This is a genomic window from Sphingobacterium sp. UBA1897, from assembly GCF_002337775.1.
GTDB classification, from domain to species: domain Bacteria; phylum Bacteroidota; class Bacteroidia; order Sphingobacteriales; family Sphingobacteriaceae; genus Sphingobacterium; species Sphingobacterium siyangense.
In genome coordinates, this window is record NZ_DDGR01000018.1 from 59,044 (window position 1) to 116,714 (window position 57,671).

A 57,671-nucleotide genomic window follows, 5' to 3' on the forward strand; every position below is an offset into this window, starting at 1 on the left:
ATAGACGAAATTATACCGGTTGATGTGTACGTGCCTGGTTGTCCTCCCCGTCCAGAAGCAATTTTGGATGGTGTGTTGCGTCTACAGGATATTGTAAAGAATGAATCATTGAACCGGAGAAATACACCCGAATACAAAGCGCTGCTTGAGAAGTACGGAATACATACAAATAAATAGATGATGGAAAACAGTTTTTTATTGGATAAGCTCCAAGGAAATTTTCCGGCAAAGATTAACGAAATTCAAGATGCACACAATTTATTGACGATTGTCGTGGATACGGAAGATGTGATTGATGTACTTCGTTTCTTGAAATCGAATAAGGAGTTGCAGTTTATCCATCTCACGGATATTACGGCGGTACATTATCCGCATTTAGAAAAGGAGTTTGCTGTGGTTTATCATATTCATAGTCTCGTTCATAATATCCGAATCCGAGTGAAGGTCTTTTTGTATGGGCCGAATCCTGAGATTCCGACAGCAACCGTCGTTTGGAAAGGTGCGAACTGGATGGAGCGTGAGACTTTTGATTTTTTTGGTGTCAATTTTATAGGACATCCCGATTTGAGGAGGATTTTGAATGTAGATGATATGGAGGTGTTTCCAATGCGTAAGGAATATCCTTTAGAGGATCCAAATCGCGTAGATAAGAAAGATTTGTATTTCGGCCGTTAATTTATACGATATGAGCGAATTTATAAGCAAGATAACATCTAATCAGCCTGTCTTCGAAGACAACGATCCGCAAGACGAGTTGATTACCCTGAATATTGGTCCCACGCATCCCGCCACGCATGGCGTATTTCAGAACGTGGTACAAATCGATGGCGAGCGTATTGTGAGTGGCGTGTCCACGATCGGTTATATTCACCGCGCATTTGAAAAAATTGCTGAACATCGACCTTTTTATCAAATAACACCTTTGACTGATCGTCTAAACTATTGCTCGTCTCCAATCAATAATATGGGCTGGCATATGACCGTTGAAAAATTACTTAAAATAGAGATTCCTAAGCGGGTGCAATATATGCGTGTTATCGTCATGGAGCTTGCCCGTATTGCGGATCATATTATTTGTAATGGTATTTTGGGGGTAGATACGGGTGCTTTTTCGGGCTTTTTGTATGTGATGCAGGAACGCGAGTTTATCTATGAAATCTTTGAAGAAATCTGTGGCGCTCGTCTGACAACGAACATTGGTCGTATTGGAGGCTTCGAGCGTGATTTCAATGCTATAGCCTTTGAGAAAATACGTGAATTTCTGAAACGCTATCCTCCGGTATTGCAAGAGTTTGAAGAGTTGTTTGTTCGTAACCGCATTTTTATAGAACGAACGTCGGGTGTTGCTGCTGTAACAGCAGAAGATGCCCTGGATTATGGCTGGTCTGGTCCTATTTTACGTGCGACAGGTGTAGATTACGATGTGCGTGTACAGAATCCTTATTGCTCGTATGAAGAATTTGATTTCGATGTGCCTGTTGGCACGACAGGTGATGTATACGATCGTTTCATGGTTCGGAACGCCGAAATGTGGCAATCACTTCGGATTATTGAACAGGCATTAGCGAAAATTGAGAAAGAACCTAAAGGAGTCTTCCATGCGGAGGTTCCTGATTTCTATTTACCTCCGAAAGAACAGGTGTATACCAATATGGAAGCTCTAATTTACCACTTTAAAATCGTCATGGGTGAGGTGGATACACCTAAAGCTGAAGTTTATCATGCGGTCGAAGGGGCAAATGGTGAACTCGGTTTTTATTTGATTCATGATGGTGGACGGTCACCTTATCGTCTGCATTTCAGGAGACCTTCTTTTGTCAATTATCAGATGTTTGCACCAATGAGTGCAGGAATGCTGATTTCAGATGCTATTATAAATATGAGTAGTCTTAACGTTATAGCTGGAGAATTAGATGCTTAGTGTAAAACAACATAATGAAAATGTAACGTTTTCTCCAGAATTGTTAGCCAAGTTTGGAGAAGTGGTAAGCCGTTACCCTGAAGGAAAGCAGAAATCGGGCTTATTGCCCATTTTACATTTGGTTCAGGCGGAATACGGTTGGGTTAGCGCAGATGCGATGGATAAGGTTGCTGTTTACCTGAATATATTACCGATTGAGGTATATGAGGTGGCAACCTTCTATACCATGTTCCTGTTGCAACCCAAAGGAAAATACGTACTGGAGATTTGCCGTACCGGGCCTTGTTGTTTGGTCGGTGCAGAGCGTATTATGGGGCATTTAGAGCAAAAGCTCGGTGTAAAGGAGGGACAGGTCACAAGCGATGGGCTTTTCTCTTGGCGTGGTGTAGAATGTTTGGCTGCCTGTGGTTTTGGACCAGTCTTACAGATTGGCCCTGAATATACATTCTATGAGAATCTGACAGAAGATAAAGTCGACGAATTGATTGATAATTTAAAAGCTAAAACAGAATAATATGGCACGTAAACTTTTGTTGACTCATATCGATGTTCCGGGCATCAATACCTTTGAGGTCTATCGACAAAAAGGTGGTTATGTTGCTGTTGAAAAAGTATTAAAGACAATGTCTCCTGAGGATGTTGTCGAAGAGGTTAAGAAGTCTGGATTACGTGGCCGTGGTGGAGCTGGTTTTCCTACGGGGATGAAATGGTCCTTTTTGGCTAAACCTGAGGGGGTGCCGCGCTATTTGGTCTGTAATGCCGACGAGTCTGAACCAGGGACCTTCAAAGACCGTTATTTAATGACACATATTCCGCATGCACTCATTGAGGGAATGATTGTATCGAGCTTCGCTTTGGGGGCTCACACGTCGTATATCTATGTGCGTGGAGAGATGATGCCACAGATCAGAATTCTGGAGCGTGCTATTGCTGAAGCTAAGGAAAAAGGGTTTTTGGGTAAAAATATTTTAGGTTCGGGTTATGATCTGGAGATCTATGTTCAACCGGGAGGTGGAGCGTATATCTGTGGTGAGGAAACGGCTTTATTAGAGTCCTTAGAAGGTAAACGAGGTAATCCGCGTATTAAACCCCCTTTTCCAGCGATAGCGGGTTTATATAACTGCCCGACAGTGGTGAATAATGTGGAGTCTATTGCAACGACAGTTCCCATTATTAATTTGGGTGGTGAAGAGTATGCTAAGATCGGTGTAGAGCGTAGCACCGGAACAAAATTAATTTCCGCTAGCGGAAATATTGTAAAACCAGGTGTCTATGAGATCGAACTTGGTCTGCCCGTTGAAGAGTTTATTTACTCGGACGAATATTGTGGTGGCATTGCCAATGGGAAACGAATGAAGGCTGTCGTAGCCGGAGGCTCTTCGGTGCCTATTTTACCGGCTAATCTGATCTTGAAAACTGCCGCTGGAAATAGCCGATTGATGACTTATGAATCACTGGCTGATGGAGGCTTCCAAACTGGTACAATGCTCGGATCAGGTGGTTTCATCGTATTTGATGAGGATCAGTGCGTGGTGCGTAATACCTGGAATTTTGCGCGATTCTATCATCATGAAAGCTGTGGTCAATGTTCGCCTTGTCGTGAAGGAACAGGCTGGATGGAGAAGGTACTGCATAAGATCGAGAGTGGTCATGGTGCTATGGAAGATATTGATTTATTGTGGGACGTTCAACGAAAAATAGAAGGGAATACAATTTGCCCATTGGGAGATGCTGCGGCATGGCCTGTGGCAGCTGCAATACGACACTTTAGGGATGAATTTGAATGGCATATCCTGCATCCGGAAGAGTCACAAACAAGAAATTATGGACTGGCACATTATGCTGATCCTTTACAACCAATAGTATCATAATAGAAGCTGTAACGATAAATTAATTATATCATGGCAGAAGCGGAAGATGTAAAGTTTAAGGTCACCATCGATGGTATACCGGTAGAGGTTGCTCCTGGGACAAGCATATTAAATGCAGCGAGACAGATCGGCGGCGATATAGTCCCTCCGGCAATGTGTTACTACTCCAAACTGGAGGGGAGTGGCGGTAAATGCCGTACCTGTTTGGTAAAAGTCTCCAAGGGATCTGAAAAAGATCCAAGACCGATGCCGAAATTGGTGGCTTCTTGTCGTACAACGGTGATGGACGGTATGGAAGTGCAAAATATTACTTCGCCAGAGGTGGTGGAAGCAAGAAAAGGTGTTGTTGAAATCTTATTGATTAACCATCCCTTAGATTGTCCAATCTGCGATCAGGCTGGTGAATGTAAATTGCAGGATCTCGGATATGAACACGGCAGCGCTCATACACGCTACGAATTCGATCGACGTACCTTCGAACGCATTGATCTGGGCGATAAGATCCAATTGCATATGAACCGTTGTATCTTATGTTACCGTTGTGTTTATGTCGCAAATCAGTTGACCGACCAGCGTGTACACGGTATCTTAGGACGAGGAGATCACGCCGAGATATCGACTTATATCGAAAATGTAATCGATAACGATTTCTCCGGAAATGTTATTGATGTATGTCCTGTGGGAGCTTTGACAGATAAAACCTTCCGTTTCAAGAATAGGGTATGGTTTACGAAGCCTGTCGATGCACATCGCGATTGTCCGACATGTTCGGGTAAGGTAACCTTATGGTATAAGGGAGAAGAGGTCATTCGGGTAACTGCTCGAAAGGATGAGTTTGGTGAAGTGGAAGAGTTTATCTGTAATACCTGTCGCTTTGATCAGAAAAAAACGAGCGATTGGGTGTTGGAGGAACCAACAGAAATAGACCGACATTCCGTCATTTCTGCCAATCACTACGAGTTATTTAATCCGCCGAAAGTTGTTAAGGAGAATCCGATACTACAGGAACAAAATCGCGAACAGTTGGCTAGAACAGAAAAATTGAAATAATCACAAACATGGAGTGGTCTTTTGTCATAGAAAAATTAATACTGGTGTCTATTGTATTCGTTATCACCTTGGTGATCGCGATGTATTCGACACTTGCGGAACGTAAAATTGCAGGCTTTATGCAAGATCGATATGGTCCTGATCGGGCTGGTCTCTTTGGTATCTTGCAACCGCTGTGTGATGGTGGTAAATTCTTCTTTAAGGAGGAAATTATACCCGCTGGTGCACATAAGGTGCTTTTTATTTTGGGGCCTACAATTGCGATTATAACGGCGTGTATTAGTTCAGCCGTTATTCCCTGGGGGCAGGAGCTACAGATTGGAGACCGAACGATTTCTTTGCAGGTTGCACAAGGGATCAATGTAGGGGTGTTGTATATGTTTGGTGTGATTGCATTAGGTGTATATGGTATCATGTTGGGCGGATGGGCTTCCAATAATAAATTCTCACTTATGGGGGCAATTCGTGCAGCATCACAGAGTATCAGTTATGAGATTGCAATGGGATTATCACTTATTGCGCTATTGATGGTAACGCGCACTTTGACACTCGAAGAAATTGTTGCGCAGCAGTCGGGTTTTGTCAATTGGAATATCTGGGCACAGCCGCTGGGCTTTATCATTTTTATGGTCTGTGCTTTTGCCGAATGTAATCGGGTTCCATTTGATTTGCCGGAATGTGAAACGGAGCTTGTTGGTGGTTACCATACGGAGTACTCCTCCATGAAATTGGGACTCTACATGTTTTCCGAATATATTAACATGTTCGTTTCCTCTGCATTGATGGCATCACTCTATTTTGGCGGATATAATTTCCCTTTTATGAATGATATGGGATTGTCTGCCAATATGATCACGATCATCGGGGTGGTTGTATTCTTCATTAAAATATTGCTGTTTATCTTTTTCTTTATGTGGGTGCGTTGGACTTTACCACGTTTCCGCTACGATCAATTGATGAATCTAGGCTGGAAGATGTTGATTCCATTGGCTATTGCCAATATTGTACTTACAGGTGTATTTACATTGATTAAAGATACTTATTTCTCATAAGAAAGGACTTTTTATGCAACTAACCAATCGTAAAAAAGTAATTGAACAAAAACCGATGACATTTTCGGAAAGAATCTACTTTCCCGCTATTATCAAAGGTTTACGCATTACATTAAGGCATTTTTTTAAGAAAATTCCAACCATTAAATATCCTGAGGAAATAAGACCTTATTCGAAAAACTTCAGGGGGCAACATTCGCTCAAACGTGATGAGGAAGGGCGTGAGCGGTGTACAGCCTGTGGATTATGTGCTTTGTCCTGCCCTGCAGAGGCGATTACAATGACTGCTGCCGAGCGAAAAAAAGGTGAAGAAAATCTTTACCGCGAGGAAAAGTATGCGTCAGTATATGAAATCAATATGTTGCGATGTATTTTCTGTGGTCTATGTGAAGAGGCCTGTCCGAAAGAAGCGATCTATCTGGATGGACCACATGTGACAGCAGATTATCTCCGTAAGGATTTTATCTATGGAAAAGATAAATTGGTAGAACCAACTTTTGATATTACCAAATTAAAGAGCTAAACCAGGAAATTATGACAGTATTTTATTTTGTAGCCTTCTTGTCTATTTTCTTTGCGCTGCTGACCATTTTTACAAAAAATCCTGTACACAGTGTACTGTATTTGGTCATTACGTTTTTTACGTTTACAATACATTATATTCTTTTGAATGCACAGTTTTTGGCAGTGGTGAATTTCATCGTATATATGGGAGCCATCATGGTTTTGTTTTTATTTGTATTGATGCTGCTCAACCTGAATAAGGATACCGAACCCATGAAATCCAACTTGGTTAAGTTTATGGGTGTTATCGCCGGTTGTTGCCTATTGGTGACTTTCTTCGGTGTATACCGCGTATTTGATATTTCTAATCCCTTGACTGTTGTTAATCCAGAAATCGGGTTGGTTAAGAATCTGGGTAAGGTGTTGTTTAACGAATTTTTGCTTCCTTTCGAATTATCATCATTATTGTTATTGACGGCAATGATTGGAGCAATATTATTAGCTAAGAAAGAACCTAAACAAATCTAATGGAAACAGTTGTTCAACAGTTGCAGGGGGTGCCAATAAATCATTATCTGATTTTTTGTGCGATTATTTTCGTTATTGGTGTTATCGGTGTTCTTATTCGCCGTAACGTCATTATTATTATGATGTCTATTGAGTTGATGCTGAATGCGGTGAATCTTCTTTTAGCTGCTTTTTCAGTGCAGCATGGCGATTCGTCAGGACAGGTCTTTGTCTTCTTTATCATGGCATTGGCGGCGGCAGAAGTTGCCGTTGGCTTGGCGATTATTATTATGGTATATCGGAATACGAAGTCTGTGGATATCGATTCCTTAAATAAACTTCGTTGGTAGAACTTAAGAAATAAATACGATGAGTGAATTAGTTTGGTTGATTCCCCTTTTGCCCTTAATCGGGTTTATAGTGAATGGATTGGGTAGGAATACCTTTTCCAAAGGTATGATAGGCGCTGTTGGCAGCGCTGTAGTGCTTATTTCTTTTGTATGTAGCTGCCTTCTGTTCTCCGAAGTCTACCAAGCGAGACAAGCTGGACAAGCAGGCATCATTGAACAACATGTATTTGATTGGATTGCAGTGGGCAATCTCAAGATAGGTCTGTCCTTTTTGGTAGATCCGTTAAGTGCGATCATGCTCTTAATTGTTACGGGAATTGGTTTCCTTATCCATGTCTATTCTATTGGTTATATGCATCATGATAATGGATTTGGTAAGTTTTTCGCTTATTTGAATCTCTTTATCTTTTTTATGCTGCTATTGGTATTGGGATCCAATTACCTGGTCATGTTCATCGGTTGGGAAGGTGTAGGACTATGTTCTTATTTATTGATCGGCTTTTGGTATAAGAATAGTTCGTATGCAAATGCAGCAAAAAAAGCATTTGTGATGAATAGAATAGGGGATTTAGGTTTTCTGCTTGCGGTATTTTTAATACTTGGAACTTTTGGGTCCTTAGAATTTTCGACTGTATTTCCAGCGGCCAAGAATTTTGCTGTTGGTGATATCACAGTCGTTAGCATTACCATTTTGTTATTTATTGCTGCAACAGGTAAATCGGCGCAGATACCTTTGTTTACCTGGTTGCCAGATGCCATGGCTGGCCCGACCCCTGTGTCGGCCCTGATCCATGCGGCAACGATGGTTACAGCCGGTATTTATATGATTGCACGTTCCAATGTATTGTTTATTCTTTCACCGTTTACGTTGCAGCTCATTTCTGTCATAGCTATCTGTACAGCCCTGTTAGCTGCTGCGATTGCATTGACACAAAATGATATTAAGAAAGTATTGGCTTATTCCACAGTTTCACAATTGGGCTATATGTTTCTTGGCCTAGGTGTCGGAGCATTTACGGGAGCGTTTTTCCATGTATTGACCCATGCCTTTTTCAAGGCGTTACTTTTCCTCGGTGCCGGATCTGTCATACATGGTATGAGTGAAGAACAGGATATGCGTAAAATGGGCGGCTTGAAGAAAGCAATGCCTATTACTTATCTGACGATGTTGATGGGGACAATTGCGATTGCAGGAATTCCACCATTTTCTGGCTTCTTCTCCAAAGATGAAATATTGGCGGGGGCTTTTGCCGCTAGTCCGGTCTTATGGGGTTTAGGTTTTATTGGTGCATTAATGACGGCATTCTATATGTTTAGGATGCTGTTTATGACCTTTTTTGGGACATTCCGTGGTACGGAAGAGCAAAAACATCATTTGCATGAATCTCCAAAGAGTATGACCATGCCACTCATTGTATTGGCTATACTTTCTGTGGTTGGAGGTGTGATCAACTTACCAGCTGTTTTGGGAGGTAATCATTGGCTTGAGGATTTCCTGGCGCCAGTGTTCTCAGAGGGAAAAGCGATAATACCTGCAACTCATCATTTGGAACACAGTACTGAATATTTATTAATGGCCGTTTCTGTTGTTGGGGTATTGATTATGGTTGCTTTAGCCTTTAATAAGTATGTTAAACGACAACAGTTACCTGAAGCGGGAGAAGGTACCAGAAGTTTCTTGGCGAATTTATCTTACAATAAGTTTTACGTGGATGAACTTTATGATAGTATCATTGTACGTCCCATCAATTGGCTCTCAGCTTTCTTCGGGAATGTTGTGGATCAACGTGGTATTGATGGCGTTGTTAATGGTGCCGGGAAAGCAACATTTGATACGGGAAAAGTATTGCGTTTGCTCCAGAATGGTAATGTTGGTTTTTATTTATTGATGATGGTAATTGGGGTGATTGCCATTTTCATCTATGGATTGTTGAGTCTTTAATTTTGGTATAATCGATGGATAACTTGTTTTTACTTATTTTATTGCCGTTAATAAGCGCATTGATTCTAACGTTCTTAAAGACCAATGCTGCAAAGTCTATTGCCTTGATTTTATCATTACTGTCTTTGGCTTTGACTATTCCTTTCCTTTGTACTTTTGACGCAAATGCCGGAATGCAATTTGAACAAAATTGGCTATGGATTTCTTCATTGCATATTCATTTTCATATCGGCGTTGATGGAATTAGCTTGCCGTTGATCTTATTGACGAATGGGCTAATGCCTTTAATTATTGCCACAACCTTTAAGAAGGATTATAAAGGAAACTTCTATGCTTTAATGGCTTTTATGCAAGCGGGCTTATTGCTCGTATTTATGGCCTTGGATGCCTTTACTTTTTATGTGGGCTGGGAGATTGCCTTGATTCCGATTTATTTTATTTGTGCACTTTGGGGTGAAGGAGATCGTATCCGCGTAAATTTGAAATTCTTTATTTATACTTTCTTGGGTAGCCTTTTGATGTTGATCGGTATTCTTTATCTCTATCAACAAGTGCCCAATCGTGATTTTGAATGGACTTCATTTATTGCATTAGATTTGGGGGAAAACACACAGCGATGGTTATTTTGGGCTTTTTTTGTTGCTTTCGCCATCAAAATACCAATTTTTCCTTTTCATACTTGGCAACCCAATACGTATACAAACGCACCTGCAGCAGGCACGATGTTATTGGCGGGTATCATGCTCAAAATGGGGGTTTATGGTTTAATGCGTTGGCTATTGCCCATCGCACCAGCCGGTGTTGCGCTGTACGGACATTTTGCAATGATCTTATGCGTTATTGGGATCGTCTATGCTTCCATTATTGCAATTAAACAAGATGATGTGAAGCGATTGATCGCCTATTCATCAATAGCTCACGTTGGCTTAATTAGTGCTGGTGTCTTCACATGGAATACGAATGGCCTGAGTGGAGCAACTATTCAAATGTTAAATCACGGTATTTCTGTGATAGGACTTTTTTATGTGTTGGATATTATACAGCAGCGCACACAGACACGTAGTCTTACTGAGCTTGGTGGAATAGCAAGCAAGGCGCCTCGGTTGGCCATCTTCTTTATGATTATTTGTATGGGAGCAGTGGGGTTACCATTAACGAATGGATTTATTGGTGAGTTTTTATTATTGAAAGGCGTTTTTCAATATGGATTTTGGTTTGCTGTTTTTGCTGGTTTAACCTTAATTCTGGGTGCAGTTTATATCCTTAGGCTTTATCAAGGAACGATGCTGGGAGAAACGACCGAAAGAACTATACAATTTGAAGATGTAAAAGGAACGGAACTTATTGTATTGACGGTGGTCTCTGTCTTGATCCTTTATATTGGTATATTCCCTAATTTCCTATTGAACCTTTCTGCAGGTTCTGTGGAAGTTTTAAGTACATTTTTAGGCAGATAATAGATATATTTAATTGTATGGGTGCAATAATTACACTTTCGATATTAGCATTAGTCGTCCTTTACCTTGGCTTATTCAAGATGAAATCTATGCTGCTGCCTGTTTCTATTCTTGGCTTCTTGGTCGCTATTGGTTTCTTATGGAATGACTGGACTTCTACCAGCGGACCTCTCTTTAGTGGGATGGTTCATTTTGATCATTACGCTATTGCTTTCTCGGTCTTATGTATCGCGGTTACCTTGTGTATCTTTGTAATCTCAAAGGGATATTTTGATGAGGAGGGACAAATTGCGGAGTATTACTCGTTATTGATTTTCTCCCTCACAGGTGCTGTTCTTGTGAATAGTTATCATAATTTTTCAATGCTTTTTTTAGGTATTGAAATTATGTCTGTAGCGCTTTATATTTTGGTCGGGATACGTAAAAGAGACAAAGCATCAAATGAAGCTGCATTAAAGTACTTTTTGATGGGCGCTTTCTCTACTGGGTTTCTACTGTTTGGTATTGCCCTGTTATACGGTGCTACCGGATCATTTGATTTAAGTGAAATCAAAAACTATGTCGTCAATAACCCGCAGGCAATTTCGCCTTTGTTTTATGGAGGTATATTGCTCCTCATTGTGGGACTGACGTTCAAGGTGGGGGCTGTTCCCTTTCATTTCTGGACACCAGATGTTTATGATGGGGCTCCGATACTGATTACGAGTTATATGAGTACGGTCGTTAAAGTTGCTTCTTTCGCCGGATTGTTACGTTTATTCAGTTATAGTCTATTGCCTTTACAAGATTTTTGGACTCCAGTTTTCTTAGTGATCGCCATTCTCACCTTATTTGTTGGAAATATTTCTGCATTAATGCAGTCTTCCTTCAAACGTATGCTTGCTTATTCAAGTGTTTCGCATGCTGGGTATATGTTATTTGCGATTGTAGCAGTAGGGGCTACTTCGGCTAACAGTATCTTTGCTTATGGCCTTGCCTATTCGCTGGCAACCATTGTTGCCTTTACGGGATTGATCCTTGTAAAGAAAACGACGGGCTCCGAGCATTTTGAAGCTTTTAATGGCTTGGGTAAACGAAATCCTTTGCTCGCATTTGCCATCACGATAGCCATGCTTTCTCTTGCGGGAATACCACTGACAGCTGGATTTATCGGTAAGTTTATGATGTTTTCTTCTGTTATGGAAAATTATCATATTGTTTTGCTCGTATTGGCGGTAATCAATGCAGGCATTGCTGTGTATTACTATTTGAAAGTTGTTGTTGCGATGTACTTTAGAGACAGTGACGAATCCTGTGTCAATGTGCAGTGGAATTATTCATTGGTATTATTCCTTGCCGTAATGCTTACCATATTAATTGGGGTATATCCAGACTGTCTTTTAAAATTAATATAAAGGTTCTGTTAAAATACTTGTTGTTTATTAGAGCATGGCGATTTCGCTGTGCTTTTTTTATTTTTATTGGTATAACTCTTGCATACAAATTGTATATTGTAAAAAAGAAATCCTATCAAATTGCAGATGGCGTTTAAAGTGTGTGTTAAATCTTTTTCGATTCATGTTTTATGTGTGTTACTTTTCTTCGTTATCTGCGAACAAGTAATTGCACAGGACTTTATTCGTGGAAAGGTCGTTGATGCACAAACAGGCAAGGGCATTTCAAGGGTTTCAATCAACTGGCTTGGGGAAGATAGCGGTGGTAGCAGCGATACCCTTGGGTATTTTAAGATTCAAGATATCAAGAAATACAGACAGCTTGTATTTGGAGCAGTGGGGTATGAGCGGCGGACAGTGGATGTTCGTCGGTTACAAGATTCTATGTTGACGGTGCATTTAATTGCCTCGAATAATACATTAGAGGAGGTCGTGGTCAATAGAAGAAACAAAAAGCCTAAAGATCCAGCTATTGCACTGATCGAACAGGTGATAGCACATCGACCACAAAATCATTATACCCGTATACCTGAAATTCGTTTTGACGAATATGAGAAGACGCAATTTGGTTTTGTCAATCCTGAGGATAAAGCGAAAAAATTTCCGAAACCATTCCGATTCCTCTTTGAAAATGTCGATTCTACAGCTTTTAGGGGGCAGACCATTGCACCCTTTTATTTGGAAGAAAACTATGCCAATATCTATTCATCCCATAATCCAGATCGTAGTAAGAAGATTGTCATCAGCCACAATCAGACCGAATTAAATCCACGCTTTTTTAACAATGATAATTGGCAGACACGGTTCCAGACGATACTCCGTGATGTTGATCTCTATGAAAATACAATTCAGATCACGAACAAAGGAGTCTTAAGTCCAATTGCTTCCGGTGCTACAGCGTTTTATAGGTACAAAATTCAAGATACCATAAAGATCGAGGGGAAGGATTATATTGAACTCCATTTTGAAGGTAAATCGGAAATTGATCTGCTCTTCTATGGTGATCTACTGATCTCAGATGATACAAGGTATGCGGTTCATCGCGCGACATTGAATATCGGACGTACTGCAAATATCAATTGGATAAATGACGTGCAGATAGATCTCAGCTATAGCGAATTTAAAAACGGTAGCATGCTTCCCGTTCATGCAGACCTGAAAATGTTATTTGGCGGGAGCAAGTCGGATGTATTGTATGGGCGCAGGGAAACCCAATACTTAGGACATCGCACCGATTCTATTTCGAATGAGAATTTTGCTGGTGTACCTGTTGAAAAAAGGTATCTCCTCCAGTCCGCACCGTATATACCCATAGTAGGAGTCAGACCAAGCCCATTAAGCCATGCTGAAGTAGGGGCATATCAAAAAGTTGATTCTGTACAGAATATGCGTTCTTTTAATCAGTTAGTAGCATTAGGCTATTTATTGGCAAAGGGGTATTATAATGCCGGGAAAGTTGAGTTTGGTCCACTGGAATATCTGTATAGCCGTAATAATTACGAAGGGAATCGTTTTAGGATGAGCGGTCGAACAACACGCTTGTTTTCGGAAAAGGCCTACATTGAAGGATACACAGCCTATGGCGATAAAGACAAAGCGCTAAAATACTACCTGAGTACGGCATTTACTTTAAATGGAGAACGTATTGTTCAGTTTCCGGCAAATTATTTGCGCTTTACCGTACAGCACGACGTTATGGAACCGGGACGAGGTTTGGGTTTTTTAAAAGGAGATGGTTTCTTCCGTTCTTTTGGAAAAAACAGGCCTAATAAATGGCAGTTTAATGATATCTATCGTCTCGATCATCTGATCGAATTTGGGAACCATATGAGTGTAGGAACGGCATTTACACATACCCGCAGACAACCTCGCGGTGATTTGTTTTATATCAATAGCCTACCTTTACCTGATACAGTCCGCCAAGTAAATACAAATGATCTACAGCTAATTTTGCGTTGGGCTCCGAATGAAGAATTTACTTATCATAATCTCGACAGGGGAACAGTAGAAAATAAATATCCCATTTTTACCCTGCAATATAATAAAGGGCTGAAAGGATTTTGGGGGGCAGATTATAGTTATGATGCGTTACGCTTTAGTATCTTCAAAAGATTGTTCTTATCGCCAGCAGGACAGGCTGATTTTGAGTTTTCAGGCGGGAGAATTTGGGGGAAACATCTGCCTTATACCTTACTGGAACTTCCAGAAGTCACTAAAGATAAGCAGGGGCCGTTGGTGAATTTTGACTTGATGGCGACCTCGGAATTTGTTTCAGACCAGTTTTTGAAATTGACTTATTACCACAATTGGAATGGTTTCTTTTTTAATAGAATTCCTTTGTTCAGACGGTTAAAGTGGCGTGAAGTAACAGGATTCAAGGCTTTTTATGGAAAGTTAAGCGATGCCAACAATCCCTTTGTTACGCCCGAAAATATTCAGTTTGAAGCGGACAAAGATGGTATTATTCAAACAAAAGCCGTGCGTAACAAACCTTATGTAGAAGGACTTGTGGGGGTGGATAATATCTTTAAATTGATTAGATTAGAGTATAAAAAGAGATTAAGCTATAAAGGCGGTGAAGGTGTACCTTCTGATACTTTTACGGCATCCTTACATTTTAATTTTTAACAATTATGGTTCAATATTCAAATTTAAAGTATGCCATTAAAGATAGTATTGGCTATGTCATCATTAATCGCGAACCGCAACTGAATGCCCTAGATCAGGAAACGCTTGATGAATTGCAAGATATCTTCAAACATTTCAATTCCGATGATCATGTAAGGGGTATTATCCTGACCGGCGCTGGACATAAAGCATTTGCCGCGGGCGCGGATATCAAGGAATTTACGGATCTGTCTGTGATTCAGGCACGATGGCTTAGTGAAAGAGGGCATATTATCTTTACGGATCTTATCGAAGCTTCTCCGAAGCCAGTTATTGCTGCTATAAATGGATATGCTTTAGGTGGAGGGCTCGAAATGGCTTTGGCTTGCCATATCCGTATAGCTTCTGAAAGTGCTAAGATGGGACTTCCGGAGGTTTCTTTGGGCCTGATTCCGGGTTACGGAGGTACGCAGCGTTTGCCCAAATTGATCGGAAAAGGACAGGCTATGCAAATGATTTTAACTGGCGATATGATTGATGCGCAGCGAGCTTATGAACTAGGACTGGTCAATGAGGTGATCGCACAGGATAAACTAATTGCCCGAGCGGAGGAAATACTGCAAAAGATATTTACCCGTTCGCGTGTTGCGGTGGCAAATGCTATTGCAGCCATTAACGCCGCTGAAGATAAACAACAGAATGGGAATAAGGTGGAAATGGATGCCTTTGGACATCTGTTCGGAACAGACGATTTCAAAGAAGGTGTTTCAGCATTTTTAGCGAAAAGGACACCCAATTTTGAATAATGTAGCAGTACTTCACTGAACTTTATACCCTGTGTATTGGCATGTGTCGATGAAGAGATGAGATAGTGCCAAGAAAAGATGTTCGAATGGAGAGCCATCGTTTATAACCAATCGTTTAGAGGTAACTGGTCTAGATGGCTTATGGATCTGGATCTGAAAGGTTTAACTGACATTATTTTTGATATTTTTTTCGATATTCTTGTGGCGACATTTTCATTTCTCGTGTAAACGCTTTTGAAAAATGAAAGGGGTCATAAAAATGGAGTTTGAATGCGATTTCTTTAATTTTAAGTAGTGTAAATTGCAGGTAAGAGCAAGCTCTTTGCATACGGAGTTGATTGTAATATACCATGGGCGGGTAAGATGTTTTCTGCTTGAACAAGTTAATAAGATGTGATTTGGAATAGCTGAAACGTGCTGAAATATCATCCAGATTGATATTGTTCTCCAGATTGTCTTTCATAAATATGATGATGTCCTGTATAATATTATCTACTTGAATTCGGTTACTTTCTCTAAACTGCGCCTGATATTGAATGGAAGCTAAAAAATATTGAAAGCAAAAACTCGTATACTCCAAATTTTCTGGGCTGTACCCCATTTCCAGATTTTTGTAGATGCTCTCGAAGAGCTGGATGCGGTTGGCATGTTTGTTTGAATCCGCATCAACGATATGAATCACTTGGCCCATGATATGTTTAAAAAGAGCCGCATCTGTCCCGGCGAAATGAATCCAATAGATGCTCCAGGGATCATTTGATTTTGCGCCATAGCAATGTGCACTATCTCTCGGTATAATAAATACATCGTTTCTTTTAAGGTTATGCGTTGTGTCATCCTGTTTTATCCAGCCACTTCCTTTTTCGCAATAAATCAGAATATATTCCCTGCATCCTTCTTGACGATCACGGTAGTGTTTTTTTGCATTGGGATAATAGCCGATATGTGTGATGTGTAATTTCGTTGTGATGTTATTGTCTGCCTGGTAGTTGCATACGGCATAGGGAAGGACAATTGCCTTTTCTCCTTTGAATCCTTCAGCGATGACATCTTGGTTTTGTTTCATAAATCGAGCTTGTTTTTGGTTATCCTTATAAAAATAATAATATTTTACATGTTTATCGTGTTCACTTACATGATTCTCCCCAAGTAATCCATTACTTTTACCTAAGTAAATCTAAATATGTAAACTCTTATGCAAAAGACTGCGACGACCTATCTGCTATTGATCACTTTTGTGGCTGCTATTGGTGGATTTCTATTTGGATATGATTGGGTAGTTATTGGAGGTGCAAAACCATTTTATGAGGCTTATTTTCATTTGGAATCCGATCCCGCATTGCAAGGATGGGCCATGTCTTCGGCGATTGTGGGAAGCTTTGTTGGTGTACTGCTCTCGGGAGGATTGGCAGATCGCTATGGTCGAAAACCACTGATTTATACAGCCGCAATTTTATTTATAATTTCTGCATTGGGAACCGGCATGGCGTCCGAACTTGACACCTTTATTATTTATCGGATTTTGGGCGGGATAGGTATTGGTGTAGCCTCCAATTTGGCTCCGATGTATATCGCGGAAATCGCCCCTGCAGAAAGTCGGGGAAAATTTGTATCTGTCAATCAATTAACCATTGTACTGGGCATACTTGCAGCGCAAGTGGTCAATTGGCTTATTGCTAAGCCGGTTTTAGCTGGAGAATCTATTCTAGAAACCTGGAATGGGCAAGAGGGTTGGAGATGGATGTTTTGGGCAGGAGCGATCCCAGCAGTCGTTTTTTTGGTGCTGCTTTTCCTGATTCCCGAAAGCCCCCGTTGGTTGTATTCGAAAGGGAAGCACGAACAGGCAAAGCGTGTGTTTTTACGCATGGGTGGAGATGAATATGCAGCAGAAAATATTCAATCTATTGCCGAGGCGGCTGAACTAAATCAGGGTAAAGCCCGAAAAAGAAATTTATTTCAGGGCAAGTTGCTGCGGTTGTTGTTGCTAGGAAGTTTTATTGCGGTCTTTCAGCAGTGGTGTGGGATTAATGTTATTTTTAATTATGCCCAAGAAATTTTTACGGCTGCCGGATATACAGTTTCGGGGATGCTTTTCAATATTATTATCACTGGAGTGATCAATGTAATTTTTACATTCATCGGCATGTATCTGGTCGATCGAATTGGTCGCCGTGCATTGATGCTCTTCGGATCAGCAGGGCTTTTTGTGATTTATATTGCCCTAGGGGCTTGTTATTATTTCAATTGCAGTGGCATTTTCGTGCTTCTCCTTGTGTTAGCCGGAATTGCGGTGTATGCGATGACTTTGGCACCTGTTACTTGGGTAATCATCGCCGAAATATTCCCTACCGCTGTAAGGGCGCAGGCTATGGCGATCGCGACATCATTACTATGGATTGCATGTTTTGTGCTCACTTATACTTTTCCTTTACTGAATCAAAATATGGGCGCAGCTGGTACATTCTGGCTGTATGGTGGAGTCTGTTTTATCGGTTATATGTTTCTATGGAGTCGACTGAAAGAGACCAAAGGAAAAAGCTTAGAAGAAATTGAACAAGAACTTGAAGGATAATTGGCACTGGGATAATCAACTCGACCTATATAAACCTATTAGTGTATTAAGAAAATGACAGAATTGACTCGTTACCTCATAAAATCAACAGTTGACCAGAAAGGGATCGTAAAAGCATGGGAGGAGCAGGTTGCGATTCCAATATACGAGATTGGGACGATGGAGAAGAATCCCATATTTGCCGAAAAGCGCGTATACCAAGGTAGCTCAGGGGTAGTATATCCCTATCCGATCATAGAGAAAATTAGCGATCAAAAACGAAACAAGATCTATCAAGCGCTATTTCTCGAAAATGAATATATCAAGGTGATGATTCTTCCAGCTTTAGGTGGACGGGTTCATATGGCTTATGATAAAGTTAGAGAACGACATTTCGTTTACTATAATGAGGTTATCAAGCCCGCTTTGGTTGGGCTCACTGGTCCTTGGATTTCAGGAGGGATTGAATTTAATTGGCCCCAGCATCATCGACCGACTACTTTTATGCCAACAGAGCATTTAATCGAACACAACAGCGATGGAAGTATTACGGTTTGGTGCAACGAAATCGAGCGTATGTTTCGGATGAAGGCCATGCAGGGATTTACTTTGCATCCCGACAAAGCGTATTTAGAAATCAAGGTTCAAGTGTATAATCGGACAGCATTGCCACAAACTTTTCTGTGGTGGGCCAATCCGGCTGTTGTTGTGAATGACGACTATTATTCCGTATTCCCTCCCGATGTCAATGCTGTTTTTGATCATGGAAAGCGAGAGGTCTCTTCTTTCCCGATTGCTACGGGAACCTATTACAAATACGATTACTCGGCAGGTGTTGATATTGCACAATACAAGAATATTCCTGTCCCGACGTCCTATATGGCCATTCAATCGAAATACAACTTCGTTGGCGGCTATGAGGCTGGTGCTACCAATGCGGGGATGTTACATGTGGCCGACCATCACATTTCACCGGGGAAAAAACAGTGGACCTGGGGAAATGGTGACTTTGGTGTCGCTTGGGATAGAAACCTGACAGATGAAAATGGACCATATATTGAATTGATGGCTGGTGTATATACAGATAATCAGCCTGATTTTGCTTGGTTACAACCTTACGAAGTGAAATCCTGGTCTCAGTATTTTATGCCTTACGCAGAAGTCGGACAGGTGAAAAATGCAACAAAAGATGCGGTGCTCAATATGGAGGTTAGGGAGCAGACTGCTCACATTGTCTTGTATACAACAGGGAGGTATGAAAATATACGTGTTTTGTTACGTAATACAGCCGGTAAAATCTATTTGGACGAACAAGTGACTTGTTCTCCTCGGAATATTTATACCCAAAGTGTTGCTGGATTGGACAGTCTAACAACCGAACTCATATTGACTGTGTATGATAAAAATAACCATGAAATATTGGTCTACCAGCAAGAACAGGCGAAGAATGCTGAAGATATACCCAAACCGGCACAGGCAGCATTGCTGCCCGAAGACATTTGTTCTATCGAAGAATTGTTTTTGACAGGACAGCATCTGGAGCAGTACCGACATGCAACTTATAATCCATTGGATTATTATAAGGAGGCTCTGCGACGTGAACCGAACGACATCAGATGTAATAATGCAATGGGCGCTTTCTTGTTGCGGAACGGTAAGATAGAGGAGTCCATTATTTATTTTGAGACCGCTATTGCCCGCGCTACGGAGCGTAATCCCAATCCTTATGATGGAGAACCTTATTACAACCTTGGTGTAGCTCTGCAACTATCTGGGGATCTGAATGGAGCTTATGCAGCTTTCTACAAAGCAACATGGAATGCCGCATGGAAGGATTCTGGCTATTTTGGTTTGGCACAAATAGATGCGAAGAGGGGCAATTGGAAAGCTGCTTTGGAAAAAATAGATCACTCATTGAGCAGAAACTGGTATCACCATAAAGGAAGACAGCTGAAGGCCTCTATTTTAAGAAAACTAGGGGCAAAAGATGCCGCTTTAGCATGTATTCAAGAATCAATGGAATTGGATCCGTTTAATATGGGCTGTCGATTCGAATGGTACCTGTTAACGGAAGAAGAATCGATATTTTCTCCTATTCTCGATTTAGCGCGCGTTAATATTCATAGTGTGATGGAGTATACATTGGATTTTGCTCATGCCGGTCTGTATGAAGAAGCATCTTTACTCCTTGAAAAAACCATTGAAGACGTAACCTTAGTTTACCCAATGGTATATTATACACTCGGTTATTTCGCGACTCATCTCGGCTTGCATGACAAGGCGAAAACGTATTGTGATCAAGCCGTCGTTATGGATCCGACTTATTGTTTTCCAAATCGTTTGGAAGAGATTGCAATTCTCCGACATGCCATAGTTTTAAATAGTGCTGACGCAAAGGCCTCGTATTATTTGGGCAATCTTTGGTATGGTAAAAGGCAGCATCAGGATGCTGTTGACTGTTGGGAGCATGCTATCAAATTGGATGGACAGTTTCCTACCGTTTATCGTAATTTGGCCTTAGCTTATTATAATCGTATAGACAAGAAGAAAGAAGCCGTGCCCCTATTGGAGAGCGCATTTTCATTGGATGAAACCGATGCACGTTTACTCATGGAGCTTCATCAGCTCTACAAGAAGGAGGGACGCTCTTACAAAGAAAGGTTGGCCCTGCTCGATCGATATCCGGATTTGGTGACGCTTAGAGATGATCTATTCTTGGAGCGGATCACCCTATTTAATCTCTTGGGTGAATATGAGAGTGCGAAAACGTTGCTTGCTTCCCGGCAGTTTAAGCCCTGGGAAGGGGGGGAAGGTAAGGTCTCTCGTCAATACACGATATGTCAGCTCGAATTGGCCAAAAAATCGATACTGCAAAATGAACTGCAGCAGGCGCTTTCCTTGCTAAAGGCGCTTGATTATTATCCACATAACCTTGGTGAAGGTAAGCTGATTACAATGGAAGAAAACGATGTTCACTATTATAAGGGACTCGTCTATCGTTTATTGGGCATGGAAGAAGAAGCTAAAGTTTATTTCTATAAAGCAACAGAAGGTGCTGATGAGCCCCAGCAGGCCCTTTTCTATAATGATCCACAACCAGATAAGATATTTTATCAAGGTTTAGCTTGGCATGAGCTTGGTGATCCAGTGCGAGCTGAACAACGTTTTCAATGTTTAATAGATCATGGAAAGTTATTTATTGACAAGCCCTTTAAAATAGATTATTTTGCAGTTTCCTTGCCTGATATGGATATTTGGGAGGAAGATCTGGATCATAAGAATAAAATACATTGTTTGTATGTCATGGGATTGGGGTATTTGGGGAATGGAGATCGTGCTTTGGCAATGCATTATTTAGCACAAGTCCAGCAGTTGGATCCCAATCACCAAGGGAGCCAGGCTATTATGTGTTCTTTCTTAGGTGAAACTTCTTTAAAGAGTTAATTCAGTATGTATCGCTATATCATTGTATTCGTCGTTCTATTTCAAAGTTATACGGTCTGGGCAGATGGACTAAATCGCCTTGATCTTGCAGGAGAGTGGAAAGTTCGGCTTGATCCCGAAGATGTCGGTATCGAGCATGGTTGGGCTGGTAAATCGTTCGAAACATCGATCAGATTACCAGGAACAACTGATGATGCGAGTTTAGGAACCGTAAATACGTTGACACCTGCTCTTGCCAAACCTCAGCTTTCGCATCTAACGCGAGCACATCGTTATGTGGGGGCAGCATGGTATACACGGGAACTTTCAATCCCGGCAGGTTGGGCAGGTAAAGAGATGATCTTAACCCTCGAGCGTGTTCTTTGGGAGTCTATGGTTTGGATCGACGGGATAGCAGTAGTACAAAAGCAACGTAGCCTTGTCAGTCCGCATGAGTTTGACTTAAGTTCCCTACTGAAAACAGGAAAGAAGCATCGGTTGACAATCCGCATAGATAACAGGAAGAAGCTTCCAATTAGCGTTGATGATATGGCGCATGCTTATACCGATCACACCCAAATTATTTGGAATGGCATGCTTGGAAAGATTGCTATTCAGGCCTACGATGCGGTACGTCTGAAGTCTGTGTATGCGAGTCCTAATCTAGCGAAAAAGGAAATCAATCTGCAGGTCAATCTCCGTAATAAACTTGCAAAGGCCGTTGTCGGTAAACTGAAAATAAAGGTAAAAGACAAAATGGGGCCCCTAACTCCAGTTGAAAGAATCATTCAGCTGTCGCCGGGGGATTCAGCGATCAATCTAAACTACCTTCTTGGTGACAAACTGAAACTTTGGAGCGAATTTTCACCGCATTTGTACGACATCAGTCTGGAATTGAAAACCATAGATGCCGTATCAACATTGAATACCTCAATAGGTATGCGTGAGCTTTCTACGGATGGGACCATGCTAAAAGTAAATGGTGAGCCTTTATTTTTGAGGGGAACATTGGAATGCAGTATCTTCCCGTTAACGGGACATCCGCCGATGGATAAGGCCGGTTGGAGAAAAGTCTTTGTGACAGCGCGCGAATGGGGGCTAAATCATCTGAGGTTTCATTCATGGTGTCCTCCTGAGGCGGCCTTTGCTGTTGCCGACGAATTGGGATTCTATCTTCAAATTGAGTTGCCAATCTGGGAGAATAATCTTGGTAAAGATGAGGGAGTGATGAATTTTCTCTATGAAGAGGCCGATCGAATAATGCAGACTTATGGAAATCATCCGTCCTTTTGTTTTTGGAGTATGGGTAATGAGTTGAGTGGTGATTTCAATGCGCTGAATGATCTGGTAAAATACGTAAAGGAAAAAGACAAACGGCATCTTTATACGGCAACTTCTTTTACATTCCAACAAGGGCATGGTGTGAAGGAAGAACCCTATGATGATTATCTGATTACCCAATGGACAGCCAAGGGCTGGGTGCGGGGACAAGGTGTATTTAATAGCGAAGCACCTACATTCAATAAAAACTACAGCAATTCTTTGGAAGGAATTTCGATTCCGGTCGTGACACACGAAATTGGACAATATGCTGTCTATCCCAATCTCGCCGAAATCAAAAAATATAAAGGTGTTTTAAAACCGTTAAACTTCATTTCTGTAGCAGAAGATCTAAAACAAAAAGGATTATTACATAAGGCCAGCGCATATACGATGTCCTCAGGAAAATTGGCAGCTATGCTGTACAAAGAGGAGATGGAAAGAGCGTTGAAGACACCGGGTATCAGTGGTTATCAGCTCCTTGATCTTCACGATTTCCCTGGTCAGGGAACGGCATTGGTAGGCTTATTAGATGCGTTTTGGGACAGCAAACATATTCTCTCAGCGGCAGAATTTCGACAATTTAGCGCTCCAGTAGTGCCTTTGCTCCAGTTTGCGAAAGCTGTATATACCAACGATGAAACGTTCAAAGCTTCTATAGATGTGAGTAATTTTGGACAGGAGATTTTGAAGGATCAGGGGATTAGTTGGTTCCTGAAAGATGCAGGAAAAATAATCGCACAGGGACATTTTCAGTCAACCATTGGAAAGGGACATCAAGGCAATGTGGGGCATTTAGAAGTACCATTACAAACAATTAGACAGGCGAAGAAATTGACGATTCAACTTAAACTTGAGGGTACTTCGTACGAAAACCATTGGAATATTTGGGTGTATCCTCAAAAGGTAGCCGTTAATTTTGGGGAAGTCAGCTATACGCGCGAATTGGGGGAAGCAATGCGCTTGCTGAAAGAAGGGAAAAAAGTACTTTTAAATCCCGATTGGAAGAAAATAAACGGTATTGAAGGGAAGTTCGTTCCTGTTTTTTGGAGCCCGGTACATTTTCCAAAACAGGCCGGTACAATGGGCTTGCTTTGTGACCCTAAACATCCTGTATTTGCCGATTTCCCAACAGATAATCATACAGATTGGCAATGGTGGGATCTCCAAATTAAATCGACTACGATGATTACGGATCAGGTCAAAGGTGGACATGCAGTTGTAGAGCTCATTGATAACTTTGCCAATAATAGAAGATTAGCATCTCTTTTTGAAGGGACGGTAGGATCAGGCAAGCTGATGATCGCTTCGTTTGATCTGGAGGCGGATCTAGCCAACAGGCCCGTTGCAAGACAGCTGTTGAGCTCCATCTTAACGTATATGAACAGTACAAAGTTTAGGCCTAAAGTGATCGAAAATCCAGCGATTCTATCGCAGGTGTTGCGCTACAAAGAAGCGCAAGAAAAATCCGAACCCAAGGCGATCTATTAGTTAGAAGATCGCTTTGGAAAAATTTAACGCATCAGCCTAAGGCTAATCGTTCAACTTCATCCGCTATTGCAGAATTATATGCCAAAGGTCTGTGACAGGATACATCCTGTTACAGACCTTTGGCATAAATCAATTATAGACTAACTTTCAATCTGATATAGTTGAAGGCCACTCCATTTTCCGGAGTAACTTTTTTATATTCCTGCAGTTTAAAGGCTTATGGTGATTCTGTTGTTACTATCAAGTGCCTGTTATACTATTTTTCTAGTTAAATCGTTTTCAATTTAATCATGCGGATTTCTTTTCTTTAGACTAACAGAAGTAAAAAATGACAAATAATGAATTAAGGACGCTTGCTGAATTTTCACGTAAAGGTGAAATCGCGGAGATGGAACGGATTGTTGCAGCAGCAAATAGTAGAGTTGACTTTCACGATTACGAATTGAATAGTTTAGTTAGCCAATTGATTAGAGCCCAGCATTACGGAGTCTTGGACCATTTTGTAAAAAAAGGACTAATCTCAACTGATCTATACGATTATGATCGTTTTAGCACATCCGTGATTAATACGCTATTCAAACCTCAGATTGCATCCGAAGTGCAGCTTAAAGTCCATTTAATTTGGATGAAAGGCTATTTAGCACAGATAGATGATATCAACGAAGAAGTAGGTGGTATTACTCTATTTGAATATGCATTACAGGAAAATGTGGCTATTTCTTTCTTAAAACTTATTTTTGAGGCAGGTGCCGACCTGCAGCGGATGGATCAGTATGGACAAACGTTGCTTTTTAAAGTTTGTAGTCTACGTATGCAGTCCAATGAACGTATTAGCGAGCTCGTAGACTGGCTGTTGGTTGAAGGTTTAGACCCGAATATCGGCAATGTTGAACAAAAAACAGCCCTGCACATGGCTGTTGATACATTGAAAACTGATGTTGTGATTAAATTACTCAATGCGGGAGCAGATCCAGGGCTAAAGGATTGGCATGGCGAAAGTTCATTTTATTATGCAGCAGTAAGGCATTTTAATCCAGATCTGCTCGTTCCCCTTCTCAATTATGGAAGTCCAGATTTTCATAGCGTCAATAAACAAGGAGAAAACCTACTCAATGCATTCCTTCGCATGATGCATACTGATAGCGAGACTAATCTGAGTGTGCTGATCTTACTTTTGGAACATGGGGCAGATTTGACAGCTGCATCACTTTGGTATCAGAAAGAAAAAACAGGCGTAGATTGGCTAGCAGAAAAATCAGTCCTAGTTGTACAGGAAATTATGGACAAAGGATATCTAGACCTCAGTTATGCGGATAACGAGGGTAATACACTATTGCATAAAATTTGTCAAGTAAACCTCAATTACGATGAAAATAGAGCCCGAGACCTTTATAAAAAAGTAAAATATCTTGTCGGTGAAGGAATCGATCCTCAATTGGAAAATATAATGGATAAAAAAGCTGTCGATTATGCTATGGAGGATAATATAAAGGTAAAGACAGTCGAATGGTTATTAAAACAATAAAAAAACAGAAAAAATTGTTATGTCTCAGTCATTTATAATAGCGTGTGAAAGCGGAAAACGTAAAATAGCGGAAATATTATTGGAGAAAAATCAAGTTGATGTATCTTACACTGATGAAATGGGACGGACAGCATTGCATTATGCGGCGCATCGAGGTTATTTGGATTTGGTGAGAAAGCTGGTTGAGGCTGGAGCCACAGTGGACTACGAGGATCATCGGGGGGAAACCCCCTTATATTTTGCCCTGTTACAAAAGCAAAAACAAACAGCAGTCTATTTATTGGAAAATAATGCTAATATTCTGATCAACGACTTTTTGGGAAATAGCTTGCTCCATATTACAGCTCGAACAGGGCAACAGGAAATGGCTGAAAAACTGATTGCACAGGGATTAGACGTAAACGTATTGAACAATAGTGCTGAATCACCATTACTATTGGCTGTGCAGGCAAAATACCCGCCAGTGGTACAGCTGCTTATTGAAAATGGTGCTCGTGTAGATATCTCTGACAAGGAGGGCAATACGGCCTTAAATTTGGCGGTGGTACAGGGCTCCGTTCCTATTGTCAATATGTTGTTGGATAATGGTGCATCTGTCAATATCCTGAATGACTTAAGTGAAGGTCCCTTGCTGCTCGCAGTAAAAAACGGAAACCGTATTCTTGCTCAGAAGTTACTGGAGCAAGGGAGCGATATTTTTGCTGAATCTGCCGAGGGAATTTCTCCTGTGTGGTATGTTTGTAATAGCAATCAAAAAGAGCTTCTCGCTTTATTTTTAGAAAGAGGCCTCTCTGCGGATTATGCACGTCCTGTAGACTCATTTGATGGAAAGGACGGTAAATATTTGGAAAGGTTGATCGAACGGACAGGGGGGCGTATCTTTATTCTTGGTTTTGAACCTCATTATGCAGGAGAAACATTACTGCATACAGCTACAAAAATGGGTTATCTGTCTTTGGTCAAACAACTTTTAGACAGTGGTGCAACAATTGATAAACAGGATGCTACCGGCAATACTGCGCTTCATTATGCTGCTGCCTATGGTAAAAAGGATGTGTTGCGGTATCTCTTATCTAATGGCTCCGTTACAGATATAACGAATGTATTGGAACAAAAAGCAATAGATTATTCCAATATGCAAGGATTTAATGAAATAACGGCATTATTGATTGATGCCGGCGCACAGACCGATCCCCTAAAAGGTGAGCCCGGCCTTCCAGAGAAAAAAGTGTTCACTGAACCCTTATCAAACGTGGATATGGGAATGAAGAAAAAGGCTCTATTTGATTTAAAAGATCTGTTGGACGCGGGAATTATAAACCAGGAGGAATTTGACGCGGAAAAAGCGAAAATTTTAAAGAATTAAATTTTATTGAAAGCCCCTTTAAAAATCTGTTGGCCTGTTTCCTGAATTTGGTATTGGGCACTTAGATAAAAACTAAAAAAGCGACTCTTTTGAAGTCGCTTTTTGTAGCCCGTAGGGGAATCGAACCCTAATTGCATTAATCTATTTATCAGTTATTTACAAACCTTCCATTTCCCTACTCACCGAATAACTCACTGGTTTGACATACATTTTAGCTGCAAGTTCTTGATAGCTAAGTTAGGAAAATTCTTTCAAGTAATGAAAAGCAAGAATACTATTTAAGCTAATATAATACTTACTATTTATCTACGAACGTGAATGCCAAAATATCCCCCTATTAACTTTATAATTATTCGTTTATTAAGGAATGATGAAGCTCATCCTTAACCAAACATTTTTCTAAAATAAAAAGCTTATCTTATTTGAGCCCAAGTTTAGCAATCTTATCGCCCAATATGAGATGTTTCATCTCTTCTTCAATATCTCTAAAATTTTCTTTACCCGTACTCTTAACTACCTGTCCATTTTTTAGGAAATGAATTCGATCGCAGCAATCATGTAGTGTTGAGAAAATATGTGAACTTATTAGTACAATTTTTCTTAATTCTTTGAGATGATGAATTAAGGCGGTCACAATAATATTGCTCTGGAGATCGAGGCCATTAAAAGGTTCGTCGAAAATAAAATAATCATTATCCTGCAGCATGACTCCAGAAATCGCTAATTTTTTTTTCATACCCGTCGAATAATTCGCAGCATATTCACCTAGCGGAAGATCGAATATATTTTTCTCTTCAAAGTTTGGCTCTGGCACTTTCCTGCTATGACAAAGCAAACGAAGATATTCTTCTCCGGTAATTTTTGGAAAAAAATAAGGGTCAGTATCTAGAAAGCCTATATGATCCTTCGTTTTTTCAAACTCCGATTTAACTATTCCTTCATAACTTTCAATACCAGCTATGCATTTAAAGAGGGTTGACTTGCCTGCGCCATTGTTACCAACAATGCCATGTACTTCTCCTCTATTAAAGTTCAAATTGATATCACTCAAAATAATTTTCGAGCCGTATTTTTTTGATAAATTCTTTACGGTAATCATTTCAATATTTCTTTAAGGCTAGTTCGCGATTTAACATAGAAATAAGGCATACACACAAGCACAAGTGGAATAAAGATTAAGGCAATAATAAATAAGACAAATATCGGTAAAGGCATTCTATTAGGAAAATAAGTGTATTTACTCAATAACCCTGATACTATTGATACATAACCAATGATTTGCACAATAATTAAGATTAAAAATTGATCACTAAAGGCGATACCAAGTGCAATAGCAATAGGTAACGACAAGACAGTTGAATATAATATCAATATTTTGACTTTATTTAATAAGAATTGAGAGAATGTCATTGAATAAATCCATACATAAAAGTGGCTTTCTGGATCCAAGTAGAATGAAAAACTAATTATCTGAATAATTATTAATGAAAAAACACCTAAATTAAAATTTCCAACAGTAATGCTAATACCGCAGATAAAATAGGATAATAGGATTATCAAAAATGTTTTTCTAAAACCCACTATAAATTCATAAGGAAGCTTATAGAATGGTGTTGGAAGCACATAAGTAGCTTTTCTCCCTTCTTTTATAAAGATTAAAAGACCATTAGCGATCATTATGATAACAGGAATCAACAATTTCCCATTTACAATCAAGAGCAAAATAAATGGTAGTCCCACTATGATATTTTCAAGAGCCCTTATTAAATAATAATGTCTATTTGAAAAGTTAAATTTTAAAAATATATTCCTAGAACTACCATTTAAGCAAAAAGTTAGCACCATCGGGATAATAGCGTACACATAAGGTGTGTATGAGGCTTTTAAGATTATATACTGTGAAATAACAGTAAAACTTATCAATATTAAAAGACCTACTAGAAGTGGGTTCATCCCACTATTTGCTAAATAACGCAGAATTATGCGGCTTTGTAACGTAAAATAAAACTTCATTTTCTAAATTACTTTACTTTTATTTATAACGATTGAATCCATGTTTTAAAAATAGTACTTACGATTAAAAATCATTGCTGTGCTTGAACTGACACATAGTATTTATAAAGGAAGTCATAAAGCACCATTTCATAAGTACGTTCCTTACAACCAATAAGACGATTCAGCATCATATGAATCAAGCTTGCTATTATACTCTCTTCAGTTACATTTGATATTTTATTTTCGCGTACCTGTTGTAACTCTTCAACATAGGGTTTAAGTAATAAACATCTTGATTTAAGAAGGCTATTGATATTCATTCGTAATCCCGACGATGATGCCCCAGTCAACATATTTGCAATTAAGGATTTGTGATTTCTATATTTAAGATTAATTTTATCCCTCATAACCTTATTTACATTAAACTCGTAAAAAAAGCTTTGTCTACTTTTATTAGTAAATTCGATCTTAGCATGTAGATCTAAGCCGAAACTATTTAAATAATCATCCATCCCCTTAATTCCGGCTAGCCATTTTTCAGTTTCATTTTCAGATATTATATTTACCAAAGCCAAGGTGATATCACTGTCCAGATTAAAAATAGATTCACATAATTCGATCGAATTACTTCCATAGCGATCGATTTCTCTGATATATGTATCTAACTGAACTTTCCAAATTGTTTTCGCAATACTTGGCCTTTCCAGAAAAGACTTTATTAATTGTATCAATTTACCTACATCAGTATAATTTATTAGGTGAAACCTTATTCGAAGATGAGGCTCGGGATCCGCATACCTAATGAAAAACCATTTATCAATCAATTGTTGATTCTTCAAAACATCCACTATGTTTTTTACACAACTCGATAATATTTGATCACCACTTTCCGAGTTACAATAGAATTTGTAATACACCCATTCCGAGCCTAAACCAAATGCATCAGTAATATCATTTTGTTCAGATTCATAACCATACTGCATAATATTACCATTTCTAAATGAAGTATCTTTCTTTATAAAACTAGCTACGCACTGATTCATATATGAGCCTGAAGAATCCTCTTTCCACAAGAATTCTCTTAATGGAATAAAACCTCTTTGCCTTATCGTTTGCAACCATGATCTAATTGATAATACATTGTGAAAATCTACAAGAAGTTCATTGTCTCCTTCTGCATAAACTACCTTTTCAGGCAACTTGTACTCCATACGTAATGCTTGAATATTCTCAAAGAGTGCCTGTTCTGAAAGGTTATATAGGTGTTTGAAATTATCTAAAGTAAAATTCCAAGTTGCAGGGGATATAATTACGTTTTTAAAAGTTATGCGCGGCAGAAAAAAATAAAGCGACGAAAGCCCTCCCCATGAAAAATTTATAATCTTATTATTAGAGGTATGGTTATATAAATCTCCAAAAAAATGATACAGTGGAATAGAATTATCAAAGTGGTTGTGCATATGGCTTTTGGTAGGGATAATTCTTTTTCCAAGATTTTTAGAAAATAATATAATTTCATCATTTTCGATTTTGATATAGATATCGGTCATTTCAATTCTTTGGTCACCTCTTAGCGATGATTTAGCCAGATAAGGTATCTCATAGTTTCGAATTTTCGGATGCATGATAACATTACTGGCTCTAGCGTCTGGCTGATGAACAAAATCTGCGAAAATTACTCCTGGATTCTGTTGCTCTTCCATTTTTGCGATGTCTTTTACTATATTAAAAATCGAGGAGTTGCCATTTGCAAATCTAGCTAGAACCGGGATAGCAGATGGGCCAACCATTCCATCTAGCACTATTATATTTTGTTCTTTATTAATTACTTTAAATAGTAAGGAAAAAGATGGAGGAAAATCATCCCAATTAATTTGAGAGACATCAAAGTCCGCTTCATTAAGTTCGATGCTATATTTGCTATTGTAATTGGCTTCTTTTAGCAATTCAAGCATCCATTTATTTGATTTTTTATAAGTAATATTTACGTCTTCCGATTGCCAATTTTGGGAAATATCTGATACTAGGGGAGCAAATATTGAAGGGTTGTTTACAGGGTACCCTATTCCATTCTCATAATCTAACACCTCAGTTAACAATACGGATTTCCCGTCGTATCTCTCTTTAAATTTTTTCTTAAACTGTATTAAAGAATCAGATGCAGATGTCGCATTCATATGCATAGAATTAAGAAGAAGGAGAGCTTCACAAAGCTGTTCTTTAATTTTCCAGTCTAACATTATCGTTTCCGAAGAACGATAACTATCTACATGAAATACTCTTGTTTCATCAACTGGAACGTCAAAACGTTTTAAAATATTTATTATGTCTTTATAAGCTTCAACTTTATTTCTTTTATTATCATCCAAACTCTCCAAACTTAATTTGACTTTTTGCAACTCCGAAATTATATTCAAAATTTGATTTTCCTGATCTTTGAAGTTTTTATTATGTAGAATCTTGATAATATTTTCCAGATGATCTTTCCCTGTGACCTCTATTTCTAGTTCATCTCTCAAAAGTTGTGATGATGTTAATTGGTATAGAAGTCCTAAAATTGTTTGTTTATCAAATCGATCATCCGAAATTGTTGAAACTAAATGAGACAAAGTAGCCCCATTCTTTGCATTTGATAGTATACCTTCTATATACAGGTTATTTTTAATGGCGGAAATTCTGTTCTTGCGTCTGTTGTCTTTATGATAATACTCGCAATATTTAATTTCACTTCCAACCGCTTGAATACTAGAATTGGGATAAAATAATAATCTGGCTCTTACAGCTGGTAAATTGGAAATCTTAGCTGTTAAATCACTTAAGTAGTTCATGTCCAATCGTGTATGACGAAAGAAGTCTTCTTCTGAAAAGTTAAGATACGTTCCTTTATTGCTCCATTTTCCAACTGCGCATGCAGAAAATAGCCCAAACGGTGTACATCTACTGAACATTCTAGAATAATACTTCTGGAGAGAGATTGAGATCTTCGCCTTTTTATCCTCCGCTAAAATACCTAATTTTAATTTTATCAATTCATTATAAAGAACAGGCGAAGCTATATAAATTGCCTCTAAAAAGACTTCATCATTTAACAAACGATCCATGTCTTTGATATCCAAACTATCTCGGAAGGAATATCTTGGAATTCTAACAACTATGTCGTCTTTTATTACGTATGGGAATTTTGTCATATACAATATATTCTTTTTACTTTGTCTATAATCCGTTCTTTTGCAATAACTCGAAATAATAATCCTCATTTTTTATTAATTCGAAGTGCGTTCCCTCTTCCACTACCTTTCCATCTTTTAAGACAATAATCTTATCCGAATTGAGAACGGAACTTAATTTATGAGTTATTATTATTACCGTTTTTGACATATTCAATAGGTCTTTTATGATATTTTGGACGTAGCTGTCGCTAAAACTATCTAGAGAGGAGGTAGCTTCATCTAAAATTAAAATTTCAGCGCTCCTATACAAAGCTCTAGCTATAGCAATTCTCTGCCGTTGACCTCCTGATAGATTAGTCCCATTTTCTCCTATATAAGTAAATAGCCCATTATCTAAACTCTCAATAAAGCCCATGAAACCCAGATTTTTACATATAGAAATCACCTTATTAACATCAGGTTCTTTATCACCAATTGCAATATTTTCAATAATACTACCTGCGAACAAAACAATATTTTGCGGCACTACACTGATTACATTCCTAAGTGATTCATTTGATAAATATTTAATATCATAGTCTCCAATGCAAATCCGTCCTTGGCTTAATGGGTACATGCTTTGTAATAAATTTATTAAGGTGCTCTTGCCAGAACCGCTAACACCTACAATTGAAGTTAACTTTCCCTTGGGTATAGTAATTGATAGATCTTGGAAAACCATAGCTCTTGAACCATATCGGAAAGTAATTTTCTCAAAAACAATATTTCCTATCATCGCCGGACTAATATCAATAGATTTTGTCTCTTGATCTGCGTCCTGATCTAAATTCATTATTTCAAACAACCTATCTGAAGCTATGAGCGCTTCATGGATTTGCTGATTTACTTTAACTAGGCTGCTAAGGGGGCCTGTGAAATAAGATAATAAGGCGAAAAATGAAAAAAGTTCTCCTGGCGTAAGTTCGCTATCAAATATATAATTTGTACCTACCCAGAATAGCAAGACTGATAATGATTTAGTGATAAAATCTGAAAAAGAAGCTATATATAAATTAGTAATTGCAATTTTGTAGATACTTCTTAAAAACGCGATAAATCTCTCCTCAGTTTTTTCTTTTGCATACACTTCTAACCCAAAGCTCCTTATGGTTTCCATAGAGTTTACACTTTCCACTAAATGACTACCAAGCTCCGCTGAGTTTTCCATAGAATTACGTACATTTTTCTTATTTAGTTTGTCACTGAATATATACATTGTTATATAAAAAGGAATTATTACTGCCATCAATAGCGCAAGTCTCCAATCATATATAAACATCATGATGAAGGAAAAAAAGACAATTCCAAAATTGACCAGTATTGTTACTAAAACTTCATTTATAAAGACTCTAATTTTAACTGCATCATTGATCCTACTAACAATTTCACCTACTCTCATATTGTCGAAAAAAGCCTGAGGTAGATCAAGTAAATGTGTATAATATCCAAGTATTAGTCGTAAATCGAGCATTTGGCCCAACTTAATTGTGAAAAGTGTTCTGATAAATCCAATGGTTACCTGAGTTACAATAACGAATAGCATTATTAAACCTAAGACGTTCAAAAGGTTCCCGTTGAAGTTCGGTATAACAAAATCTGTAATTTTTTGAATATATATCGAATTACCTAGGCCTAGTATAGTGTAGAGTAATGCCCCCAGAATAATTTGAAAAATGAGACTCGCTTTTGGCTTTAGCAATTTCCAATAAAGAAGCTTTTTGGAAACATTTAAACTCCCACTTTTAAAATCACTATTTGGACTTAGCACTATCAATATAGAGGTCCATTCTTTATAAAACTGCTCCCTCTTGTATTTAATGATCTTGCCAACCTCGGGATCCATTATTTTAAAATAGGTTTTCGTTGCTTTATAAATAACTACATAATGGGGGAATTTTTCTTTTGAATTGATATGAGCAATACATGGGAATGGCATCTCGAGCAAATCGTCCTTACTACATTTTACTCCTTTGGCATCAAATCCAATTTTCCTTGCGGCCTCTACAAGCCCTAATAATGTCGTACCCTTCTTGTCTGTATTCGCTAATTGCCTTGTTTTAGCTATAGGAATCTTAAGATGATAATACGCACAAATGCTAGCAAGACAAACCGCTCCACAATCAAAGGCGTCGTGTTGCTTAAGATTAATTTTCATAAGGAATTATTGTGTTGTTACGTTGGGATTTAACCAATTGTGCATTTTGTCAAAAATTAATTGCCAAAGACTCCGTTCAGTTAATTCAAAATTGGCTGTTGATGTCATACCTTTCTTAATGATACCTTTTCGACCGTTGCTTAACTTTAAAAAACTGGTTTCTAGGCTACATTTTACAACGAAGAAAGGCTTATTCTCCATCATTACAACTTCGTCATTTATTTCGACTACTCTTCCGATAAGAGTTCCCCAATCGATATAGCTAAAAGCGTCCAGTTGCAATCTTACCTTTTGATCTAAGGAAATAAATCCAATATCCTTAGGCGAGACATAACAAACTGCAATCAATGAACTGGTCGGGCTAATCTCTCCGATTTGCTGCCCTAACCGGACAAAAGACCCCTGCTGAACTCCGCTACTTCTATAAATTGTTCCTGATATATTAGCTATAACCACACTACGTACGTTAGCGTCTTGAAATTGAATAATTTGCTTATCTATGTTACTCAACTCTTGTGCTAAACTGTACTCATCAGAACTAAAGCGAGATTTAGACTTTTCAGCTAACATCTCCAATTCACTTTTGACTCCATCATATCTCAGCTTTTCAACCTCCCATTCACTCGCTGAAATTACCTTTCGATTGAACAAAGTCTCACTTCTTTCAAAATCTTTTGCTATTTTTTTATACCTAAACATGATTTCCTTCTTTTGGAGAAGCATTTGATCGTATTCTATTTGATACTTTCGAGTTCGAAAATTAGGACGACCATCGAAATTAGAAATCGAATTAAATAGTTTCAAATCATTAAGGTTATCCAGCAATAGTTTTTTCTGATTCTGAAGGACATTTATATTACTTTTTTGAGCACTATTGTCTATCCACAATAGTGTATCTCCGGCATGAACTCGCAAATTATCTTTAAAACTCAATTTTGTAATCTTTCCTTCAACAGTTGCCATTACAACCTCGTTTGTCAAAGCTGTTTGAATTATAGCAGGAGATGAAGAGTTTATAGTGACCTTAATAAACGGTAAGGCAGAAACCGAAATTATAACCAGAGCCAATAAAAAGATATATAGAACTTTAGATGATGTAGATATCTCTCCTAAGTAAAATATTTCCCTATTTTTTATTTGCTCATATTCGCATAAAGGTTCAGACATTTATTATTATTTACAGTACTTGTAGATTATTAACATATTATTTAATCATATCTAAAGACAACTTTTCCAAGTCTTTCTTTGCTTAAGAAAGATCTCTCAATAAATCCTTTAATATCTCCTTTAAAAACAGAATCTATAACCACTTGTAGCCTGCCTGTAATATAATCCTCTACGGCTCTTGATAGATTCTCAGTAGTTCCTAAACAGTTCCCAAGAATAGATAGGTTGTTCTGAATTATTCTCGCGAAGATCAGATTAATTTGCACCAGTTCATTTTTGATTCGAAACTGTTCGGCTACACCACAAGAAATATATTTCGCCCCCATGTTCATCACTTCCAAAATTTTAAAAAGATGGACATCTGCAAATGGATCGATTATATAATCGAATCCTCCATTATGAGCTACAAACTTGTTTATTTCGGGATTCTCTAAGATATTGTCTACACTTTCCGTTAAAACAAAAAAATCATCTAGTCCTATGTCAAGAAGCTTCTTTCGGTGTCTCGGATCTCGGGATGTCCCGAAAACTGATACATTCATATTTTTTAATGCATTCAGTGCAAAAAGAGAAGTATTAGAACTTATTCCTGTTATTAAGACTTTTTTCCCTGTCTTTATGTCTAGTTTGTCAATCATTGAATAAGTAGTTTGTGCTCCGATCGTAAATGCTGAGGCAACATTATCCTCCAGCAAGTCAGGTATTTTAAAAAGTTTTTCCGCAGGCAAAATTTCAATTTCTCTTGAAGCGTGGTTCGTTGGTAGGCCTGGTGTAATATCTGGCGAATTAGTAAAGGGATACTCTCCGTTAGGTATCACTCTATCCATTAATTTTAGATTTTTGACATTTTTTCCAACACCAATAACGGTTGCAACAAATTCAGAACCTATAGCATAATATTTTATTTCGTTTTTCAGCATTGATATTTTGGAATATGCATTGAGCATCGATGCTATCTCTCTGTAATTACAAGAAAATGCGGTTTTTTTTAACAATACATGATTTGGATATAGTTCCGGATCGAAATGGGGATCTTCACTTTCAATTAAAGCATAATTGATTATATGACCGTCCAAGGATAAACTTCCATTAAAAATACACTTGCTATAGTAATTCTCGAAATTACTCGAGCAGACGACAAGACTTCTCATTAATAATATTATATAATTTTAATAATCATTTTTTTAACTCGTACATTGAAGTAAAAAACTTCCATAATCTTCAATATCAATTATAAATTGAAGTAATTAGTATTTTTAGAAGTAAAGTGAAATTTAAGCTAAATACAATTTTAAAACATCATATTACAAAATCAATATGACATGATGTTAAGGGTACAAAGCTAAAACCACCTACTAGAGGTATCTTTCTTTGGAATAATTAGACGAGAGTTAACATATAACTATAATCTTGTGCTAAGTTTTATGACACTTATCCCGAGAATACCTTTATTGTTTGTATTTAATCAGTTTGCTATTGCAATATAACTGTGGTTTATCTCAAGTTTTAATAATATTAAAGGAAAGAATGGAACCATTTGCCTGATTTATATTCGATTAGGTAATACATATCCAATGAAAAATCATTTAGCTCATTTTTGAGCCCTACAGAATCTGAACATCGGATCTATTAGCTCGCTTATAATTTGTAAATTTTACTCTCATATATAAATAAAAACATAAAAAAACAGATAAGACTAATAATACGTATATCCATGGTAGTATAATGCGGTAATTACTTCTAAATGTTTGGTTTTCCCTCAGAAAGATATGAATTATTACAAGTTGCAGTCCGACGACAATTGCAGCCTGCGGGAGCACCCAGCCTAGAATATATTTATTCCTTTGAAATCCTTTTGGATAATCCAAAAATACATTCCACTTCTTTGAAATAGATAAATATTCGGCGCCGTAATATTGATGTAAAGCAAAAGAGTTAAACGAAAGGCCATTAACCTCCGGGTTCATATTGCTTTTATTAAATATATGGCTATATAGTAGCCAACTAATTAAGATTATCCCAACAAACTGACATATTAATATTTCCGCCCAACCAAAATTAAAATAAACCAACCACTGAGTACTGTTATATAAAATGGTACTAGATGATTTAAAAGATTTATATAAACCCAAGTTTTCAACAAATTCAAAAAAAGAAACAATCGAAGTTCCAACATGAGCTACTGAAGCATAATATCCATGACTCAATAGAATTCTTTTTCTGTAATACCATATATGCAATAGTGCAAATATTGGAGTTCCAACTAAAAGTATTTCCCATGATCTTATTGTAAGCGTAATCAAGACTATTGGAAAGGCAAAAAAATATGGAATTCCTTTAATAACTTTTGTAAGATATTTCATCATTTGAGAAATATTATTCAATCCTTGGGCTGTTAAGGAGTCTTTATTTTGATTGGAAAGATATGACTTTGACATTCCCAACAGGTAGTTATGGTACTCATACTGAAAAACTCCCAACATTTTGAGACTATATATTTTTGAAATATAAGTGCGAAAACTATCAAAAAATAAATAAATAATAAATATTATAAATACTTCTAATGCTTGTGAGAGGCTCGCTAATCTTAAAATATCAGGAAAAAGGATTACATCTAATAGTCTAAGTGCCAAAATAATGCCTATTGTCAAAACCAATGTCTGTATTAAAGTTATAAATAACATAAGCCTCCATAACTTTTTTTCCGACATTAAGTGGTTGATGATTAGTTTTGGTTTGACGGCTAAATCAGACAATTCAAGTTTTTTAGTTACTTCCAGTATCAAACATATTCTACTGTACCAACGTTCTTCGAGCTGCTTTTGAGATAAAAAATAGACTCCATGAAGTGGATCTCCAATTATAAATCTCTTAATTCCCTTTTTCTCGGTCGTTCCAAGCATCACTACATACCCATTTTGTCCAGATTTTGATATAGTATTCAAAACAAGTGGTGAGTCAATTCCTATAATAGTTTCAAAATCTGTTCGGTAGGCCTTTGCACTGAACCCAATATTTTTTGCAATTTTTGAAAGTTCTAGTAATGTCATCCCTGATTCGGACATTCTAGAGGTATGTTTTAACTCATCAATCGAACATAAATATCCATAATATTTGGCAACGGTTTGAATACATGCAATCCCACATTCTACAGGATTATTGGTTCTAACTAATAGATCATATAATAGTTTCAGGTTTTTCATTTTGCCATTATCTTGCTCTGAAATTGTTTATTTGGTGGGAGATATTAAATTAAATATCATTTTCTTATAATATGTCCTTAAATTATTGGCAATGTTTTTGATTTTCAAAGTTTTACCACAATATGGGGTTCCATCCCTTTTTTTCAATCCAATATTTAAAAATGGCTTCGCGTTCAGTGATAAAGTCTGTCTTTTTCCAACTAGCAAATTGGTCGAAGCCATAATATTTCTTCATATTTCCTGATGTACTAGAACTAACTTGTCTCGGCACCAGAGTTCTGATTCCCCCAAATATTAGACAAGAAACAGACAGATGGACATCTTCTCCTGTCGTTGTTGTAAATGGCTTAACTCCCCAAAAATAGCTCAGCCAATCGGTTTTAAGGAACCAACTATTACACCCAAAATCAACATATGTATCTGAATAGCAGTGATTTTCAAGAATTCTACTATTGTTGTCTCCTACAAAATATTTGTTAATAAATTCTTCTTTCAAACCTTTAGGCTGCTCAGGAGTAAAATCCATAGTTGGGATAATTCGCCCTGTTGGTGATATAATACAATTTTTAGAAATACATAAATCCAAACATCTTTGTAGCCAATTTTCGGAAGGAATTACATCATCGTCTAAAATATATACGTATGGAGTTTTTGCATGTAATGCCAAGCTAAACCTTCCGAAATACCCAAGGTCATCTGTATTTACTTGATAATCAACCAATGGGTACTTATGTGTTAAATCGAGGTCGGGATCTAAGTTAAATTTACAATGATATATAAAAATCTTCGTTGGCAGAAGAGTTTGACGAAGAAGTGCCTGAATCTGTTCTTCCACGTTGTTCCGTTTCCAAACAGTAATAATTACCGTGATCATCTCTTTAGTTTCATTTATAATTTTGAATTAACAGATTAAGATATTTTGAGAGACCAAAAAAGTACAATAATAATCCTAATTAGATTTTAAGTACACATTTTTAAATTGAGAATATTTAACAATGGATTTTCTTAAGATCTCGTAAATTTCGATTCTGTTAGAAATTTTTTGTTTTATTTAGGTATCTATCTTTAGTACGGATTAGTTTAATATATTGAATATTTCAAGAATTTACCATGATTGTCGGTTTCTATCCCGGTTTTAAAAGAAGAACCATTTACTCTTTCTAACCTGTGGCTCCAAGAGTAGATGACGAATTTTTGCCTCCATTCTTTATAAAAAAAATCTAGAAAAGCTGTGCTATTAAAGGGGACAAAAAAAGCACTTCCCTCAAAGATTACTTTTCGAAATTTCTGTTCTAATGCATTTTGAAAATAAAGACCGTTATGGAAGACAACGTGATTTTCTTTTCTTCGATACAACCAAAGATCAATGAAAGGAAATTTATATGAGTAATTTTCAATCGGCTCTCCTTCTTCGCTCCAGATCTTGAAAAATTCTGTTCCTGTTCTTTCTTCTATTTTGCTTCCGATTTGCAATCTTTTGTCCTCTTTAATAAAATTTTTAAATTTATTAAAATCATTTTCATCTATACCCAGATCTATATCATCATCCCATGGAATGATGCTCCCGTGCTGCACATAGCCAAGTAGTGTTCCACCATGTAATAATAGTTCTATATTTAATTTGGTCGCAATTTCAGATAAAATAGACAATATGTTTTGAGCTAATTGCTTCTGATCAATTGTCCAAGCGTTGTATTTATCGACTTTCAGACTAATCTCCCTCAATCTTCCCGTGTGAACATAGGAGCGATCAAAATCTATATCAAACCATTTTTTATCTTCAAAAAATAAATTAATTTCTTCTTTTAATCCCCGTTCGATTAATTCATCATCTACAGGTTGCTTTATAATATAATCAGGCAAAAGTTTTTTTGCACCTTCTTTACTCAAAAAGTATACGCAACTTCCCCAATAATACCCCAGTATATACTCTTTATCTTTTGGGGTACTATTACTCTTATCAAATGGAAAGAAAACATCCCAATTTTCAGAGAAAGAGTTGACAGCTTTTTCTATGAATTCAAAATCTTGTTTGAGTGAAACGTTATCTTCCATTACGAGACAAAAATCTTCTTCTGACTTGAAGAATTCACTCCAGATGTGTTTGTGTACGTTATGAATGTTTATTTCTTCTTTAGACAGTTGAAACCCATACTTTTTACTCATATAAACATTATCCAATAGCGAATTGCAATTGTCCAATGCTTCTACTATAATAATCTTAAAATTATCATCTGATAACTTTGTTTTTTCTTTAAAAAGATTAAGGGCATTAGGTGTTTCCTTTGGAATTATTCTATAAACTATCATATTTGAAAATATAAACAAAAGTAATTCTCTTGTGTTACCAAAATGTTTCCATTGAATTAATATTGCAATTTTATTCAGTTTTTATTCCACGAGCTAGAATAATGTTGTATTTTATCGAAACATCTATTTGCTATTTATTTAATTACAAAAAATTTAGTGTTGGAAAAGAAAAAGTTTCTTATACAAGAAAATATGTGTTCGAAATTTTAGAGCAAGCAGAAGTTGGGCAGAGCCCTACTTTTCTTGCCCCATGTTCTGCAAATGGGGTTTTGAGTATCCTCCGGGGATACTCTTTTCGCTTAATGATACCATTAAACCCTTTTTTAGTATACTGTCCAGTATACTTTAACTAAGATTTGAATTTAGCAGCGATAAGCTATATATCTAATAGGCTAGTTATCCAGATAAATAGCCCTACCACTAAGCATATAGTCGAATATATAGCTCCGATATATCCATGATTATCAATTTTACTCCAGTATTTTAATTTACCTGTAGCATTTATAAATAATTATCCGTTACAATAAATAAACCTAAAACAAGGTTAAGATCATGAGAAGAATATCTATTTGTCTGATCAATATCAGATGATGTAACCACTATAAACTTAATCATGGAAAATAATTTGCGAAAACAGGATCAATTCAATGAACATAGCTATGACCTCCATGCCAATTGGTATAATACCCTGTATCCAGAAAAAGAACAAAAAATAAAAGTAATCAAGTCACTAAATAGCTATAAAGGAAGTATAAATCACTGGCTCCAGGAGCTTTTTTTCAGATGCCTGGAACCTTTCACCAAGGATAAAAATGCGAAATGGCTTACCCTTGGAGATGCTTATGGACATGACGCCCGCTACCTGCTCGACCAAAATATCCATAATGTTACCGCCAGTGACCTAGATGACAGTTTCCTTAAAGTTTCCCATGAACAAGAGTTTATCAAGGATTTCTCCGCCCAAAACGCTGAATCATTAACATTGGAAGACAATAGTGTCGATTATATACTCTGTAAGGAAAGCTACCATCATTTTCCAAGACCCTATGCAGCTCTTTACGAAATGATCCGGGTAGCCAGAAAAGCCATTATAATTATTGAACCGCAGGATCCGATATCAAAAATGCCTGCCTTATTATATTTAGCCAACCTACTGGGAAGGATCAACGACAAAATGATCAATAAAGTCTGGAAAAATAGGTTCTCCCATGAAACGGTGGGAAACTTCGTCTATAAGGTGTCAGAACGGGAATTTGAAAAATTTGCTGCTGGACTCAATCTTCCCTTGATTGCTATTAAAAAACTCAACCCCAACTTTTGGTTTCCGGGGAGTGAACATATCGAAGCTGACAGGAAGGAGAAGGTTTTCAGGGGTATCCTTTTCAGAAAGAAAATACGTGATTTTTTTTCTAATTGGGGAGTCTTGCCCAGCCAGACGCTTTCCATTGCCGTCTTTAAGAATATGCCCAATGAATTCCTGAAGAAATCCCTTACCAAGGAAGGATATAGATTGGTTGAGATCCCGAAAAACCCACATATTAAAAATCCATCTTATTAACCCCTTAGAGAAGATAGCTATGAAAAATTATTCTATTTTACTTTTATTAACATTGATTTTTGTTTCCGTGAATTCATGCAAAAAGGAGAAGACCATTTGCGGGCAATTGGACATGTTGGTACTGACTAAAATAAATTATCTGGACAAAGACGGAAAGGACCTTCTTTTCGGAGATCATCCATCCTATCCCGCAGAGGATTTGAAAATCTATCAAATATTGCCCAACGGGCAGAAGTTAGAGGTATATTTCAGCATCAACAGAAATGAGAAATTTATAGCTGTAAATATAGACCGTAGTGAAAGCAGAACATTTTATATAGAATTAAAACCGGACCTGATAGACAAAATAACATTTAGAAATGAAGCTGATAAAAACATCCCCTGCAGCGCAATGATATTAAAAGAACTAAAACATAATGATATTGCCGGCCAATATGACGAAAAGACTCAGATCTGGATTTTGACAAAAAAATATTAACAACCTGAACTCACTTTAAAACTAGAAAAAATCCTGGAAACTTGTGGCTGAAATTTCGCGAATAATAAACTTTATCCAGCGCATATTAAGTCACCATTCTTTCCTGATGGTGAAACCCATAATTTTGGCAGAACAACATTGAAGCTAAATATCTTTAAAAAATAAACAGGAAATGTTAAGTAAAGTTTTGAAAGAAATATATGGAGGCTTAATGATAAGTCTGCTTATTTTTGTTCCATATATGACTGTTATTTACCTTTTCGTCCAATGGAATCTCGCCCAGACCAATAATGTTACCAAGGATGATCTTAGAGAGCTAACCTTTAAGGTGAAGGACATAAAATCCTATGAGACCTCCAAGACAGTAAATAAACAAAGGATCAAAGACAGCTTTATTCAGATTATCTCCCAGGAACCATATGCGAAATGGAGAATAGACGGTGAAACAAGCATTGATGTGCGTAAAAATGACAGTATAACTGTTAAGTATCTTAAACTACAGTTCAATACAGCGACCTCGCCATCTTTAAGCGGTAAGATCCAGCGGTTTTTCTCGACCTATGGAGATCATATACTTATATATCAGTTGATAAAGGACAGCAGGATACTGATAGAAAAAACCATCAATGAATATGATGAAGGCACCCGGTCAAGAGGGCAGATTTTTATGGCATTATTCACCCTGATATGGTTCGTTGCCCTGAATAAAATGGTAAAATATCTGAAGAGAAAAGGGCTATGGGTACAATATTGATATCTCCCCAAAACTGGATTCTCCAGAATGTATAAATTAAATGGTTAGGGCATGAAAATATTACAATTAATCTCAACAGAGAAAGACCAATTGAACGTTCTGTTGTATCATGCGTCCAGATCTGAAAACGTTAGGAAATCAAGGCGGAATAGCCAGCTGATATTTGGCACAATAATGCTTCTGTTAAGTTTGTTATTTGCAGTTTTTGAAAGAAGAATGGGAATTATGTTTTTTACTCTATCAACTATTGCGTTTATTTTCTTTCCCGTTTATCTGGGATGGTATTATAAAAGGAATTTTACAAAGCTTATAAAATCGAATGAATATAGAGCTCAGGTCGGAATCCGGTACAATATTACATTTGAGCAGCAGAGCGTCCTGGTGCAGAGTCCTCAGGGGGAGACCAGATACCTTTGTGATAATTTTGATTATATTTCGGAAACCCGAGATAGTTTCTATATCAGATTAAAAACCGGAGCGCTTTTAATTTTTCCCAAAAATCAAATTATAAAGATCCGCGAACTAAAAAATTATTTTAAAACCATTTGCAGTGCATATCGGATAAACTTCATTGATGACAACCGGTGGTACTGGAAATGATCGCTCATCAATTATTGTGTGGCACCTTTTTATTATTTTTACGATATGTCAGCAATTTATTTTAAAGCTAGAAAAGCTTTTGATTTCAGCCCGCATCCATTTGAACTGGGAAATATCCTGGGACTCAAGAAAGGATATGAGGATAACCATTTTTTATTGAAGGTATATGATCTCGAAGATGGGGCGTTCTATGACTATTATCTTTATCATCTGAAGTATTATCTTTCCGGAGGGAATCACTCGGAAAAAGATTTCTTTTCCCATGTATGGCATATCGTTTCAGATAGGATAGATTATTTTAAGGGACAGGATCCCTTTTCCGCAAAGCATTCCCTTCGCATTTCTAACATCAGAAAACTGAACGAATTCCTAGACTTTCTAGCACCACTGGACAAATGGAACATCAGGCCAAATGATATGTTGATTAAGGAAAAAGATGAACAGATCTCGGGGTTGAAAGCTGAACTGGAAATTCTAATAAACAAAATGACCGATCTTGAAAAATACGAGGTATCCGTCAAGCCAATGGTACAGGATGAGCATCTTCCCACTTTTATCGACCTGTTGCAACAGCTGAAAAACCTGACGCTTCCGAATGGGAGAAAGTTATTGGTCAGTGACCATGAAAGTCCCTATTATAAAATGGTCTCAAAATACTTCGTCTATAATGGCAAAGATATACCGGTCAATACCGCCCGGAATTATTTTGTGCAGAAAGATCCGAAAGACTCCATGAAAGGAGTCAAAATCCCCGAAGACAAAAAGCTTTTCCAGATAATACCCATAAAACAGAGACAATAGCGATCCTGTTCGATTGCTGAACATGACCATCGGACTCCGCTGGTCATCCATATTGCCCCATCGCCCCCCAATTTTGTAGCAATGGCAAGGCGCAAATGCCGAGCCTATATTGTTCACAAAATTGGTATGCTATGGTATTTGACATCCTGACAAAAGAAGATTTACAGCAGTTCAAGAAAGAGCTGCTCGAAGAGATCACACAGGTTCTTAAACGGGAGAACTCAACTGGAAGCGGAGATAAGGAATGGCTCCGCAGTAGGGAGGTCAGAAAGAAACTGGACATATCTCCCGGAACCTTGCAGAACCTACGGATTACAGGCATTCTACCTTTTAAGAAAATCGGAGGCAGCATGTATTATCGCAGCAGTGATGTTGATAAAATGATGGAGGGAGGTAATGGCAATGGATAACAGAACTCAGGATCATTGCTTTGGTTCTTATCTTGAGCATGTGGCCAAAGATAACAGATTGCTCCCATCTCATATCGGACTGTTCATGGCGATGTTCTATTACCACCAGAAACAACTTCCCGGGGATTACTTTCATTCAAGCCGTAAAAAGCTGATGCATTTTTCACGTATAAAGTCAATTGCGACCTATCACAAATGTCTTTCTGATCTCGTTCTTTATGGATACGTGGATTATATCCCCTCCTGGCACCCGACAAAGGCCAGCAGGTTCCGGTTTATCATGGACAGTAATTCCGGTAGTAATGGCTAGACAGGATGAAAACACACGGTCTGTCCGCTTCCCGGTGGAAGTGGATAGCCGACTGGCACTGCTCTCCCGTAAACTGGGCAGGACCAAGCGGAAACTGGTGATGGAAATGGTCGATTATTTTTACAGGAGCAAGAAAGATCCTGCTGACCTGAATGATGAGGTCCTGAAAAAAGAGCTCTCCAGTGGGGTAAACCGGATACTTTCCTTTATCCGAAAACAGGAGACCGATCTATTGGTTCCCCTGTATTCCATGCTGGACGAACTCGGTGCTGTCAACAAACAGCAATCCGGTCTAATAGATCTGATTTCCGACGAACAGCAGAAATCGTCTGAATTTCTGAAAGCAAATACGGAATATCTCGGGAGTCTGGATAAAGTCCTTAAAAAAATATTTCTGGGTATTACACAAAGGCAGGAATTAAAAGATGGCTTCAGAAAGATCCTTGAACATTACATTGCACAGCGGGAAACACTGGGCTGGCCCGTATCAGCTGCAAAAAAAGATGAACTGGCCAGACAGGTCAGGGAAGCACTGGATAAACTTTAGCCGCTATGTATATCAATATCACAGATTCCGAAACAGGGAACAACAAGGGCAGCTGTGGTGATCTTGTCGCCTATCTGGAAAAGGAAAACCGCCTGCCCGATAATAAAAAACAGGAACACTGGTTCAATGGCGAACAGAATGCCATTAAACCCCATGAAGTACGCATCGGGATCGATTGCAATATCGCCAAACTGGGCAGGGAGGACAGTAAGTTCTTCCTGCTCAATATCAGTCCTAGCAGGAAAGAGATCGAATTCCTGTTGGCTACTTATGGCGAAGAGGGTACGAAAGAAAAATTAAAGGAATATGCTGCACGGATCATGGATGAATATGCCCGCAATTTTAAACGTCCCGGAATAAACAATAATAAAGACTTGTTATGGTTCGCCAAGTTGGAAAACTACCGCTATTATAGCCATAAGGATCGTGAGGTCAAGAACGGCACGAAAAAAGCGGGGCAACGAAAGGAAGGCCCACAATTCCACATACAGATTATCGTCAGCCGAAAGGACATCACTAACCGGATCAAACTGAGTCCACAGAACAGATCCCGGGGCAGGAATGTGGAACTTTCCAAAAAGCTCGGACAGTTTGACCAGATGGCCTTTAAGCAGTGCGGGGAAACTGTATTTGATAGGATGTTTGGTTTTGACCGAAAACTGAAAGAAACTTTGCAATATGCGAATATCATGAAGAATGGGAATTCCGATCAGAAGGCGAGGCTCCACACCTTTGACAGGCTTCTGGAAAGGGGGGCTATTCCAAAAATGGAAGAAGGCTGGACCGATCGGATACTTTCTAACCCCGCTCAGGACAGGCACACCATACTTGGGGACATATTTTCCTCATTTGCTACAAATAGTCCGGGACTTCTGGATATTCTTCTTGATCCTGTTCAGGAGTTTGGCGGTCAGGCGACGGTCACAGATGAGGAAGAAAGAAAGAGGAAGCGCAAAAAGAAAAAACGTGGACAACGGAGGTAAAAAAGCTACTCGGTTATTTGCGAAAGCGGTCTGGGACAATGATCCAGCATGATATAAAAATTATCCGCTGGATCATTGTCCGGCTCCTCCAAGCCACCATGCTTAATTTTTTCGGTAAATGTAGGATAGATATATGGTTAACTGAACATAAACAAAAACTTATATAAATTAAAGAATATAAATATATATCTACTGCTATATATTGCTGGCGATATGGATATCCATCGTCACCGCTTCTCCAAATTTACCCACGATGGCACAAAGGTCAAGGGTATATTAAACGCCCCTATTCACAATCCCCCAGCTAGCGCCCTTGACGCAATTGTGCCATCTTGCCTTTTGGTCGCCTAAGCGGTGATGATGGAATGGTGTGTCCCGACTACCGGGCGACAGGGAGAGGAATGTAAATATGAATTAATCAGGAATTAATTATCCGTTAATCGCCAAAATCCCCTTGAAGCAGATCAGAACAGTCATAAGCTATTTCCCAAGAAACAATCCAAAATGGTAGAATAAAGGGTGTTATTTTTATTAGGCTAATCTTGGCCAAACGCGATAGAGGGAAAACAATATATAAAAGAGGTGCGTCAACAAATAAAAATGTCAAATAGAGCAAATAAATCGTATATTAGGTTTATTTTGCTCCATTTAACTGATTAAGTTGGTCGCACCTACTTATTAATAACTTAAAGCATGAAAAAACTGAAATCATTATTATTTATCTTATTTATTGGAATAGGAATTTCTAATGGACAAACCATCAAAAACCAATTTATAGATATACCTTCAACCAATCGGGAAGCGACTTTTGAGAACGTATTACAGCTTTTTCTTTCGAGCGATTATTTTGTCCTTTCGGCGGATAAGGATTCGGGGTTTATACAATGTAAAATAGTTAAGGATGACAGCAAAGTATTCACAAGTCTAAACGTAGATATTCTCGAATACAATCTTCTGATACGAGAAAACCAAGATAAAGGTACACGTATATATATTCAGGCCAACCTTAAACAAAAAAAACGTTCTGTTAGCGTGAATAACGACGGGGTTTACAACGATGATATCGGTGTCACTAAAAAGCCAAAATATTATGAACCTTTGATAACATTCCTCAAATCCAATTTAAAGTAAAACTTGTTTGGGGAATATAAAGGCTATTTATTGTTGGTGTAAAAAACAGTAGTCTCACTTTCTTTAATTAAATTATCGGCAAATAGTTCAATTTTTAGCTCTGGTACGAAGCCTATGCGCCATAACAGGCTATTTTAAGATTAGGCAAGTAAGTAGAAAAGTTAGCAAACATAAAAAGATAGGACTAATCTGTATGACTAATAAAGAAAAAAGGCCCCTATCCCAAAGGATAAAGACCAAGTTCTCAATTTTAAATTTCTTAAGATGCAGATATTGTCTAATCAGCCTTTCGGTTGATGTTTTTTACGTTATCATTTGTTTCAGAAGTATTGGTTTTAAGAACTGATAGTTCTGCTTTCAATTTAGCAATTTCATCTTTTAAAGCTTCTTTCTCCTCATAGCCTTTTATCAATTCCTCTTTAAAATATTGAATAACTTCCTTGATAGGATGATTATGTTGTTCCTTTGTATAAAAGAAAAATTGATAATCACTATCCTTATTGAAGTTTTTAATTGCCTCAACAGTAGTCCCCAATGCTTTGGCTGCTCTTTCTAAAATTTCTTCCGTTGGCAGTTCGTTCTTTTCCATCTTTGATACATTTTGTTGTGCCATACCCATTGCTCTCCCTAAGGTCTCTTGTTTCATCCCTTTAAGTACGCGCATGTCACGTATATTTTGTCCGAAATGTTTTCTTTGTACATGTGCCATATAAAAATGCATTCCTGATAAGCGAATATACAAATTTATTTGGGTGTATGGAATATGTATTTTACATACCTACAACTTATTATAAAAAAACAGCAATCATTTATATTTGTATTATTGATATTTCAGATGATGATAAAAATAGAAAATTCAACATAATTTAATAATTTTGCCGCTATTACAATTACGGCTTATTACGATAGTGTCTAGACCCACACCTCGCAAAACTTGGAAATCTAGACATGTCGGGTGATGCCCCATGCCTTGCCTTTATCTTAATTCAAAGATATATAAGGAGAAACGGCATGGAAGCTCACCCGTCCTTTCCAAACTCGCGAGGTGTGGGGGGCGGGCAGAGACCATGTCGTTTTTTTATCTCTTCCCGCTGCATTCATTACCATTTAAACATCAAATGATATGCAGTACACTTCCAACATCCCGAATAATATTACTTCACAGATATATGATTATGGTGAGGCTGCTAGCGCATTGTTAATAACAACGAAAGCGTTTTATAAAAATTTATTCTGTGCACCAGAATAATCCTACAGAATACCTACATACCGCTCCCTCTTTGTCCCCGCGAATCCGTCATAAATTTTCCAAGGACTGGGGGCGGCTATTTTTACAACCCTAAAAAACAAACCAATTTTCGTCGAAAAAATAACCGAATTACCCGGAATGGGCAAGCTATGCCTCTATTTTTCGATCATAAACGGACCATATTATGATCACACATATACTATTATTACCAAAAGATATTTTAAAGACACAGTCTCAAAGCTGGAACCGTTCGTTAATAGTAATTACAATCCTTTTTGTTTCTATGTTTAGTTTATCTGCTCAGATGCCCCGCAAGAACAGCGGGGCCGATGGGCTTTCTAATGTCGTTGCCCTAAAACCGGGCGATAAAATTCCAGATGCGGTTTGGCACCAGTCACTCGAACTCAATTATTTCAATGGGAAGAAAAAAACAATCAAGTTCTCTGATCTGAAAGGGAAGCTGATCTTACTGGATTTTTGGGCAACCACCTGTCCGAGCTGCATCGAGAATATTCCACATATGGAGGAAATGCAAAAGCGGTATCCACAAGAACTAACAGTTGTCTTGGTAAATAGCAAAAGAAACAAGGATACTCCCCGCCGGATTAAACTTGTATTGGATCGCTACAAGGAAAAGTACAATTTTGAAATCAAGCTGTTGACCTTATTGGATGATACGCTACTAACCAACCTTTTTCCGCATAATACCATACCCAATATAAGCTGGATCAATCAGGAAGGTACATTTCTAGGCAATACATTGCCGGATGAAGTCGGCATAAAGAATATTGAAACGATTCTTCAAAATAAAAATACAGATTTACAGCTGAGCGGTGAATTTCGGAATAAGGATAACAGAATGGCAACACCACCGATTTTCGATACGACAGGTGTTAAGTTTCTTTCAGCAATTACTGGTTACCTGCCTGATTATCTGTCGACGTACCCCAATGTTGTCCGCAAGAATGGCAGCTCCAGCTATCAGATCGTGAATGCCGCATTCCATTTTATGCTAACGAATGCGTTTAAACGAGAATTGAACGGATTTGAAAGCACAGATTATGTGTATGAAAATGGGCTGGAAAATGAGATTGAGACAAAATTGTCAAATGGCACACGGCGTGAGAATCAATATTGTTACCAGTTATTTGTTAATGACACGATATCGCAGCATTATGCCGAAAACTATTTACAGCAAGCGTTTAAAGATTACTTCCACCTTACTATTGAAAGAAAGCGTGGCCATGTATCCTGTTACAAAGTAGAAATTTTGGACAAAATATCGGGGCTAAAATCAAAAGGTGGTATGCAAAAGGTAAATATCGACCCCAGGGAGGGGCCGATCTATTTCCAAAATTTTCCGCTACCTACATTGCTGAACATATTACATTTCTACTTCGATAAGCCGATAGCATTTGGTCCTACCGAAGATAAAGCCATTGACATCATGTTTCCAACAGGTTTTGAGTGGATGCCGGTAGCGGAGAAGCTAGCTTTTTTGACCAGTAAGGGCATTGTGCTGACCGTGCAGCAGCAGGAAAAGGAATATCCTTATATCAGCCGTATTTATTAATTCGAAAGACGTATTGTTATGAAGATATACTATTTATTAGTCCTTATACTGTGCTGTAATTTTTTTGCGCATGCACAGCAAGATAATTTGCTGGTCTCAGGTCAGGTCTATTCGGGTGAAAATAAACAGCCGCTCCCGGGAGTAACGGTCCGGGTGATGGGAAAGGGAACGTTCGGTCGTAGTAACTCGGATGGAAAATTTAAAATAAAGGTGCAGAGTCTGAAAGATACACTGGTATTCTCCAGTGTGGGATTTTTAGAGAGAAAGGTGGCGGTAAGTTTCTTTGATCGTGAAACGCCGCTGTTTCTAGAGAGACAGGTAAAATACCTGGAGGAGGCACTGGTCAGTACGGGATATCAGACCATAAAGGCGCGTGATATCACGGGGGCCGTCGAAGTTGTTTCCAGTGACTTGCTGGGGCAACAGACGGGGTTAAATGTGCTGCAGCGTTTGAATAATGTAACCGCTGGTATCCGCTTTGATAACCAGCCGATCAATAACCCGGATCTTCAGAAACTGAATTTTTCAGTGCGTGGGCTGAGTACAATAAATGGCAACCTTGATCCGCTGGTCGTATTGGATGGTTTTATCTACGAGGGGGCAATCGAAAATATTGACCCAAATAACATTGAATCGGTTTCGATATTAAAAGATGCTGCTGCCAGTGCCATCTGGGGAGCGAGGGCGGGCAATGGGGTAATTGTCATGACCTCTAAAAAAGGAGGTATCGGCTTGGCTCGGCAAGCGAAGATCTCGTTCAGCAACACATCCATTATCCGACAGAAGCCTGATCTAAATCAGCTCTACCAGCCATCTTCCCGGGATTTTATCGAAGTAGAGCGTATGTTATTTGACGGTGGATATTATGATACTTTCCTTAATTATCTGCCTTATTATGCGATGACTCCAGTGATCAATCTGCTGAGTGGTAGAAAACAGGGACTCGTCACAGCGACAGATTCGGCGCGTATGATCGATTGGCTTGCCGGTCAGGATGGCCGCCGCAATTTTGCAGATAGCTTTTACGGTGCCGCTTTTTCCAATCAGCTTTCCTTGCATATCAATGGGGGTAGCAACTCAAACGCCTATGGATTGGGCGTAGGCTATACGACAGACCGTACAAATCTGGATGCACGGTCACGAAAAATAAACCTGCTCTTTTCCAACAGCTACAGACCTATAGAAAAGATGCAATTAGATTTTACAGTCAATTTTACCCAGCAGCATGACCGGTCTGGAAAACCTGATTTTTCGACTTTTAATACTGTGGGTAAATCTGTGCCGTATCTCTATTTTAGAGATGCCGGCGGGAACGAAACTCCGTTTGAAAGCATGTACAGCAAAACTTATCTCGACCAGCATTATGCAGATGGCTACCTGGACTGGGGATACTACCCTTTGCAGGATTATAAGTACGACCGGAAAACAGATCATCTGAACGAGTTATTTGCGACGGCTGGTTTGCGCTACCAATTATTTGACTTCTTAAGTGCCAATGTGGGCTTTCAATGGCAGGATCAGCGTGTCGATAGCGAAAACCTGCATGAAAAAGACAGTTATTTTACGCGCTTAAAAATCAATCAATTTATGACTGTTGATCCGGTAAGTGGGCAGCGCAATTATAATGTACCCATGGGCGCTATCCGTGCCCTGGACCAGCAACAGGGGAGATCGTACACAGTAAGGACACAGCTGGATTTTAACAAAACCTTTGGCCAGCATCGTCTACAAGGTATAGTCGGAGCAGAGGCTCGGGAAAATCAGTCGTCGGGAAGTTCAAATACCGCGTATGGCTATAATGAAGTACCGCTCACCTCGGTGCCTGTGGATTACCTGACTGCATTTGCCACGGTACCGGACAATCTGTATTTAAACATTGTGGGTGCGCCCATGTTTACAAAAACGACAAATCGTTTTGTTTCCCTCTATAGCAACTGGACTGATCTGTACCGTGATAAATACGGCCTGTCTGCAAGTTTTAGAAAAGATGGTGCCAATATCTTTGGAGCAACCACCAACGACAAATGGTCGCCGCTATGGTCTGTGGGTGCGTCCTGGCAAATCGACCGTGAGGAGTTTTTTAAGGTGGACTGGATAGACGCACTCAAGCTCAGGGTTACCTATGGCTATAGCGGTAATGTTGATCTCCGCAAGACGCCCGAACCGATTGCCGGGAGTGGGACAGACCGCTATACCTTATATCCTATGCTGGGTATTTCCAATCTGAACGATCCCTCGCTGCGATGGGAGAAAGTGGGCATGCTCAATTTTGGCGCTGATTTTTCAATCATAAAAGGCCGCTTATCTGGGTCTATCGACCATTACCGAAAATATGGTAAAGACCTCTACGGCCAGACTGCATACGATTACACGACATGGGGAAATAGTGGAACGATCGTAAAGAACGTTGCGGAAATGCAGGGCCAGGGCTGGGATATCAAGCTGAATTCGATAAATACAGTCGGCTCACTCAGGTGGAGCAGCAATCTTTTGCTGGGGATCAATAGGAATAAAACGACCGCCTATTATAGTAATCTGAATGAAGGTTTAGTATATTTTCTGGCTGATGGTAATCGGATAAATCCAGTCGTCGGTCTTCCGCTCAATGCGCTTGCAGCATATACATGGATGGGGCTCAACAATCAGGGAATGCCACAGGGATTGTTGGATGGCCGGGCAAGCTCAGATTATACCGCCATATTTAGATCAGCATCCATGAACCCAATGGGCAACGAGACGATCACCTATATCGGCCCTGCCAAGCCAACCCATTTTGGTAACCTGATCAATACCTTTTCGTTTCGTGATTTTGATCTTTCGGTCAACTTGAGCTATAAGGGCGGTTATTATTTCAATAAGCCCACAACCAGTTACTATACGCTGTTTCAGTCAGGGATAGCCTATCCGGATTTTGAGCAGCGCTGGCAAAAGCCCGGTGACGAACAGATAACGGATGTACCGGCCATGAATTATCCGGTATCGACCGATGCGGATGCTTTTTACGCCAGGGCGAGCATCAATGTATTAAAGGGAGATCACCTACGGCTGGAATATATCAACCTCAGCTGGAAAAAATCTTATAAGGTCATGGCCAAGGAAGTGAATCTTCGGCTATTTACTAATGCCAGCAATTTAGGGATGATATGGTGTGCCAATAAGGAAAAAATTGATCCTGAATTTGCTTATAGGCTGCGTCCTTCAAAACAGTTTTCACTGGGTATACAACTGGAATATTAGACTTGATCAACCGAATCAATATGAAAAAGATAAAAAAAGGGCTGTCAATCTTACTGGGTATCATTGGCATGCTGTTATTGCATAGCTCCTGTAGCAAGTATCTGGACATTCAATCCAACGATGGGTTGGTGGTCCCCAAAACGCTGGAAGACCTGCAAAAATTACTGGATAATACGCTAACGATGAACCGGGGAATTGGATCGATGGGGGAGATCTCAGCAGATGATTATTTTTTGGAGCAGTCTGTACTGGATATGCAGACAGATATGGATCGTTTAAATTATACCTGGCGAAATAATGTGTATAACTTTAGTAACGATTGGTCGGCAGGTTATGCGCCAGTGTATATCTCCAACTTAGTTTTGGAGCGTTTGGGCAAGATTGAGCGAACAGCTGCAAATGCGTCGGACTATGATAAAATCAAGGGGACGGCTTTATTTGCAAAATCGAATCAGTACCTATCCTTACTGTGGAATTATGCTAAGGCTTTCCACAGTACAACAGCTGCGTCGGATCAAGGGATTGTGCTGCGCAACTCTTCGGATATGAACGAAAAGTCAAAGCGCTCTTCGGTATTGGCCTGCTATGAGGCCTTACTGAATGATCTACGCGGCGCCTCGGATCTATTGCCACAGAAGAGTGCACATGTGATGCGTCCCTCAAAAGCGACTGCTTATGGTTTACTAGCCCGGGCTTACCTATCGATGGCAAAATATGATTCGGCCTATCATTATGCAGATAAAATGCTCCAGATCAAAAATGATCTGATGGACTTTAATGATCGTGCTGAGGTCGATCTGACAGGTACAAATCCGTTTTTACGATACAATAAGGAAATTGTAGGCTATTATGAACAGACTTCCAATGGTACTCCCTTGATTCGTATTGCTCAGATGGACACAGTATTGTATGACTCGTTTGATGCCAATGATCTCAGGAAGCAGGTTTATTTTAAATCCGGTGTTAATGGCTATCAAGCATTTAAAGGGAATTATGCCGTGGCTTCCAGCGCTTGGGAAACAGTATCGCCATTTGGCGGGATTGCGGTAGATGAGGTGTTTCTTATTCGGGCGGAATGCCTTGCACGGGCGGGCAAGCTAGTGGAAGCACAGGCCGACCTGAACAAGCTACTGGCTACACGCTATAAAAACGGAACTTTTAAGCCTTATCAGTTGACTGTCGCAGCGGATGTACTCAGCCTGATATTAACAGAACGACGAAAAGAATTGATCTTTAGGGGTCTTAGGTGGATGGACATCAAACGCCTGAATCTTGAAAGGGCGAATATTGTACAAATACGGTTTTTGGCTGGAAAGGAGTATCGGTTGGAGCCTAATGCAAACCGATATGCTTTGCCATTGCCGGATGATATCATTCGCTTGACGGGAATGGAACAAAACCCACTTTGAATAGAACAACCAAAGCCTCCCATATAGGGGGGCTTTGATGTTTTGAGGAACTGTTTAATTTCGGTTTACGGGATTGAAGGGAGTCGAACTCGATCCTCCGGTTCGTTGCGGAATATAACCTGACGCAGCGCCAGCTGCACCGGGGATAGCATCCATTGAAATTTTTGCTGGATTTAAGGCCGATCCGCTCAAGTCCGTATTGTCAACTGGAAGCGAACAGGCTTTGTTGTCGGTGGTATTACAACTATGCCCATTAGGCGTAGTTGTCCAGCGCGACTCATCAGCAACCTGAGAGGCAACCAATGGATCTCCGTTGAAATAAACAGTTACAGGAGCTAAACTTTTTCCTGCATAAGCCTCAGCACCTTTAAATGCTGAGAATCCGATAATCATGGCTCCTCCTAATATCATGTAGCCATAATTGTTTAAAAATTTGGTTAGCATATTGCTACCCTCCTTTCTGCATTGCAAGCCAATAATTGATTAGTAAAGTTCTTGGCCTGCAAACTTTTGGTAAATAATTGTCGGTACGGTTCTGTGTACCGATCGTATGTGAATGCCAGCAAACCTTTTGCATTCCCGCTGGCAGTATTGGGCTGTTGATAATCGTAAATGCTATCAGGTGTATACCACCAGCTTTCATTTATCCGTTTGACGTTTATGTTCCCATATATAATGGCTCCCATTGCCAGAAAGCCTATCACGAATAATACGATGTTTGTATTACCAGTCAAGGTATGCTCACCATATTTGGCAGCTGTGTAGTGCAATAACCATCCAGTTATCGATAGGCCAAGAATAATGAGATTAAAGATCAAATGCGTTGTCCAGGAAATATTACTGAGAAAGCTGGTACACATACAAGGTTTCTTTTCGTATAAATTCAATACCCCCAGACCGATATAGATACTAAAAACGATAATCAGTAGGGTCGAAACTTTCCATCCCCATCCGCGCAGCCTTGCTGATGGCATCCCCAGTAATACACCAACACCGATTTCTATAAGCGGAAGTAGCCAATAGAGGACCGGAGCCAGATAACTGATCAGGGGCTGCTGCTCCAGGGCGATCTTGAATGTACTGAGCTGCCAGAGTTTCTCCATCCCCACATAGACCCAAAAAAGTATCATTGCTGCCCGGATGAACTTATATATAATGTTGCCAATTTTATTCCCTTCCATAGCCTTTATTATTTGTATTGCAGTATTTATTATTTCTTTCCCTTGTTATATTATTTTTCCTCGTTTCAAAAACAGGGCGCCGTACCTGTCCCTCCAGTGGATACAGCGGCCTGCCTGAGCGTCAGCTTCTACTTTCTCGTACGCGGTAAAACAAAGGTAGTATGGAAAATAGGCCGGTGCAGGTGTAGTGAAATGGTTAATTTAGAAAGTGCACCTGCCTCTATTCGATCTAAAT

46 protein-coding genes (1 of these 46 running past the window's edge) are annotated in these 57,671 nt (G+C 38.8%); 33 read left to right on the plus strand and 13 right to left on the minus strand.

Annotated features, from left to right (window positions below; translation table 11 throughout):
- From B4N43_RS08575 to B4N43_RS08645, 15 genes are all read left to right on the plus strand, one after another.
- Positions 1 to 177: the 3' portion of an NADH-quinone oxidoreductase subunit B gene (locus B4N43_RS08575; protein ID WP_088163315.1), read on the plus strand. The gene continues 375 nt to the left of window position 1, outside the view; 177 of the gene's 552 nt are visible here — the last part of the coding sequence; the start codon falls outside the window, past its left edge; its stop codon occupies positions 175 to 177.
- Positions 178 to 675, plus strand: coding sequence for an NADH-quinone oxidoreductase subunit C (locus B4N43_RS08580; RefSeq protein ID WP_075990307.1), 498 nt, complete (start codon positions 178 to 180; stop codon positions 673 to 675).
- A 10-nt stretch (positions 676 to 685) separates the two neighbouring features.
- Positions 686 to 1,921 (plus strand): NADH-quinone oxidoreductase subunit D, encoded by a 1,236-nt coding sequence (locus B4N43_RS08585; protein WP_075990306.1) that lies wholly within the window; start codon positions 686 to 688, stop codon positions 1,919 to 1,921.
- Complete coding sequence (gene nuoE, locus B4N43_RS08590; RefSeq protein WP_075990305.1) at positions 1,914 to 2,435, plus strand: complex I 24 kDa subunit family protein; 522 nt, start codon at positions 1,914 to 1,916, stop codon at positions 2,433 to 2,435. The genes B4N43_RS08585 and nuoE overlap by 8 nt, the downstream gene beginning before the upstream one ends.
- Position 2,436: 1 nt before the next feature.
- Positions 2,437 to 3,792 carry an NADH-quinone oxidoreductase subunit NuoF gene (gene nuoF / locus B4N43_RS08595; protein ID WP_153844502.1) on the plus strand — a complete coding sequence of 452 codons (1,356 nt, stop codon included), beginning with the start codon at positions 2,437 to 2,439 and terminating at the stop codon, positions 3,790 to 3,792.
- Between the two features lie 30 nt (positions 3,793 to 3,822).
- Positions 3,823 to 4,842 carry a 2Fe-2S iron-sulfur cluster-binding protein gene (locus B4N43_RS08600; RefSeq protein ID WP_286734157.1) on the plus strand — a complete coding sequence of 340 codons (1,020 nt, stop codon included), beginning with the start codon at positions 3,823 to 3,825 and terminating at the stop codon, positions 4,840 to 4,842.
- Between the two features lie 8 nt (positions 4,843 to 4,850).
- Complete coding sequence (nuoH, locus tag B4N43_RS08605; RefSeq protein ID WP_286734159.1) at positions 4,851 to 5,894, plus strand: NADH-quinone oxidoreductase subunit NuoH; 1,044 nt, start codon at positions 4,851 to 4,853, stop codon at positions 5,892 to 5,894.
- 13 nt (positions 5,895 to 5,907) lie between these two features.
- On the plus strand, positions 5,908 to 6,417 hold the full coding sequence (locus B4N43_RS08610; RefSeq protein ID WP_070560982.1) for a NuoI/complex I 23 kDa subunit family protein: 510 nt from the start codon (positions 5,908 to 5,910) through the stop codon (positions 6,415 to 6,417).
- Positions 6,418 to 6,428: 11 nt separating this feature from the next.
- Complete coding sequence (locus B4N43_RS08615; RefSeq protein WP_046673083.1) at positions 6,429 to 6,926, plus strand: NADH-quinone oxidoreductase subunit J; 498 nt, start codon at positions 6,429 to 6,431, stop codon at positions 6,924 to 6,926.
- The gene (nuoK, locus tag B4N43_RS08620) at positions 6,926 to 7,255 is read left to right on the plus strand and encodes an NADH-quinone oxidoreductase subunit NuoK (RefSeq protein ID WP_046673084.1); all 330 of its coding nucleotides are present in this window, start codon (positions 6,926 to 6,928) and stop codon (positions 7,253 to 7,255) included. Before B4N43_RS08615 ends, nuoK begins: the two co-directional genes overlap by 1 nt.
- Before the next feature lie 19 nt (positions 7,256 to 7,274).
- Positions 7,275 to 9,197 (plus strand): NADH-quinone oxidoreductase subunit L, encoded by a 1,923-nt coding sequence (gene nuoL / locus B4N43_RS08625; protein WP_201667007.1) that lies wholly within the window; start codon positions 7,275 to 7,277, stop codon positions 9,195 to 9,197.
- A 14-nt stretch (positions 9,198 to 9,211) separates the two neighbouring features.
- Entirely contained in the window at positions 9,212 to 10,654 is a 1,443-nt protein-coding gene (locus B4N43_RS08630; RefSeq protein ID WP_286734160.1) for a complex I subunit 4 family protein, read from the plus strand.
- A 17-nt stretch (positions 10,655 to 10,671) separates the two neighbouring features.
- Positions 10,672 to 12,048, plus strand: a complete 1,377-nt coding sequence (locus tag B4N43_RS08635) for an NADH-quinone oxidoreductase subunit N (protein ID WP_286734162.1) — start codon at positions 10,672 to 10,674, stop codon at positions 12,046 to 12,048.
- A 174-nt stretch (positions 12,049 to 12,222) separates the two neighbouring features.
- Entirely contained in the window at positions 12,223 to 14,715 is a 2,493-nt protein-coding gene (locus B4N43_RS08640; RefSeq protein ID WP_286734165.1) for a DUF5686 family protein, read from the plus strand.
- A gap of 5 nt (positions 14,716 to 14,720) precedes the next feature.
- On the plus strand, positions 14,721 to 15,500 hold the full coding sequence (locus tag B4N43_RS08645; RefSeq protein ID WP_286734167.1) for an enoyl-CoA hydratase/isomerase family protein: 780 nt from the start codon (positions 14,721 to 14,723) through the stop codon (positions 15,498 to 15,500).
- Between the two features lie 172 nt (positions 15,501 to 15,672).
- Here the strand turns inward: B4N43_RS08645 and B4N43_RS08650 are convergent, their stop codons facing one another.
- Entirely contained in the window at positions 15,673 to 16,566 is an 894-nt protein-coding gene (locus B4N43_RS08650; RefSeq protein ID WP_286734169.1) for an AraC family transcriptional regulator, read from the minus strand.
- Positions 16,567 to 16,695: 129 nt separating this feature from the next.
- Between B4N43_RS08650 and B4N43_RS08655 the strand changes: the two genes are divergently transcribed.
- From B4N43_RS08655 to B4N43_RS08675, 5 genes are all read left to right on the plus strand, one after another.
- Entirely contained in the window at positions 16,696 to 18,072 is a 1,377-nt protein-coding gene (locus B4N43_RS08655; RefSeq protein ID WP_286734171.1) for a sugar porter family MFS transporter, read from the plus strand.
- Positions 18,073 to 18,126: 54 nt separating this feature from the next.
- On the plus strand, positions 18,127 to 21,495 hold the full coding sequence (locus B4N43_RS08660; protein ID WP_286734174.1) for a tetratricopeptide repeat protein: 3,369 nt from the start codon (positions 18,127 to 18,129) through the stop codon (positions 21,493 to 21,495).
- 6 nt (positions 21,496 to 21,501) lie between these two features.
- Positions 21,502 to 24,285, plus strand: coding sequence for a sugar-binding domain-containing protein (locus B4N43_RS08665; protein WP_286734176.1), 2,784 nt, complete (start codon positions 21,502 to 21,504; stop codon positions 24,283 to 24,285).
- A 328-nt stretch (positions 24,286 to 24,613) separates the two neighbouring features.
- Positions 24,614 to 25,810 carry an ankyrin repeat domain-containing protein gene (locus tag B4N43_RS08670; protein WP_145328803.1) on the plus strand — a complete coding sequence of 399 codons (1,197 nt, stop codon included), beginning with the start codon at positions 24,614 to 24,616 and terminating at the stop codon, positions 25,808 to 25,810.
- Positions 25,811 to 25,829: 19 nt separating this feature from the next.
- Complete coding sequence (locus B4N43_RS08675; RefSeq protein ID WP_145328801.1) at positions 25,830 to 27,176, plus strand: ankyrin repeat domain-containing protein; 1,347 nt, start codon at positions 25,830 to 25,832, stop codon at positions 27,174 to 27,176.
- A gap of 418 nt (positions 27,177 to 27,594) precedes the next feature.
- Here B4N43_RS08675 and B4N43_RS08680 read toward each other — a convergent pair whose 3' ends face one another.
- The 9 genes from B4N43_RS08680 to B4N43_RS08720 all read right to left on the minus strand — a co-directional run bounded on the left by B4N43_RS08680 (position 27,595) and on the right by B4N43_RS08720 (position 41,215).
- Positions 27,595 to 28,275: an ATP-binding cassette domain-containing protein gene (locus B4N43_RS08680; RefSeq protein WP_286734180.1), complete on the minus strand. Its 681-nt coding sequence runs from the start codon at positions 28,273 to 28,275 to the stop codon at positions 27,595 to 27,597.
- On the minus strand, positions 28,272 to 29,189 hold the full coding sequence (locus B4N43_RS08685) for a hypothetical protein (RefSeq protein WP_286734182.1): 918 nt from the start codon (positions 29,187 to 29,189) through the stop codon (positions 28,272 to 28,274). Before B4N43_RS08685 ends, B4N43_RS08680 begins: the two co-directional genes overlap by 4 nt.
- 71 nt (positions 29,190 to 29,260) lie before the next feature.
- Complete coding sequence (locus B4N43_RS08690) at positions 29,261 to 32,359, minus strand: lantibiotic dehydratase (RefSeq protein WP_286734184.1); 3,099 nt, start codon at positions 32,357 to 32,359, stop codon at positions 29,261 to 29,263.
- Between the two features lie 25 nt (positions 32,360 to 32,384).
- Entirely contained in the window at positions 32,385 to 34,535 is a 2,151-nt protein-coding gene (locus tag B4N43_RS08695) for a peptidase domain-containing ABC transporter (RefSeq protein ID WP_286734186.1), read from the minus strand.
- 6 nt (positions 34,536 to 34,541) lie between these two features.
- The gene (locus B4N43_RS08700; RefSeq protein WP_286734189.1) at positions 34,542 to 35,702 is read right to left on the minus strand and encodes an HlyD family secretion protein; all 1,161 of its coding nucleotides are present in this window, start codon (positions 35,700 to 35,702) and stop codon (positions 34,542 to 34,544) included.
- 41 nt (positions 35,703 to 35,743) lie between these two features.
- On the minus strand, positions 35,744 to 36,778 hold the full coding sequence (locus B4N43_RS08705) for a zinc-binding dehydrogenase (RefSeq protein ID WP_286734191.1): 1,035 nt from the start codon (positions 36,776 to 36,778) through the stop codon (positions 35,744 to 35,746).
- Between the two features lie 528 nt (positions 36,779 to 37,306).
- Positions 37,307 to 38,905 carry a cysteine peptidase family C39 domain-containing protein gene (locus B4N43_RS08710; protein WP_286734192.1) on the minus strand — a complete coding sequence of 533 codons (1,599 nt, stop codon included), beginning with the start codon at positions 38,903 to 38,905 and terminating at the stop codon, positions 37,307 to 37,309.
- Positions 38,906 to 39,017: 112 nt separating this feature from the next.
- On the minus strand, positions 39,018 to 39,740 hold the full coding sequence (locus tag B4N43_RS08715) for a glycosyltransferase family 2 protein (protein WP_286734193.1): 723 nt from the start codon (positions 39,738 to 39,740) through the stop codon (positions 39,018 to 39,020).
- Positions 39,741 to 39,985: 245 nt separating this feature from the next.
- Positions 39,986 to 41,215: a LicD family protein gene (locus B4N43_RS08720; RefSeq protein ID WP_286734194.1), complete on the minus strand. Its 1,230-nt coding sequence runs from the start codon at positions 41,213 to 41,215 to the stop codon at positions 39,986 to 39,988.
- A 613-nt stretch (positions 41,216 to 41,828) separates the two neighbouring features.
- Between B4N43_RS08720 and B4N43_RS08725 the strand changes: the two genes are divergently transcribed.
- The 10 genes from B4N43_RS08725 (at position 41,829) to B4N43_RS08765 (ending at position 48,787) form a co-directional block, all read left to right on the plus strand.
- Positions 41,829 to 42,773 carry a class I SAM-dependent methyltransferase gene (locus B4N43_RS08725; RefSeq protein ID WP_286734196.1) on the plus strand — a complete coding sequence of 315 codons (945 nt, stop codon included), beginning with the start codon at positions 41,829 to 41,831 and terminating at the stop codon, positions 42,771 to 42,773.
- A 19-nt stretch (positions 42,774 to 42,792) separates the two neighbouring features.
- Positions 42,793 to 43,251 carry a hypothetical protein gene (locus B4N43_RS08730; protein ID WP_286734198.1) on the plus strand — a complete coding sequence of 153 codons (459 nt, stop codon included), beginning with the start codon at positions 42,793 to 42,795 and terminating at the stop codon, positions 43,249 to 43,251.
- Between the two features lie 172 nt (positions 43,252 to 43,423).
- Positions 43,424 to 44,005, plus strand: coding sequence for a hypothetical protein (locus tag B4N43_RS08735; RefSeq protein ID WP_286734199.1), 582 nt, complete (start codon positions 43,424 to 43,426; stop codon positions 44,003 to 44,005).
- A gap of 225 nt (positions 44,006 to 44,230) precedes the next feature.
- Positions 44,231 to 44,605: a YcxB family protein gene (locus B4N43_RS25495; RefSeq protein ID WP_414711895.1), complete on the plus strand. Its 375-nt coding sequence runs from the start codon at positions 44,231 to 44,233 to the stop codon at positions 44,603 to 44,605.
- A 45-nt stretch (positions 44,606 to 44,650) separates the two neighbouring features.
- Positions 44,651 to 45,406 (plus strand): hypothetical protein, encoded by a 756-nt coding sequence (locus B4N43_RS08740; protein WP_286734200.1) that lies wholly within the window; start codon positions 44,651 to 44,653, stop codon positions 45,404 to 45,406.
- Positions 45,407 to 45,537: 131 nt separating this feature from the next.
- Positions 45,538 to 45,816 carry a helix-turn-helix domain-containing protein gene (locus B4N43_RS08745; RefSeq protein WP_286734202.1) on the plus strand — a complete coding sequence of 93 codons (279 nt, stop codon included), beginning with the start codon at positions 45,538 to 45,540 and terminating at the stop codon, positions 45,814 to 45,816.
- Entirely contained in the window at positions 45,809 to 46,126 is a 318-nt protein-coding gene (locus tag B4N43_RS08750) for a hypothetical protein (RefSeq protein ID WP_286734205.1), read from the plus strand. The genes B4N43_RS08745 and B4N43_RS08750 overlap by 8 nt, the downstream gene beginning before the upstream one ends.
- Complete coding sequence (locus tag B4N43_RS08755) at positions 46,119 to 46,673, plus strand: BfmA/BtgA family mobilization protein (RefSeq protein WP_286734208.1); 555 nt, start codon at positions 46,119 to 46,121, stop codon at positions 46,671 to 46,673. Before B4N43_RS08750 ends, B4N43_RS08755 begins: the two co-directional genes overlap by 8 nt.
- A 5-nt stretch (positions 46,674 to 46,678) precedes the next feature.
- Positions 46,679 to 47,656, plus strand: coding sequence for a DUF5712 family protein (locus tag B4N43_RS08760; RefSeq protein WP_286734210.1), 978 nt, complete (start codon positions 46,679 to 46,681; stop codon positions 47,654 to 47,656).
- 693 nt (positions 47,657 to 48,349) lie between these two features.
- Complete coding sequence (locus B4N43_RS08765) at positions 48,350 to 48,787, plus strand: hypothetical protein (RefSeq protein ID WP_286734211.1); 438 nt, start codon at positions 48,350 to 48,352, stop codon at positions 48,785 to 48,787.
- Between the two features lie 277 nt (positions 48,788 to 49,064).
- Here B4N43_RS08765 and B4N43_RS08770 read toward each other — a convergent pair whose 3' ends face one another.
- Positions 49,065 to 49,508, minus strand: coding sequence for a helix-turn-helix transcriptional regulator (locus tag B4N43_RS08770; protein ID WP_333802848.1), 444 nt, complete (start codon positions 49,506 to 49,508; stop codon positions 49,065 to 49,067).
- Positions 49,509 to 50,220: 712 nt separating this feature from the next.
- Between B4N43_RS08770 and B4N43_RS08775 the strand changes: the two genes are divergently transcribed.
- From B4N43_RS08775 to B4N43_RS08785, 3 genes are read left to right on the plus strand one after another with little or no spacing between them, the layout of a single operon-like run.
- On the plus strand, positions 50,221 to 51,609 hold the full coding sequence (locus B4N43_RS08775) for a TlpA family protein disulfide reductase (RefSeq protein WP_286734216.1): 1,389 nt from the start codon (positions 50,221 to 50,223) through the stop codon (positions 51,607 to 51,609).
- Positions 51,610 to 51,627: 18 nt separating this feature from the next.
- The gene (locus B4N43_RS08780; protein WP_286734218.1) at positions 51,628 to 54,846 is read left to right on the plus strand and encodes a SusC/RagA family TonB-linked outer membrane protein; all 3,219 of its coding nucleotides are present in this window, start codon (positions 51,628 to 51,630) and stop codon (positions 54,844 to 54,846) included.
- Positions 54,847 to 54,866: 20 nt separating this feature from the next.
- Positions 54,867 to 56,255, plus strand: coding sequence for a RagB/SusD family nutrient uptake outer membrane protein (locus B4N43_RS08785; protein ID WP_286734219.1), 1,389 nt, complete (start codon positions 54,867 to 54,869; stop codon positions 56,253 to 56,255).
- A gap of 54 nt (positions 56,256 to 56,309) precedes the next feature.
- On the opposite strand, the gene B4N43_RS08790 is transcribed toward B4N43_RS08785, so the two are convergent.
- Complete coding sequence (locus B4N43_RS08790) at positions 56,310 to 56,666, minus strand: hypothetical protein (RefSeq protein WP_286734220.1); 357 nt, start codon at positions 56,664 to 56,666, stop codon at positions 56,310 to 56,312.
- A gap of 26 nt (positions 56,667 to 56,692) precedes the next feature.
- On the minus strand, positions 56,693 to 57,436 hold the full coding sequence (locus B4N43_RS08795; protein WP_286734222.1) for a MauE/DoxX family redox-associated membrane protein: 744 nt from the start codon (positions 57,434 to 57,436) through the stop codon (positions 56,693 to 56,695).
- Positions 57,437 to 57,671 lie beyond the last annotated feature (235 nt).

What these genes read in the sequence shown, in the direction of transcription:
- B4N43_RS08580 (WP_075990307.1), top strand. Translation starts at nt 178, where the DNA reads ATGATGGAAAACAGTTTTTTATTGGATAAGCTCCAAGGAAATTTTCCG.
- B4N43_RS08585 (WP_075990306.1), top strand. Translation starts at nt 686, where the DNA reads ATGAGCGAATTTATAAGCAAGATAACATCTAATCAGCCTGTCTTCGAA.
- nuoE (WP_075990305.1), top strand. Translation starts at nt 1,914, where the DNA reads ATGCTTAGTGTAAAACAACATAATGAAAATGTAACGTTTTCTCCAGAA.
- nuoF (WP_153844502.1), top strand. Translation starts at nt 2,437, where the DNA reads ATGGCACGTAAACTTTTGTTGACTCATATCGATGTTCCGGGCATCAAT.
- B4N43_RS08600 (WP_286734157.1), top strand. Translation starts at nt 3,823, where the DNA reads ATGGCAGAAGCGGAAGATGTAAAGTTTAAGGTCACCATCGATGGTATA.
- nuoH (WP_286734159.1), top strand. Translation starts at nt 4,851, where the DNA reads ATGGAGTGGTCTTTTGTCATAGAAAAATTAATACTGGTGTCTATTGTA.
- B4N43_RS08610 (WP_070560982.1), top strand. Translation starts at nt 5,908, where the DNA reads ATGCAACTAACCAATCGTAAAAAAGTAATTGAACAAAAACCGATGACA.
- B4N43_RS08615 (WP_046673083.1), top strand. Translation starts at nt 6,429, where the DNA reads ATGACAGTATTTTATTTTGTAGCCTTCTTGTCTATTTTCTTTGCGCTG.
- nuoK (WP_046673084.1), top strand. Translation starts at nt 6,926, where the DNA reads ATGGAAACAGTTGTTCAACAGTTGCAGGGGGTGCCAATAAATCATTAT.
- nuoL (WP_201667007.1), top strand. Translation starts at nt 7,275, where the DNA reads ATGAGTGAATTAGTTTGGTTGATTCCCCTTTTGCCCTTAATCGGGTTT.
- B4N43_RS08630 (WP_286734160.1), top strand. Translation starts at nt 9,212, where the DNA reads ATGGATAACTTGTTTTTACTTATTTTATTGCCGTTAATAAGCGCATTG.
- B4N43_RS08635 (WP_286734162.1), top strand. Translation starts at nt 10,672, where the DNA reads ATGGGTGCAATAATTACACTTTCGATATTAGCATTAGTCGTCCTTTAC.
- B4N43_RS08645 (WP_286734167.1), top strand. Translation starts at nt 14,721, where the DNA reads ATGGTTCAATATTCAAATTTAAAGTATGCCATTAAAGATAGTATTGGC.
- B4N43_RS08650 (WP_286734169.1), bottom strand. Translation starts at nt 16,566, where the DNA reads ATGAAACAAAACCAAGATGTCATCGCTGAAGGATTCAAAGGAGAAAAG.
- B4N43_RS08655 (WP_286734171.1), top strand. Translation starts at nt 16,696, where the DNA reads ATGCAAAAGACTGCGACGACCTATCTGCTATTGATCACTTTTGTGGCT.
- B4N43_RS08660 (WP_286734174.1), top strand. Translation starts at nt 18,127, where the DNA reads ATGACAGAATTGACTCGTTACCTCATAAAATCAACAGTTGACCAGAAA.
- B4N43_RS08665 (WP_286734176.1), top strand. Translation starts at nt 21,502, where the DNA reads ATGTATCGCTATATCATTGTATTCGTCGTTCTATTTCAAAGTTATACG.
- B4N43_RS08670 (WP_145328803.1), top strand. Translation starts at nt 24,614, where the DNA reads ATGACAAATAATGAATTAAGGACGCTTGCTGAATTTTCACGTAAAGGT.
- B4N43_RS08675 (WP_145328801.1), top strand. Translation starts at nt 25,830, where the DNA reads ATGTCTCAGTCATTTATAATAGCGTGTGAAAGCGGAAAACGTAAAATA.
- B4N43_RS08680 (WP_286734180.1), bottom strand. Translation starts at nt 28,275, where the DNA reads ATGATTACCGTAAAGAATTTATCAAAAAAATACGGCTCGAAAATTATT.
- B4N43_RS08685 (WP_286734182.1), bottom strand. Translation starts at nt 29,189, where the DNA reads ATGAAGTTTTATTTTACGTTACAAAGCCGCATAATTCTGCGTTATTTA.
- B4N43_RS08690 (WP_286734184.1), bottom strand. Translation starts at nt 32,359, where the DNA reads ATGACAAAATTCCCATACGTAATAAAAGACGACATAGTTGTTAGAATT.
- B4N43_RS08695 (WP_286734186.1), bottom strand. Translation starts at nt 34,535, where the DNA reads ATGAAAATTAATCTTAAGCAACACGACGCCTTTGATTGTGGAGCGGTT.
- B4N43_RS08700 (WP_286734189.1), bottom strand. Translation starts at nt 35,702, where the DNA reads ATGTCTGAACCTTTATGCGAATATGAGCAAATAAAAAATAGGGAAATA.
- B4N43_RS08710 (WP_286734192.1), bottom strand. Translation starts at nt 38,905, where the DNA reads ATGAAAAACCTGAAACTATTATATGATCTATTAGTTAGAACCAATAAT.
- B4N43_RS08720 (WP_286734194.1), bottom strand. Translation starts at nt 41,215, where the DNA reads ATGATAGTTTATAGAATAATTCCAAAGGAAACACCTAATGCCCTTAAT.
- B4N43_RS08725 (WP_286734196.1), top strand. Translation starts at nt 41,829, where the DNA reads ATGGAAAATAATTTGCGAAAACAGGATCAATTCAATGAACATAGCTAT.
- B4N43_RS08730 (WP_286734198.1), top strand. Translation starts at nt 42,793, where the DNA reads ATGAAAAATTATTCTATTTTACTTTTATTAACATTGATTTTTGTTTCC.
- B4N43_RS08735 (WP_286734199.1), top strand. Translation starts at nt 43,424, where the DNA reads ATGTTAAGTAAAGTTTTGAAAGAAATATATGGAGGCTTAATGATAAGT.
- B4N43_RS25495 (WP_414711895.1), top strand. Translation starts at nt 44,231, where the DNA reads ATGTTTTTTACTCTATCAACTATTGCGTTTATTTTCTTTCCCGTTTAT.
- B4N43_RS08740 (WP_286734200.1), top strand. Translation starts at nt 44,651, where the DNA reads ATGTCAGCAATTTATTTTAAAGCTAGAAAAGCTTTTGATTTCAGCCCG.
- B4N43_RS08745 (WP_286734202.1), top strand. Translation starts at nt 45,538, where the DNA reads ATGGTATTTGACATCCTGACAAAAGAAGATTTACAGCAGTTCAAGAAA.
- B4N43_RS08750 (WP_286734205.1), top strand. Translation starts at nt 45,809, where the DNA reads ATGGATAACAGAACTCAGGATCATTGCTTTGGTTCTTATCTTGAGCAT.
- B4N43_RS08755 (WP_286734208.1), top strand. Translation starts at nt 46,119, where the DNA reads ATGGCTAGACAGGATGAAAACACACGGTCTGTCCGCTTCCCGGTGGAA.
- B4N43_RS08760 (WP_286734210.1), top strand. Translation starts at nt 46,679, where the DNA reads ATGTATATCAATATCACAGATTCCGAAACAGGGAACAACAAGGGCAGC.
- B4N43_RS08765 (WP_286734211.1), top strand. Translation starts at nt 48,350, where the DNA reads ATGAAAAAACTGAAATCATTATTATTTATCTTATTTATTGGAATAGGA.
- B4N43_RS08770 (WP_333802848.1), bottom strand. Translation starts at nt 49,508, where the DNA reads ATGCATTTTTATATGGCACATGTACAAAGAAAACATTTCGGACAAAAT.
- B4N43_RS08775 (WP_286734216.1), top strand. Translation starts at nt 50,221, where the DNA reads ATGATCACACATATACTATTATTACCAAAAGATATTTTAAAGACACAG.
- B4N43_RS08780 (WP_286734218.1), top strand. Translation starts at nt 51,628, where the DNA reads ATGAAGATATACTATTTATTAGTCCTTATACTGTGCTGTAATTTTTTT.
- B4N43_RS08785 (WP_286734219.1), top strand. Translation starts at nt 54,867, where the DNA reads ATGAAAAAGATAAAAAAAGGGCTGTCAATCTTACTGGGTATCATTGGC.
- B4N43_RS08790 (WP_286734220.1), bottom strand. Translation starts at nt 56,666, where the DNA reads ATGATATTAGGAGGAGCCATGATTATCGGATTCTCAGCATTTAAAGGT.
- B4N43_RS08795 (WP_286734222.1), bottom strand. Translation starts at nt 57,436, where the DNA reads ATGGAAGGGAATAAAATTGGCAACATTATATATAAGTTCATCCGGGCA.